We start from the raw sequence: 55,309 nt of genomic DNA on the forward strand, positions 1-55,309 counted from the left end.
AGTCACCTGCGCGCAGGCCCTGAATGGAGAGCAGGGCCACGTCGGTGTAGTAGGTATCGCCCTGTCCCACGGCATAAAGCTGCGACAACAGGCGCCGCGGCTGGCTCAGATAGATGCCACGCTCGTCGCCCTGTCCATCGATGTCGTAGCGGCGATCGTAGAGGTCGTCCGTCTGGGTCTCGACCCCGAAGCCCCATTGCCACTGGCTCGTCAGGGCAAACCGGCCGCTGCCATAGAGGTGACCGCGCCATTTTTCATCGCCGAACTTCACGCCGTCGCTGTCAAAGTCCTGTTCTTGCGTGATGCTGGTATTGATGTTGATGGCCCCGGAATAGAACCGTTTCCGGTAGTCGAGTTCCAGCATCGGATTGACGTTTTCGGAGATCATGGGCGCGATGGTCAAATCCGAAGATTCTGAAATCGCCCAATAATAGGGTTGCTGATAGAACGCGCCGAGCTTGGACGAGAAGCCCGCCGACGGGATCATCAGACCTGACCGGCGTTCGGACGTCGGATCCGGGTGGGCCAGATATGGAAAATAGAAGACCGGGATACCCATCACTTCCAGCACCGCATCGCGGTAGGAAATCATCTGGGATTCCTGATCGAGTACCGCGCGCCGGGCGCGCAGCGACCAGGTCGGAGTCTGACCCTTGGCTTCGCAAATCGGGCAGGCCGTATAGATGACCTGGTCCATGGCATTGATACCGTCGGGCTGACGGATGGCGGAATTGGCAACAATCGTTGACCCGTCTGGTAACCGGGCTGAGTAGCCGATCGCATAACCGTCCGACAGGTTGGAACCGACTTCAACTTCGTCGGAGAACTGCTGTGTGCCATCCTGTTCAATGATGACGACATTGCCGGTGGCGCGCACACGCTCCGTCGTGCGGTTGTAGATCAGCCGGTCAGCCCGAAGGATACGCCCGTCATAAAGGGCTTCGACATTGCCTTCGGCAACGATGGAGTTCTCATCCCGCAGCTCGTAGACATAGTCAGCCTCCAGGACCACCTGTTCCGAGGTCGTCGCGGTATCTGTGGCTGTGGTGTTGTCCTGCGCCATCGCCACGAAGGAAGGCGTTGCGGCAAGTGCCAGGGCTGCAGCGTAGTGATACCAATTGGCCAAATCGGGCTACCTCGGTGTTACCCCCGCCAGCACTGGCTGCGGAATACGGAATTCTGTCTCGGATTCTGAGGCTTAGAGGCTGTCCCCGGCATCGTCCAGCCACAGAGCGCGTCTGAGCGCCGTTTCAGCGCCAATCCGGTGCAGTCAGGCCACAGCCAGGCCTTCGCTCAGATAGTCAAAGCGGATCCAGTCCAGCCGTTCTCCGTAAGATATGCCGTTCTCTGTCAGATATCATGCATCAGGTTTCGCTTTGGAGCTGCCAAACCGTGGCTCAGTGCCCTTGAACAAGCGGCCAAGATTGGCCCGGTGGGTCCAGAAGACGAAAGCTGACAGTGCCGCCAGCCCGCAGAGGATGAACCAGTTGTGAGGCCGGTGCTGGAGCTCCTCCACGAGCCACGCGCCAGGTGCAACGAGGACAGCAGCGGTCAGCGCCGCAAGAGATGAAATGCGTGTGAGGGCGAAAATCCCGAACCAGACCGGCGCAGCAACATAGAAAGCGGGAAGCGAAACAAATGGCAGCAGGCCAGCGAAGGTTGCAACGCCTTTGCCACCCTTGAAGCCCAGCCAGATCGGGTAGCAATGCCCAACGAAAGCAGAGGCTCCGGCGACGAGCCCCATTTCAGGCCCGCCGAATGCACCAAACCCCAGGGCAACGAGACCGGCCTTGAGACTGTCCAGCAGCAGCGTTGCCAGCGCGAGATCCTTCCGGCCGGTCCGCAACACATTGGTCGCGCCAATATTGCCGGAACCGATTGCGCGAATGTCGCCCAGACCGGCAGCACGGGTGAGCAGCAGCCCGAATGGGATGGATCCGGCCAGGTAACCAATCAGTGCGGCAAGCGGAAAAGCGAGATATGCGACCATGCGCAACTCCGTAAAACACGTTTAAGTGGTAGGCAGGGATCGGCGCGCGGGCAAGCCTTCTCAGGAGATGCTTTCGTGCGTGAAGACTTCTTCCCCGCCAACGAACGTCCGCAGGACACGGCCCTGCAGCCGGCGGCCATCGAATGGGGAGTTGGTCGAACGGGAACGCAAATGCTCGCGTTCGCACAGCCACGGCTTGCCAGGATCAAACAGGATCAGGTCTGCCGGGGCATTTTCCGCGAGACGGCCTTGCGGAAGTCCGAGCATGTCCGCTGGTCGGCAGGTGACAGGCGCAAGCGCTTCCAGCAAGCTGAGCGGACCATCATGGACGAGGCTGAGCATGGCGGGCAGGACGGTTTCAAGTCCCGCCGCACCGAAGGCAGCTTCACCGAACGGCAGGCGTTTTTCTTCAGGTGGCTGAGGGTCGTGTGCGGATACAACCGCATCGATTTCGCCACGCTTCAGGGCGTCGATCAGACCGAGCCTCGTTTCCTCGTCCCGGAAGGGCGGATTGACTTTGCAATAGGTCAGGTAGTCGCCGACATCCAATTCGTTGAAGAAGAAGCTGTGAGCGGCGGCGGTGGTGAAGATCGTTGCGCCGCGTGCACGTGCAGCCTTCGCGATTTCGATCGTCCGCGTTGTCGAAACCTGATCCATGATCAGCGTACAGCCGGTTGCCTCGGCAAGTACGGTATCCCGCATGGCGCCGATCCATTCTGCTTCGACCGGAATACCTGAAAGCCCCATACGTCCGGCCAACTTACCAGCATTCATGACACCTGATCCTGACAGTGCCCGCTCGTCCGGCCGGGACATGATCGTCGCGCCGAGGCTGCCTGCGTATGCCATGGCGCGCTTCAGGATCGAGGCATTGGTGACAGGAAGATCACCGTTTGTGAATATGATTGCGCCGGAATTGGCCATGAGGCCAATCTCAGCCATCGCTTCGCCTTTCAGACCGGTTGTCAGAGCACCAGCCGGATAAATCCGGGCGGCGGCACTCGATTTGGCCCGCTCGGTGATGAAACGGACAAGCGCCATGTCATCGATGACCGGCTTTGTGTCCGGCATCACCACAAGACTTGTGATGCCGCCCGCCACGGCTGAGCGCGATGCTGTGGCCAGAGTTTCTTTCTGTTCAATGCCGGGCTCTCCGGTTTTGACACGCAGATCAACAAGGCCAGGCGCAAGACACAAGCCGCCTGCGTCGATCGACGCCTTGGCGTCCTCGTGAGGCGTGGTCTGCCCCGCGGAGATCTCTTTGAACTTGCCGCGATCGACATAGATCGCGCCGACCTCGTCGAGATTGCTCGCCGGGTCGAGCAGGCGGGCATTGTAAATGCTGAGGCTCATGTGCGGCCTCCCGCAAGAAGATGGAGCACAGCTTCACGCACAGCGACACCCATTTCGACCTGTTCCGTGATGACGGATTGTTCGCCGTCTGCAATGGCGCTTTCGATTTCGATGCCCCGGTTCATCGGACCGGGATGCATGACAGTGGCGTCCGGCTTGGCGAGGGCCAGCCGATCCTTGGTGAGGCCGAAGAAGCTGAAATATTCGCGCCGGCTGGGCAAAAAAGCCCCATCCATGCGCTCCAGTTGCAAGCGCAGCATCATGACGATGTCTGCGCCTTTCAGTGCTTTGTCGAAGTCGGTGGTCGCGCTGGCTGCGCCCCAGGTTTCGGTGCCAGAGGGTAGCAGTGTGCGCGGGGCACAAAGATGCACTTCAGCCCCCATCAGGTGCAGCGCTTGCGTTGTCGAGCGGGCGACGCGGGAATGCGCAATGTCACCGCAAATCACGACTTTCAGGCCCTCGATCCGGCCTTTGGCGCGGCGGATAGTCAAGGTGTCGAGCAGGCCCTGGGTGGGATGCTGGTGCGTTCCGTCACCTGCATTTATCACGGCGCAATCGACTTTGCGCGACAGCAGTTTCGGTCCGCCAGAGGCAGAGTGGCGCACGATCAGCGCATCCGGCTTCATCGCGTTCAGCGTCATTGCTGTGTCGATCAGCGTCTCGCCCTTTTTCACGCTGGAGGCGGCGACCGGCATCGAGATGACGTCAGCTCCGAGGCGGCGGGCTGCGATTTCGAAGCTGCTCATTGTCCGTGTGGAGTTCTCGAAGAACAGGTTCACGACCACTTTGCCCTTCAGCACCGGGTCGGGCCGGATGCCAGCGCGTGTTGCCTCGGCATATCTGTCTGCGAGGTCCAGGATGTGGGTGATATCGAGAGGAGAAAGCCCTTCAATACTGAGCAAGTGCTCATGATCGAAGCTGTAGTGATATGCCGCCCGGGTCATGGAGGCCCTTTCGATTTTTGGCGGTTTAGGCCCGATTCCGTCGGGCTTCAAGCCCTCAGACGACGGGAAGCTGTGTAACCGCGAGGTAGAGCAGGGGCATGGTGAGCATGGCCAGGACCGTCTCGACTGCAATCAGGTTCGCCGCGAGTGGCGCGTCTCCGCCGAGTTCGCGAGCGAGGATGTAGGATGATGTGGCCGTCGGTGTGGCCGCACAGATTACCGCAATCGTGAGGGGTATGCCCGAAATTCCAAGGAGTAGGCCAAATCCAACCGCGAATGCCGGAAGGCCCACCAACCTTACCAGCGACCAGCCGAAGGTGCGCGGGCCGGCGCGGCGGAGGGCGGACAGATCCACACCGGCGCCTGCAGACAGGAGACCCAGTGCGAGTGCCGCGTCGCCCAGAATTCCGAGGCTGTCATCCAGCAGTTCCGGCAGCTCGATATTCGCCGTTGCCAGACCGAGCCCTGCCACACACGCGATGACGATCGGGTTTTTGACCAAAGCCAGCAGTGGCTTGGGGGCGGGTCCATGCGGCCGTTCCGCGTGGGCAATCAATGCATAGACGGAGAGTACATTTGCCGTCGGGATCATGGCGGCAGCTGCAATGGTCACAAGGGCGAGGCCTTCCTGCCCGAACAGGAGGCTACCGATCGAAAGGCCAATCATCGTGTTCCAGCGCACGTTCGACTGGATGACGGATCCGACGGCCGGGCCGGGCATACCGGGTAGGAAACGTCCCAGCAGGCCAACACCGGCAAGAGCAAACTGCGCCAGGATCAACGCGCCAGCCAGACGCCATGGCGCCGTCTCAAAAGGTGCGTTCGCCAGAGTCCGAATGATCAGCGCCGGAAACAGCACGACATAAGAAAGGCGCTCAATGGCTCGCCAGCTCTCGGTGGGGATCCATTTGCGGACCGACAGGACATGGCCGAGCGTGACGATGGCGATGACCGGAAGCAGGGCATACAGAAATCCGCTCATGCGTCTCGCTCCAGGCGTTCCAGTGCCGATTTGAGAATGATTGCTGCCGCAGAGGCGTCGATCCGTTCTGCGCGCTTCTTCCTGGACAAATCCGCCTCCAGCATCGCCCATTCGGCTTCAGCGGTGGAGAGACGCTCATCCTGGAAAAGAATCGGCACATCGCGATATTTCAGGATGTTCCAGGCGAATGCCCGGACCGACTGCGCCCTAGGGCCTTCGCTGCCATCCATGTTCAGCGGCAGGCCAACGACCAGTCCCACTGCCTTGCGATCATCATACAGGTGGAACAGGCGGTCCAGGACGGGAGCCAGTTTCCGTCCTTTTGGAATGGTCTCGACAGGACTGGCAATCATGCGAAGGGCATCGCAGGAAGCCACACCCACGGTCTTCGTCCCGGGGTCGAGCCCGAGGAGAGGACCGGTGGAAGGGAAATCGGCGACGTCAACGACAGGCATAGGCTGCCCACATAGCGCCTTGATGGGGCGTTGCCTATGGCGTATTCGGGCGGCAGCAGTTCCGGAGAATTTCCATGAGTGTCACCAAGGATGATGTTCGCAAGGTCGCGCGTTTGTCGCGGATCGCCGTTGATGAAGCTCACCTGGAGGAGCTGGCGGGTGAATTGAACAGCATTCTCGGCTGGATCGACCAGCTGAACGAAGTCGACATCTCGGATGTGGAACCGCTTACTTCCGTGGTCGAGACCAAATTGCCGATGCGGGAAGATGTTGTCACAGACGGCAACATTCCGGATCAGGTACTGGCTAACGCACCTCGGACCGAGGACGGGTTCTTCGTGGTGCCGAAGTCGGTCGAGTAGGCTTCACACCGCTTCGGCGGCAAAATCTCCATAATCGATCAGGACTTCTTCGCCAGCGGCTATGTCGCGCGAGGCGCAAAGCGTGACGGTTGCCGTTGTGGCATCGACATTGAAGGTCGCATTAGCGTCAGGGGAATGGTTGCACATGGAGATGGGGCCAAATGCGACTGCGGCGCGCATCGCGCCTTCAGCATTTTCATCCACGTAGAATATGTAGTGGTACAGGCGCGTCGCCTTCACGTGCGCGGTGTCTTCAGTGCTGAGTATAAGCGCAGGCCAAGTGCCAATCTTGGTTCCTACAGCAATTTCGACGGCCGCGTACAAGCCGCGGCCGTGCAGGGGAGATTGCTTCACTTCGACCAACGAGGCCTGATTGTTGGGGGACATGCCGGTCACATACCATGACCGGCAAAACCCGGCATCAGGATTCTTCGGAAGAAACTTCTGATTCCATTGAATCCTCTTCCGGGTCACCATCAGAATTTTCTGCTTTGGGATCCCACTTGTACATGGATTTCACCACGCAACGGGCTGTGCTGAAAGGCTGGTTACGTTGAGGCATCAGCGAGTCGGAAACAACGATTCTGTCGCCATTGGTCAGGCAGCTGGTGGATGCGTCGATCTTCATTGTGACGGCATGTTCAAGCGGTGTACATGTGCCGAACACTTCGATCAGGTAGTGATCCCGACCTTCTCTCACGGTGAACGTGTCCCGGGTATTGTCCCCGAAACTGTCGATGTTGCCGGCAAAACAGATCCGGTCGACTTTTTCGCCGAGGCGAGGATCGTCAGCATATTTCGCGACGCCAGTAGGGTCTCGTTCCGAACCTTCGGTGGAGGCGCAGCCGGCCAGGGCAATCATGGCGGTGGCAAGGGTGAGACTAGGGCGCATGACAATCTCCTTCTGGGCAAATCCAGTCTCACAATGGTGTGACGAACTGATATCTGCCTGACAAGCACTCTCACAGAGACTTGAACTTTCAGCACAAGCCGTCATAGCAGGCGAGCAGAATAGCCGGAGACCCGCTACGATGACCGATCTGACGAAGCTGACCCTTGCAGACGCCCTGGATGGCCTGAAGGCGAAGAAATTCTCGTCCCGGGAGATCACGCAGGAGTTTATTCAGACCATTGAGGGCTCGCGGGTCCTTAATGCCTATGTCGTTGAAACGCCGGAGAAGGCGTTGGAAATGGCAGACAATGCCGATGTGCGTCTCGCAAAAGGCGAGGGCGGCAAGCTAGAAGGCGCTCCCCTTGGGGTGAAGGATCTCTATTGCACCAAGGGCGTTCGCACGACGGCCTGCAGCAATATCCTCGGCGAATTCACGCCGACTTACGAGTCGACCGTCACGCAGAATTTGTGGGACGAAGGCGCCGTTATGCTCGGCAAGCTTAACATGGACGAATTCGCCATGGGCTCCTCAAACGAGACGTCCCGGTTCGGTCCGCCGATTAACCCGTGGCGCCGAAAGGGCGACAATGCCGGCCTGACACCGGGCGGTTCGTCTGGTGGATCAGCTACCGCTGTTTCGGGCGACCTTTGCCTCGCAGCGACGGCATCCGATACGGGAGGCTCGATTCGCCAGCCTGCGGCGTTCACTGGCACAGTCGGCATCAAGCCAACCTACGGCCGCGCAAGCCGCTGGGGCATGGTGGCATTTGCGTCGTCGCTGGACCAGGCTGGCCCGATCGCGAAGACGGTTGAAGACTCTGCGATTCTTCTGGACGTCATGTGCAGTCATGACCCGAAGGATTCCACATCGCTTCAGGTCGATCAGCCTGACTGGCGCGCAGACGTTTCCAGAGGTGTCAAAGGCATGCGCATCGGTATTCCCAAGGAGTACCGGATGGATGGCATGTCCGAAGAGATCGATGCCCTCTGGAACCAGGGTATCGAGTGGCTGAAGGCCGCTGGCGCCAAGATCGTCGACATCAGCCTGCCGCATACGAAGTACGCCTTGCCGGCATATTACATCGTTGCTCCAGCCGAAGCGTCTTCTAATCTCGCGCGCTATGACGGCATGCGCTACGGAACCCGGGTGGATGGCAACAATCTGACCCAAACTTACGAAGCAACCCGCGCCAACGGTTTTGGCCGGGAAGTTCAGCGTCGCCTCATGATCGGGACGTATGTTCTGTCATCAGGCTACTATGACGCCTACTACCTGCGCGCCCAGAAGGTTCGTACCAAGATCCTGAACGACTTCGTCAATGCGTTCGAAAGCTGCGATGCGATCCTGACACCGACTTGCCCGTCGCCGGCCTTCGCATTCGGCGAAAAGAGCGGTGATCCGGTCGAGATGTATCTCAACGACGTGTTCACGGTGACGACGAACCTTGCTGGCCTTCCGGGCATTTCCATACCCGCTGGTCTTTCATCCGATGGCTTGCCACTGGGCTTGCAGGTAATCGGCAAGGCGCTGGACGAGTCAGCCTGTTTCCGCGTTGGTGGTGAACTGGAACGTGCAGCCGGATTCGTGGCCAGACCGGAGAAGTGGTGGTAGGCTCCACGCCATGAACCGCTTTCTTGTATTGTTTGGCATCATGCTCGTCATCTCGATCGGGATGATCGCGACTGCAACGATGCAGGCTGATTTCAGTCTTCTGGATTCGAAAGCCACCCCGCTTTGGCTCGCAGCTGTGGCAGTGGCGGCATATGTCGCTTGGCGTATCAATGGCGTGCTGAAACGCCGTGAGCGGCGACAGGATGCATCCGTCAGTGGGGGGCGCAGCTTCCTGAAAGCGAAAGTCTCACCTGCGCAATCGGCAAGGGCCTCACGCGTCGCGGCGCGCCGCAAAAAGCTTATTGCTGAAGGCAAGCTGGAAGCGGAACCCGAACCAGAGGCCAAGCCGGAGGCTGAGAATGAAGCCCCGTTCACGCGTGTCTCCCAGGCTGCCCCGATCAAGGATCGCATGGCCGCCCGGGCAGAGCGTGTCAGGCAAGCGAAGGAACAGGGGAAGCTTTAGGGGCTTTCTTGCGTTTGCTGGAAGGCGACACGTCCGTCGCGCTGACTGCTGGGGCTTTCGTGCCACCGCGCGGCCCATCCTCGTCATCCGCTGCTTTTTCACCGCGATCCGCAATCCGGGTCACATGGACGCCGGCGCCGATCAGTCCGCCGATTGGACCGAACTGAAGCAGCATGGCGAGAATGAACAGGATCGGAATGTTCATATCCAGATTGCCAAGCGTCAGGAACAGGGCGCCAAACATGGTGCCGCCGAAGATGAGGCCGATGGCAAACCCGGCTATGATGTGACGCAGAAAGCCTTGCGCGATGTGGCGTTCATCGTCGCTTGCGCCATCAAGGATCATTTTGAAGAGCATTTTCTTTGTTTTCCCCTTCGCGCTTCCTCCCGAAGCAGTCGTGCAAATTTGCCGCACATCGCGACTAAGGAAAACCCCATAGTTTTCGGTAAGTCCATAAAACCGGATATTTCAGTGCGCTATGCGGTGTCAGCGCGGCTCGACAGGGCCATCCGCTGGGGGGTAAAAGGTCCGGATTCTGCTGTGACCAATCGAGGAAAGCATGTCTGTACGTACCCCCTACACGATCAAGGGCGACACAGGTGACTGGGAACTGGTGATGGGCCTCGAAGTCCACGCTCAGGTTTCTTCCAACGCGAAACTGTTTTCCGGGGCTGCCACGGTTTTTGGCGCCGATCCGAATTGCAATGTTTCGCTGGTCGACGCGGCCATGCCCGGGATGCTGCCGGTCATCAACAAGTTCTGCGTGGAACAGGCGATCCGGACGGGACTGGGCCTAAAGGCGCAGATCAATCACTACAGCCGGTTTGACCGGAAGAACTATTTCTATCCTGACCTGCCGCAGGGCTATCAGATCAGCCAGTTCGCGCACCCGATTGTGGGCGAGGGTGAGATCGAGGTGGACGTGGAACCAGCTCACGGTGGTGAAGCTTATACCTTTCCGTGCCGGATCGAGCGCCTGCACTTGGAACAGGATGCCGGCAAATCCATCCACGACATGGATCCGAATTCCACCTATGTGGACCTGAACCGATCCGGCGTGGCGCTGATGGAAATCGTGTCTCGGCCGGATGTACGCACGCCGGCGGAGGCGGCGGCTTATGTGAAGAAGCTGCGTGCCATCGTGATCGCGCTCGGCACCTGCGACGGCGACATGGAGAAGGGCAACCTTCGCGCTGACGTGAACGTATCGGTCTGCCGGCCGGGGCAGTACGAGAAGTACCGCGAGACTGGTGACTTCGGCCATCTCGGCACGCGTTGCGAGATCAAGAATATGAACTCGTTCCGCTTCATCCAGCAGGCCATCGAGTACGAAGCCCGCCGCCAGATCGAAATTATCGAAGCTGGTGGCAAGGTCGATCAGGAGACCCGTCTGTTCGATCCGAACAAGGGCGAGACGCGGTCCATGCGTTCCAAGGAAGATGCGCATGACTATCGCTATTTCCCGGACCCGGATCTTCTGCCGCTGGAAGTGGAAGAAGCCTGGATTGAGGAAATCCGGTCTACCCTGCCGGAACTACCGGACGAAAAGCGCGCGCGTTTTGAGGCGGACTATGGCCTCTCACGCTACGATGCGGGCGTGTTGACGGCGGAAGCCGACAAGGCCGCCTTCTTCGAGGAAGTCGCCAATGGACGTGATGCAAAGCTTGCCGCGAACTGGGTGACGCAGGAACTGTTCGGTTACTTGAACAAGGAAGGCCTGGAGCTGGCAGACAGCCCGGTCTCTGCCGCTGACCTAGGCGGTCTGATCGAGCTCATTTCCAATGATACGATCAGCGGCAAGATCGCCAAGGATGTCTTTGGGCGGATGATTTCCGGTGAAGGCAAGCCGGCCGATATCGTCGAGAAACACGGCCTGAAGCAGGTGACCGATACCAGCGCTATCGAAAAGGTCGTCGACGATATCATCGCCGCAAACCCCGAACAGGTGGCTCAGGTGAAGGAAAAGCCGAAGACCATGGGTTGGTTCGTCGGGCAGGTGATGAAGGCTTCGGGCGGCAAGGCCAACCCGAAAGCCGTCAACGATATCCTGAAAGCAAAACTCGGCCTTTAAGCGTCAGAGCGCTGCGCGGATTTTTTCTGCGATCGGCTCGAGTTCTTCTGGCTTCGCCATGCCACCTTCGGCATGGCGGCCGAGAGGCTTGCCTTCCCATCGCGGGATGATGTGGAAGTGCAGGTGATAAACGGTCTGCCCCGCCGGTGCACCGTTGAACTGGCTGACCATCAAGCCCTCAGGCTTAAGGGCTTTCTCAACGGCGCGTGCCACTTTCTGCACTTTCAGCATATATAGGCCGAGATAGTCGGACGGCATGTCGAGAAAGTTCCGCGCTTTTACCAGTTTCGGAATGACCAGCGTGTGGCCTTCGCTCTGCGGAAAAACATCCATAAAGGCGAGTGCGATGTCGTCCTCGTAGACTTTGATGCTTGGCATCTCGCCGCGAACAATTTTCGCGAAGATGTTGTTGGGATCATAGCTGTCGTGGAGGGTCATGTTGAATTCTTCGTTCTTTGGAATTGATGATGCTGAAAGAGATTAGGTCTGCTCACCCTTTTTAAAGGGGGTCCGTTCGGTCAGGTAGTCTTTATCGTGCTCCACAGCGGCGCGTTCGCGTTCCAGATAGTCTGCGACGGCATCCCGCAGACCGGGGTGGGCAATCCAGTGTGCTGAATACGTCAGTACCGGGACGTAACCTCGCGCCAGCTTGTGCCCGCCCTGGGCACCCGCTTCGACGACGCTGAGGCCGTTCGCAATCGCATAGTCGATGGCCTGATAGTAACAGGTTTCGAAATGCAGCATCGGGCGCGGATCAATCGTCCCCCAGTAGCGGCCGTAAAGGGTATCAGAGCCGATCATGTTCAGCGCGCCTGCAATCGCTTCGCCACTTTCCATCGCGAATACGAACAGCATATCGTCCGCCATCCGCTCACGTAGAAGCGAGAAGGTCTTACGATTGAGGTAGGGGGAGCCCCATTTGCGGCTGCCTGTATCCATGTAGAATTCGAAGAACCGATCCAGATGGTCTTCGGTAATCTCGTCGCCGCGCACATGGACGAAGTCGAGCCCTTCTTGTGCTCTGGCGCGTTCCTTACGCAGGTTCTTGCGTTTCGAAGATGACAAGGCCGCCAGGAAGTCGCCGAAGTCTCCATACCCATCATTGAACCAATGGAATTGTTGATCCGTTCGGGTCAGCATGCCGTTGAGCATGAGGGACTGGGAATCCTCTTCTTCGAGAAAATTGATGTGAAGGGAGGAAAGCTTGTTTTGTTCAGCGAAGCCTACCGCCGCGCTGAGCAGCAGAGACTTGATCCGGGCCTCGTCCGGTCCAGGCGCGGCAAGGCGCCGCCGGCCGGTAACGGGCGTGAACGGCACAGCGCTCAGAAGCTTTGGATAGTATGATCCGCCTGCACGTTCGAACGCATCGGCCCAGGAATGATCGAAGACGAACTCTCCGCGCGAATGCGTCTTGCCGTAGAGCGGCATCGCCCCGCGCAGCACGTCGTTCGCATCTTTCACGAGGATGTGCCGCGGGATCCAGCCTGTTTCCGGCGTTGCGGCGCCTGAACTTTCCAGAGCCTCCAGGAACTCCCAGCTCAGGAACGGATCCCTGCGAAACCCCGGCGGGTTGGCAACGCCATTCCACTCATCCGGGGCGACGTTTTCGAGCCCTGTGACGATATCGACGCGGAAATTCGTTTCGTCCATGGCTCCCAATCTAGGTGCTAAGGCGCCGTGAAACCAGCTCCGGGTCCATATGTTCGAAGATGACCGCGGCCTCATGGTCCTTGCAGCGGTCGAGTTCATCCTCACTGCGGACGGTCCAGATAACGATGGGGAGATTGCTGCCCTGGGACTTCAGCGCCGCGCGTTCGATGTCGGATGTATGCACGGCGAGATAATCAACCCCGTCCGTTACCGCGCGTTCAAGCACTGAGTCGAACGCGTTTTCACCAACCTTTGCCGTCGACCCGATCAGCTGGCCGCGCATCAATCCCATCGGCAAGGCGCGGACGGCTTTTTCGGAAAAGCTCATCGCAGCAGCGAAGCCTTTCCAGTGCGCCAGTCGATCACCGACTCGCCGGGCAAACGCCTCTGGATCAGTTTTCCCATCGATCTTCAGCTCGGTCAGCAGAGGAAGCTGATAAGGCCAGATGCGCAGGAGTTCGAGAAATGTCGGAAGGTGTTCCGATGAGCCGGCAAGCGAAAGCCGGCCCAACTCTTTTGCGTTCAGCTCTTCGGTCTTTCCGGACCGTTTTGTCATTCGGTCGAGTGTGTCGTCGTGAAAGACGACTGGCGTGCCATCACGTGCCGGGCGGACATCGAATTCGACTCCCAGTCCGGCTGCGCGGGCTTGCCGAAAGGCCTCAAGCGAGTTTTCAGGCGGGCCGTTCGCCGACCACAGACCGCGGTGCGCATAGCGGAACTTGCGGGGGTCGAACGGCGTGGCCATGACTAGTCGGTAAACTCGATGACGGCGTCCACTTCAACAGCGACACCAAGTGGAAGCACGGGGCATGCGACGGCAGAGCGGGCGTGACGGCCGGCATCGCCAAAGACTTCGACCATCAGGTCGGAGCATCCATTGATCACTTGCGGGATGTCCTTGAAATCGGGATGCGCATTTACGAAGCCGCCCAGTTTCACGACTTGCTTTACACGTGAAAGGTCTCCCAGGGCTGCCTTGCACTGGGAAATGATATTGATCCCACACTGCCGCGCAGCCTGCTGGCCGGCGGAGAGTTCCATGTTCTCGCCGAGGCGGCCCAGCATCCGGCCTTCCGCAGTCGCGCTGACCTGGCCGGAGATGAAGAGCAGATTTCCTGTGATGACATAGGGAACATAGGTGGCGACCGGTTTCATCGGTTCCGGAAGGGCGATGCCGAGGGCGTCAAGGCGGGCTTCTGGGGTACTCATGTATTTGGCTCCGGATTGGTATCAGCTGTCGAAGACTTGCCGCACACAGCGTCTGGCCGCAAGCGTTGTGCACCTATTCCTTCGGTTCATGATCCATGCGGGCCGCGCGGCCGGTCATGACTGCGTCTTTTCCGAACTTCGCCCGCGCGGCATCCGAGGCGCGTTCAGCGGCGGCACGCCGGGCGATACGAGGGTCCAGCAGGTCTACTTCGTCTGCGCGGTGATCTGAAAGTTCGGAAAGTCCAATACCGATCAACCGGTATTTCCGGCGCCCATCAGTTTCCCGGGCCAGGAGCGGGCGGGCAGCCCGGAAGATCGATTGCGCGATCTGGGTGGGCTCGGGCAGGGAGACGCGACGGGTGAGGGGCTTAAAGTCGGATGTCTTGAGTTTCAGCGTGATAACGGCGCCGACCACACCGATCTGCTTGGCCCGGTCAGACGTTTTCACGCACAGCTTCCAGAGTTGGTCTTCAAGCGCTGCATGGTCTGCGATATCTGATCGGAAGGTCGTTTCAGTTGAGACGGATTTGCGTTCTTCATCGGTGCGGACAGGGCGATTGTCCTGACCGTGTGCGACGCGCTTCAGCCACATGCCGGTCTCGCCATACCGGCCAAGCAACGCTTTGAGGTCGGCTTTCTGGAGGTCTCCGACCGTTTCAAAACCGTCCCGTTCCAGCTTGGCCGCGAATTTCGGCCCAACACCATGCAGGAAACCCACGGGGCGAGGTGCCAGAAGTGTTTCAGCTTCTTCCGGAGCGATGATCGCAAACCCCCTCGGCTTGTCGAGCTCGCTGGCGGTTTTCGCGAGGAACTTGTTGGACGACAGGCCGACCGAAACGGTGATCTGGAGTTCGTCTTCGATTTCGGCTGCGAGGCGGGCGAGGGAAGCGGCGGGGGGCGCTTTGTGGATCGCTTCGGTTCCCGTGAGATCCAGATAGGCCTCATCAATCGATACGGGCTGCACAAGCGGCGTGAGCGCCTCCATCTTTTCCCGGACAATAGCCGCAGCTTCTGAATATTTGTTGCGGCTAGGCTTCACTACGGTCGCTTCCGGGCACAGCTTCAGGGCCTGGAACATGGGCATGGCCGACCGCACACCATACAGGCGGGCGATATAGCAGCAAGTCAGGACCACGCCGCGTTCGCCTCCGCCGACGATGATGGGCTTATCCTTCAGGTCTGGGTTGTCTCTTTTTTCGATCGCCGCGAAGAAGGCGTCACAATCGATGTGTGCGACGCCCAGCCGGTGGAGTGCCGGGTGGCTGACAATACGGCGGCTGCTGCAGCTGGGGCAGGAATCACCATCCGTCTGATCGAAATGAAAACAGTCCCGGCACAACAGGCTCATAGTCATACGTTCATGCCATGTTCCGGGGTTGGCGGCAATCTGAAGTGACCCGTAAACACCCGTTAAGCTTTTGCCGTATAGCTGGTCTAGTACGGTAAGGTCCGTCGCGAATCGCTCGTAATCGTGGGGAAAAATGACAGACGCAAAAGCCAGAAAAGTACTGGTTGTTGAGGACAATGAACTCAACATGCGCCTGTTTTGCGACCTGTTGGACGCTTACGGTTATGAAACTTACCAGTGCCGGGATGGCGCCAAGGCGGTTGAGATCGCCCGCAGGGAACAGCCCGACCTCATCATCATGGACATCCAGCTGCCGGAAGTTTCCGGCCTCGATATCACGCGCTGGCTGAAGGATGACGAGAAAGTCGCCCACATTCCTGTGCTTGCTGTCACTGCTTTTGCCATGCGCGCTGACGAGCAGCGCGTGCGGGAAGCCGGGTGTGAGGGCTACCTCTCGAAGCCGATTCAGATCATGACCTTCATCAAGGCCGTGGAGTCGCTCATGCCGAAGGAGGCAGCATGAGCGCGCGCATCCTGGTTGTAGACGACATCGAAGCCAACCGACGGCTTCTGCAAGCCAAGCTGGAAGCTCAATATTACACGGTCATCCAGGCGGAGAACGGACCTCAGGCGCTTGAGGTCGCGAAGAATGAATTGCCGGACATCATCCTGCTGGACGTAATGATGCCAGGCATGGATGGCTATGAGGTTTGCCGTCGACTCAAGGAAGATCCGGCGACAGCTTTCATTCCCGTCGTCATGGTCACGGCGCTGAGCGACACGGAAGACCGCGTCCGAGGGCTTGAGGCTGGCGCCGAGGACTTCCTTACCAAACCGGTGGATGATTTTGCGCTCATGTCGCGCGTCGGCGCGCTGATGCGCTACAACGCGGTCGCCTCGGAACTGCGCCAGAGGCAAGCCAACGGTCTCGGAGGCGGACTCGATCTGGAGACCGCAAAAGAAGAATCCGACCAGCCCGCCCGCATCTTCATCGTGGATGACAATCCCCGGGCATCTGCAAGGTTGGCGGCAGTGCTCCGTGAGGCAGGCCATACGGTCGTGACACTGGCTGAAGCCGGCACGATGAGCAATCTGTCCCGTCTTGGCGTGGACCTGATGATCCTGTCGCTGCCTAGCAAGTCCTTCGATGCGCTGAAGCTCTGCGCGCATTTCAAAGTGACCGAGTCCACACGCGCAGTTTCTATCCTTTTGATCTGTGATCCTGACGATCGCGCCCGGGCCGCCAAGGGCCTCGAGATCGGCGCGAGCGACGTGATCCTGACGCCTGTCGACAAGCAGGAGCTGCTGGTGCGCGTGCGTACGCAGGCACGCCGGGCGCGCTATATCGAGATGCTCCGTAACCGTGTGGACAAAGGGCTGGAGCTGTCAGTCATCGACCAGCTGACCGGCCTCTACAATCGCCGCTACATGATGAGCCAGCTGCACCAGTTCATGCAGCGCTCGGTCATGGGCGGGCGCCCTGTGTCTGTCATGATGGCGGATGTCGATCACTTCAAATCCGTGAACGACACCTATGGTCACGATGCCGGGGATGAGGTGCTTCAGGAAATCGCAAACCGCCTGCGCGAGAATGTTCGCCCGATGGACATTGTCTGTCGTCCAGGTGGCGAGGAATTCCTGGTCATCATGCCTGAAACACCAGGTGATCTGGCCTGTGCAGCCGCTGAACGGATTCGCCGCGCTATTGCGGTCGCGCCCTTTATTGTGGGTAAGGCCGGGCTCAGAATCCAGATCACCGTCAGCGTGGGGGTCTCCACGATTGCTGGTGAACAGGACACGATCGCAGACCTGACGAAACGAGCCGACCAGGCATTGTACCAGGCCAAGACAACTGGCCGGAACAGGGTCGAGAGCACAGCCGCCTGATTGACTTGGCCGTCGGCTGTCCGCACAGACGGCGCTCAGCTCAGGGGATAAGGCGTGACCGACAGGTTTTCCGCGTTCCGGCATTCAGCCTATAGCCGCTATTTCTTCTCGCGGTTCTGCACGTCGCTCGGCGTGCAGATCGTTTCGGTCTCGGTCGGCTGGCAGATCTATGACCAGACACAAAATGCGGCCCTGCTGGGCTGGATCGGACTGGTGCAGTTCCTTCCGGCATTGGTGCTGGTGGTGGTCACCGGTGTCACCGCAGACCGGTTCGGGCGCAGAAATGTTATGGGGCTGGCCGTGTTCGTCGAAATGGCCTGCGCGCTGGCCATTCTTGCTCTCGCGCTCTCCGGCCATTTTGATCCGATCCTGGTGCTGGGAACGCTGACGATCTTCGGCGTTGCGCGGGCGTTCTACTCTCCTGCTTCCTCCAGTCTCGCGGTCAATCTCGTGCCCAAGGAAGACTTCGCCAATGCTGTGGGGTGGATCACGGCGTCTTGGCAGCTCGCTTCCATTCTCGGACCGGTGCTCGGCGGCCTGATCTATGGGATTGGAGCTCCGATTGCCTATGGCACGGCGGTTTCCCTGTTCCTGCTGTCCGGATCGATCATTCTCACCATCCCGAAGCCTGCCCAGAAAAGCTCCAAAGAGCCGACGACGCTCAAAACTCTGCTGGGTGGCTTCTCCTATGTCTGGAAAGAGAAGGTCGTTCTGGGGGCCATCTCACTCGATCTGTTCGCTGTCCTTCTGGGCGGAGCAGTCGCACTGTTGCCGATCTATGCGCGGGACATCCTGGAACTTGGGCCATCCGGCCTCGGCCTGCTTCGGGCGGCACCCGGTGTCGGCGCCGTGATCATGATCGGAATCATCACGGCATTTCCGATACGAAACCATGCCGGAATCATCCTTTTCGTCTGCGTGGCGCTGTTCGGCCTTGCGACCATAGTGTTCGGCGCGTCGACGCTTGCCTGGCTGTCGATCCTGGCCCTTGCGCTCGTTGGCGCATTCGACATGGTGTCGGTCTATATCCGCGAGATTCTACTGCAGCTATGGACGCCCGATGATGTCCGCGGCCGCGTGAATGCAGTGAATTCAGTGTTCCTTGGCGCGTCGAACGAACTCGGCGAAGCAAGAGCCGGTTTCATGGCGCATTTCTACGGCGCCGTATTCACCGTGGTGGCGGGTGGCGCAGCTGCAATCGGGGTGGCAGCGGCCTGGTCATTCCTGTTTCCTGCGATCCGAAGAACGCGCTACCTGCACCGGGATGAGATCCAATGAAAAAGCCCGCTCCGTGAGGGGCGGGCTCTTCAAAAGTTCAAAAGGATCAAGTAATTACTTGATTTTTCCTTCCTTGAACTCGACGTGCTTCTTGGCAATCGGATCGTACTTCCGCTTGACCATTTTCTCGGTCATGTTGCGCGGGTTCTTCTTGGTCACATAGAAGAAGCCGGTGTCAGCCGTCGAGTTGAGGCGGATCTTGATGGTGGCTGGTTTTGCCATGGCGCGGGCTCGCTTGTGCTAGCGTCTGAAATCGGAAAGCGGCTTAATGGCGGGGTGCGAGGCTCAAGTCAAGCACCCGTTGCTGTACTACAGCCGCTCGGTGCTGTGGCCGGAACGGGTCCAGCGCAGGAAAGGCGGGCCTTCCTTGTAATCTCTTGCTTTCAGACGGGCATCAATCTCACCCAGCATGAAGCGTGTCACGCTCGGTAGGTCGAGTGCCTGAGCATCGTCCAGCGTCACCCATTGAAGGTCGGAGAGCTCGGCGCCGTCCACTGGCGGGCGCTCGTCAATCAGGGCTTCTTCAGCGTCTGCCATGAAGAATCGCGCGTCGAAGCGGCGCGGACGGTAGGGCGGCGTGACGGCCCGGCCAATAAAGGTGAGCGGAGAAAGGTGCGGGGCGGCATCCAGTTCGTGGAACCGGTCCCAGCCTTTTGGCGCGGAGACTGGCATTTCGGCGGGCCTTGCCACCAGAAGACCCGTTTCTTCAAAGGTTTCGCGGATGGCGGTGAGGGCGAAAGCCCTCGGCTGGCGCCGCGCGTTGATGCGGAGTTTCGCTTCGACGTCCGGCTTCAGTTCACACCATGACACGGCCCGGCCGTCATCAGGGTCCACACGGCCGCCGGGGAAGACGTATTTATCCGGCATGAAGACATGCCCGCCGGAACGCTTGCCCATCAGGACTCGTGGCTTCGCAGCATCGCGCCGGATCAGAATCAGCGTCGCCGCATCCTTAGGGCGCGGGGAGCGCTGATTCTTCAGAATGACTTCGTCGTCGCTTTCCTTGTCGAAAGCCGTACCGATCAGCTGATTGCCTTTGTCGGAACTGTGTTTTTCGCCGTCAGGGATCACTTCCGGCTCCTCCGCTTATGCTTGGGCAGCGTTTTTTTATTGAATTTGGGCTTGCCCCGGCGGGGAGGTCCACCCCTGCCGCGAGGTGAACGAGAGCTGGCATCTGCTGCCTTGCGAGCCGCGGCGCGGCCTTTCGGCGCGGGTGCGGGCTCCGATAGCATTTCCAGCAAGAGGCCGCCCTGAAGCGGCGTCACCTCTTTCAGGCGCACCCGCACTGTCTGACCCATGGAATAGGTCTTGCCGCTGCCGCGCGCGTAAATCTCCATCGCCGCCTGATCGAGAACCCAATAGTCATCCGAGATGGACGAGATCGGGACGAAGCCGTCTGCACCAGAGCCGGCCAGGGCCACGAACAGGCCTGAGCCGGTGACGCCCATGATCCGGCCTTCGAACTCGGCGCCCACACGGTCTGCCAGGAAGATGGCCAGATAGCGGTCCGTTGCTTCGCGCTCAGCTGCCATGGAGCGGCGCTCAGTCGTTGTGATGTGCTCCGCAATCTCTTCTAGCCGAACAGCATTCTGGTCGCTCAGGCCGTCCGGTCCTAGCTTCAACGCGCGGATCAGGGCGCGATGGACGATCAGGTCGGCATACCGCCGGATCGGGGAGGTGAAGTGCGCATACTTGGCCAGGTTCAGGCCGAAGTGTCCTAGATTTTCCTCGGAATAGATCGCCTGCGCCTGGGAGCGCAGTACCATCTGGGTGACCATCTCGTCATAGACGCCGCCGCGAATGTCCTCCAGCAGCTTGTTGAATTTGTGTGTCTGTGGGCGTTCACCGATGTGCCATTTGATGTCGAGGGTCTGCAGGAACTCTGCAAAGGCGGCAATCTTGGCTTCCGTCGGCACGTCGTGGACGCGGTAGACAAGCGGGCTGTTGGCCTTCTCCAGCGTCTCCGCGGCGGCCACGTTCGCTTGGATCATGAATTCTTCGATCAGGCGGTGAGCGTCCAGCCGCTCCTTGGCGATGATGCCCTGAATCTCGCCTTCCGCATCGAAGACGATCCGGCGTTCGGGCAGGTCCAGATCCAGCGGACTGCGTTTGTCGCGCGCCTTCGAGAGCGCTGCATAGGCGCCCCAAAGCGGCTTCAGGACGCTTTCCAGCAGTTCTTCAGCCTTGCCGCCCGGTTTGCCATCGATGGCGGCCTGTGCATCCTCATAAGAGAGCTTCGCAGCCGATTTCATCATGCCACGGATGAAGCGGTGCGAGCGCTTGGTGCCAGATTTGTCGAAGATCATCTCTACCGCCATGCAGCGGCGCAACTCATTTTCGCGCAGGGAACACTCGTCCGCCGACAGTTCGAACGGCAGCATCGGCACGACGCGGTCCGGGAAATAGGTGGAGTTGCCGCGCTTCAGCGCTTCCTTGTCAAGCGGGGAGCCTTCGGTGACGTAAGCCGCCACGTCCGCGATGGCGACGATCACGCGCCAGCCATCGTCCAGCTGTTCGGCCCAGACGGCGTCGTCATGGTCGCGCGCATCGTGCGGGTCGATGGTGATCAGTTGGACGGCTGTCAGGTCTTCGCGTTCTGCTGCAGCCGGTTTCGGGTCCCGCGCTTGTTCCAGTGCCTCTTCGGGGAATTCTGTCGGAATATCGTGGGCATGGATGGCCAGAAGGCTGGCAGACCGCGGATCAGTGATGTGGCCGATGACTTCGGTAACGATGCCATAGGCCGGGCCGTATTGCCGTCGGCTGACGGGCTTCGGCTCGGCGATGACGAGATCGCCTTCTTCTGCGCCGTTCCGGTCAGCTTCCTGAATGACGAATTCGCGCTTTTCCTTCCGGGAGGAGGGAACGACCTTCCCGCCGCGCGTAGTCTGACTGTAGAGGCCGACCAACTTGTCGGAGAGCTTCTTCTCGAACACGGTGATGGCGCGGGCTAGCCATTCATCGTCGCGCTCGGAGATCTTGCAGAGCGCGCGATCACCCACGGCGGGCGCCTTGGCCTTTGGCTTGCCGGATGGGCCCGCATAGCGGATCTCCGGCCCGAACAGGCCATTGTCGCCGACAGATTTGCCGATCAGCTCGCCATCGTCATCCAGATGGGTGAATTCAACAACGCCCGTGGGCGGCGGCCGGTCAGCCTGCGCCCAGGCGCGCTTGCCGGTACGCGCCAGCGTGCCATCAGCCTCCATTTCCTTGAGGATTTCGCGCAAGGTGGTGCGTTCCTTGCCCTTCAGCTTCAAGCCGCGGGCGATTTCCTGCTTGGTGGTAGCGCTTGGGTTTTCGCGAAGAAAGTCCAGAACAGTCTGGCGGTCAGGGAAAGTCATGACTGCCATATAGAACGAATCGCGCCGGATTGCGCGTGGGATTTACGGTTCCCGCCTTTTAGTCGTTCGCCGCGGGCAGGGTCATTAAATCGATTGGCGTCAACGCGAACGAGCCAAGGCGAGGCTTCCACATGCCTGTCAGCACTTCGTAATGCAGGTGGCGCGGGATGGTGTGATCTGCCGTGTTGCCCATGATCCCGAGCACGTCGCCGGAGCCCACAAGGTCGCCAACGTCCGGCCCGGCGAAGGACTCAAGGTGGGCATAGCGCGTATAGACGCCATCGCCATGGTCGATGACGAGCATGTTGCCATAATCGCTACGATAGGAGCGGGTACGGACCCGGCCTGCTGCAGCGGCGTAAACAGGCACCGGGCTGTCGCTGTAATAGTCGACGCCCTTGTGCAGGCGGCCGTTCCGCATGCCGAAGGCGGATGACCAGCAGCCGCCGCCGACAGGCGCCGTGGCGAGGCGCACCTTGTTGTTCACCAGTACGAAAGGCTTGTAGTCCTGGACTTGAAGATCCGGCCCGACGTCTGATGCTGTTGCCGTGGAAAGGCCGGGGCAGGCGGACAGGTGATCGAGGAAGCCGGAGCGGGAAGGCGTGATGGCCAGGATGACCGGGGGCGTTGTGACAGCTTCAGCCAAAGGCGCATCGTTGGTGAGCGTTATTGCCGTGTTCGACGCCAGCACGGCGCTGTCCTGCGCTGCCTGCGACATCACGAGAGAGGCCAGCGTCACCGCGCCAAGAAACAAGAATTTTTCCGTTCCGGACATGCCAAGCGTCCGTGTTTTGACAACACGGATTATTGAGCTACCGAAACGAAGGGGCCGCAAGGGGCGCAAACGCGAAGTTTATGTGAGGTGCGGTTAGCCTTCGTCCGACTTTGCAGCCTTCTTGGCAGGCGCCTTCTTCTTCGCCGGCGCCTTTTTCTTGGCCGGAGCTTTCTTCTTGCCGCCTTTCGTCGCCTTGGCGTTGATCAGCTCAATGGCCTGTTCCAGCGTCACGGCATCCGGTGTGACATCCTTTGGAAGGGTCGCATTGGTCTTGGCATGCTTCACATAAGGGCCGTAGCGGCCTTCATAGACTTCGATGGCGCCGCCGTCCGGGTGGTCGCCCAGCGTTTTCAGCGGCGTCGCGCCACCCCGTTTGGAGCCGCGGGCTTTCTTGTCTTCGATCAGCGCCACAGCGCGGTTGAGGCCAATATTGAAAACATCGGCAGGATCTTTCAGGTTCGCATACGTCTTGTGATGCTGAACATAAGGCCCGAAGCGGCCGAAGTTCGCATAGATCATCTCGCCGTCTTCCGGGTGCGGACCGACTTCGCGGGGCAGGGAAAGAAGCTCGACAGCGCGCTCCAGCGTCAGCGTCTGCGGCGTGTCATTCTTGGTCAATGATGAGCGTTTCGGCTTCTCGCCATTGGCCATCTCGACATAAGGGCCGAAACGCCCGCTCTTCAGCCAGATGGTTTCGCCCGTTTCCGGGTGCACGCCGAGTTCGTTCCCGTCCGGATCGATAAAGCCGGCTTCCTCACCATCGGACGAGAACTGTCGAGTATATTTGCAATCCGGGTGGCGCGAACAACCGACAAAGGCGCCGAACCGGCCGACCTTGATGGACAATTCGCCTTCCTTGCAGAGCGGGCATAAGCGGGGCTGTTCAATCACGTTTCCGTCGGAATCATGGTCCGGAAAGACGTGTGCTGCGAGGGCTTCGTTGAGGGCGTCTAGTACTTCGCTGACGCGCAGGTCTTTCGTCTCGCCAATATCGCTTGCGAACTGTTGCCAGAATTCCCGCAGGAAGCTTTTCCAGTCGAGCTTGCCGTCGGAAATGATGTCCAGCTTTTCCTCAAGGCCAGCCGTGAAGTCATATTCCACATAGCGCTGGAAGAAGTTCTCCAGGAACGCCGTAACGAGGCGGCCCTTGTCTTCCGGGATCAGAGCCTTGTTCTCGAGGCGCACATAACCGCGGTCTTCCAGCGTCGAAAGCGTTGAGGCGTAAGTGGACGGGCGGCCAATGCCCAGTTCTTCAAGCCGCTTGACGAGGGAGGCCTCGGTATAGCGCGGTGGCGGCGTGGTGAAGTGCTGGGTCGAGTCCGCTTTCAGAAGGTCTGCATGCTGACCTTCCGCCATTTTCGGCAGGCGATTTTCGGAATCGTCATCATCGTCCCCGGCATCATGGCCTTCGGTGTAGAGCTTGATGAAGCCGTCGAAGACGAGAACCTGGCCGCTGGCCCGGAGTTGGGCGCGCTGGTCCTTGGACAACATGTCGATAGTGGTACGCTCAAAGATGGCAGCTTCCATCTGGGAGGCGACGGCCCGGCGCCACACCAGCGTGTAGAGCTTCCGCAGATCGTCATCGCCGCTGTACTGCTCCGGACGCAGATTGAAGTCCGTCGGGCGGATAGCTTCGTGCGCTTCCTGGGCGTTCTTCGCTTTGGAGGAATAATAGCGGGTCTTTTCAGGCAGGTAGCGGGCGCCATAGTTCGACTGGATCATCGAGCGCGCCGCGACATAGGCCTCCTCGGCCATATTGACGCCGTCGGTACGCATATAGGTGATGCGGCCTTCTTCGTAGAGCTTCTGGGCGGCCTGCATGGTGCGCTTGGCCGTGAAGCCTAGCTTGCGGGAGGCTTCCTGCTGTAGCGTCGAGGTTATGAAGGGTGGGGCGGGGTTCCGCTTGACCGGTTTGGCTTCGACCGAGCTGACGGAATAGCCGCCGACGCGAACCGCTTCGAGCGCCTTGTCGGCGTCGCCCTTGTCGCCCAGCGTGAATTTCTTGAGCGTCTTGCCGTCCAGGGCATGGAGGCGCGCCTGGAAGTCCGTGCCGTCAGGTGCTCGCAAGTCAGCTGCGACTGTCCAGTATTCCTGCGGCTTGAACATCTCGATCTCGTTCTCGCGGTCGCAGATGATGCGCAGGGCAACCGACTGCACGCGGCCGGCTGAGCGGGAGCCCGGCAGCTTGCGCCAAAGGACGGGAGAGAGATTGAACCCCACGAGATAATCCAGCGCCCGGCGGGCGAGGTAGGCATCGACCAGTTCGGCGTCGATCTGGCGTGGCTGCTCCATGGCCGAAGTAACGGCACTCTTTGTGATGGCGTTGAAGACCACACGTTCGACGGCGACATCCTTTTTGAGGGCGCGGCGCTTCTTCAGCGCTTCGATCAGGTGCCAGGAGATGGCCTCGCCTTCGCGATCCGGGTCGGTCGCGAGGATCAGCGTGTCAGCTTCTTTCAGCGCGTTGGCGATGTCTGAAATACGCTTGGAGGATTTCGAGTCAGCCTCCCAGACCATTTCGAAATCATTGTCGGGATCGACCGAACCATTCTTCGAAGGTAGGTCCCGGATATGACCGTAGGAGGCCAGGACTTTATAGTCCTTGCCGAGGTATTTGTTGATCGTTTTGGCCTTCGCGGGCGACTCGACGACGACAAGTTTCATGCGGGGTACCTCTCCAAGGGCGCGAGTGATGGCCGCGTCGACGAGGCCATGTCAAGGCTGGATGCGTGTCAGCCGTCTTCCCGGTAGGCGATGTAAGACAATGTGCAGAAGAGCACAAAAAGCGGTGGACTCCAGGCTGCAACTATAGGCGGTGCTGCACCTGTGGCTCCTAGGCTGGTCGAAAACTGGGTGAAGAAATAGAGGCCGATGGCCGCCAGGGCACCGATCGCCAGCAGCTGCGATGTGCCGCCCATCCGTTGAAGCCGCAGGCACACAACGGCGCCAATGAGGCCCATGGCAACAAACAGGGCCGGCGTGGCCATCAATGCGTGCCAGCGCATCCGGTAGCGCGATGCATCAAGGCCAGCCGCTTGAGTCTGGCGGATGAAGCGGGGCAGGCGCCAAAAGCCAATCGTGTTGGGGGAGGCAAATTTGTCGAACAGTGTGACAGCGTCCAGCGGAGAAGGAATGGCGAGGTTTGGTTTCCGCTCCGGTGGCTGGTTCGGGATGTTTTCAATGACGTTTTCCAGCTGCCAGAACCCGTCGCGCAATGTTGCGCGCTCGGCATCGATGCGCCGGGCGAAGGCGAAATCGCTGGTCGGCTGGCTGCCGGAATAGAGGCGCTCTTCCTCGATCATTTTGACGTTCCGCAGCACGACGCCGCCCTGATCGACATGCTGGGCGTGGATCACGATCTGGCTGGTATCGTCACCCTGGCGTAGCCAGACGCCCGTATCCGAAACGGCCATCGCCGTGCGGCCCTTGTCCAGGATCTGGGCACGGGTGACTTCGAAAGACTCGGTGAGTCTCGCCGATATAGGATTGAGCAGCGTTGTGGTGGCGATCCCTACGACCAGGCCGAGGACGATGACCGGCGTCAGGAAGCGCCAGGCCGAGATCCCGCTGGCGCGGATGATCGAAAGTTCTGACCGGCGATTGAGCCGGGTGAAGGCCATCATCGACGCTACCAGCAGCGCAAATGGCAGCGTCTGTTCCATGATCTGCGGCAGTTTCATCAGGGAGAGCTGCAGCGCGCCAAGCAGGCTTAGGCTGACATCGCCGCCGACGGTGCGGAGCTGTTCCACTACGTCGATCATCAGGATTGCGATCAGCAGAATGCCCAATACCAGCGCCAGGCCGGACAGGCATTCGCGCAGGATATAGAACTGGATACGGGATCCGAACGGCATCAGGCGCTCGCTCCCCCTGCGCCGCGGAACAGGTCGATCTGGGGACGCTCTATGGCGCCGAGGTGTCGTCCGCGGGAGAAGTAGACATAGCTGAGGCCCACCATGATGCTGATCGGCAGGACCCATTGGAGCACATTCATGGCCGGATCGTCCGCCGCGGCGGATTGAGCGGTCAGTTGCACGATCAGGACCGTAATGGCTGCGCTGGAGGAGATGGCGATCCGCTTGGCATAGCCTTTCCGGCTGAAATCCCCGCCCAACACCGCGACGATGGCAATCAGCGCCATCACGATATTCAGCAGCGGAGAGGTCAGGCGCGTGTTCGCTTCGGCCAGCAAAGTGTCTGCATCCTTCAGTTCAAAGTAGTTCGTCCTGTCAACGAAGAAGAGCTCATGCAGGAATTTGTCCGATGCCTTCAAGGCGAGGTCGGAATCTTCCTTCATGTATTCACTCAGGTCGAACGGATATTGCGCGAATTCAAGAATGGAAAGTTGCTGGTTTTCGTCCAGCTGCATGCTGATCGCGTCTCGCAGCAGCAGGGTCGGCTTGTCATCGATCTGCACTAGGGCGGCGCTGCGGGCGAGGATGTCCGTCGGATAGACCGGGTCTGTCATGTCCGAGATGAGGACCCCGCGCAGTTCACCAGCGACCTGTTCGCGGGCATAGAAGGTCAGCCGCTCGCCATTGGTGGTGAACTGGCCTGGGCGGATCAGGGCGGCGGCAAGATCGGCCCGTGCCACAGCAACAGTCTCTCGCATGGCTCGCTGGGCCAGCGGCTGCACCCACAAATTCACACCGAGATGCGCAATAGCGCAGAGCACCGCCAGCCGCATGATGGGCGAAGCGATCTGCCAACGCGTCATGCCGGCGGCCTGCGCCACGACAATCTCACTGTCCTTGTGGATCCGGTTGAGCGACCAGACCCCTGCCACGAACAGGGCTAGAGGCATCAGTAGCGCGATGATCTGGGGGGAACCCAGCATGACGATGTAGAAATAAGTCAGCGCAGACTGTCGATTTTCAAGGATCAGGTCAGTGCGAGAAAGGCCTTGTGCCAGAAGCGCAAGCAATGCGAGCCCCCCGACGATAATCAGGACCGCGCGCAAGACTTCATAAAACAGGTACGACTGGACTTTCGTCATCGTGTGTCACGTGCCGGGAAATAAAGCAGAAACTGGCAGTTAACGGGCATATTTTCCCTGCCTAACGAGTTGCGCTGCGCGCGTCGATGCTTAGTTTCCGTCTCAAACGGAGATTCCTCACATGAAAATCACCTTCACTGACGCCGCCAAGGCTGACGTATTTGCATTCATCGTCGACGAAGACGGCGGCCTGCCTACGGCAGCGGCCTCTTTAGACGAATCGACCGGCGGGCTGCTTTCGGCCGCCATTGATGGCCGGTTCACCGGTAAGAAAGACCAGCAGGCCGTGATTGTGCTGCCGAAAGGCGCCGAAGCGCGCCGTGCCGTGCTGATCGGCGGCGGCAAGCCGAAGAAGCGAGATGCCCGTGTCCTGGAAGGCCTGGGTGCCAATCTGGTGAAGGCGTTCAACACGAGCGGCTTCAAATCCATGGCGATCCATGCCGGTTCTGCCGAGGATGCAGCGCGCATGGGCCTCGGCGCAAAACTCGCTGCCTATCGGTTCGACACCTATTTCACCAAACTCAAGCCAGACCAGAAGCCGAGCCTCACCGCGGTTTCCTTCGTTGTGGACGACACCAGAGCCGCCAAGGCGGCCTTCGCACCGCTGGGTGCCGCCGCCGAAGGCACGATGCTGGCGCGCGACCTGGTCAACATGCCGCCGAACGATCTTCACCCCGAAAGCTTTGCGGCAAAAATCAAGGAACTGGCCGAGATCGGCGTCGAGGTTGAAGTTCTCGGTGAGAAGCAACTGGCCAAGCTCGGCATGAATTCCATGCTGGGCGTCGGGCAGGGCTCTGTCCGCGAAAGCCAGCTTGGCATCATGAAATGGAACGGCGGCAAGGAAGGTGAGGATCCGGTGATCCTTGTCGGCAAGGGTGTCTGCTTCGACACTGGCGGCATCTCGCTGAAGCCGGGCCCGGGCATGGAAGACATGCGTGGCGATATGGGCGGCGCAGCCGCTGTGACCGGCACGATCAAGGCGCTGGCTGAGCGCAAGGCCAAGGTGAATGTCGTTGGCCTGATCGGCCTTGTCGAAAACATGCCGGACGGCAACGCCATCCGCCCGGGCGACATCCTCAAGTCGGCGTCGGGGCAGACGATCGAAGTCCAGAATACTGATGCTGAGGGCCGCCTCGTCCTCTGTGACGTGCTCTGGTATGCGCAGGAGCATTTCAAGCCGAAGGCCATCGTGGACCTCGCCACACTGACCGGCGCCATCGTGATTTCGCTTGGCCACCATCATGCCGGCCTGTTCACCAACAGCGACGAGCTCTCCGAGGAGCTGACCAAGGCGGGCCTGACCGAAGGCGAGCGCGTCTGGCGCCTGCCGATGGGGCCGGAATACGACGCGCTGCTGAAGTCAAAATTCGCCGACATGCGCAATATCGGTGGCCGGGCAGCAGGCTCCATCACGGCGGCGCAGTTCCTGAAGCGCTTCGTGAAGGACGGTGTGAAATGGGCTCACCTCGACATTGCCGGGGCTGCCTGGCTTGAAAGCGAGAAGCCGGCACTGGATGTGAGCTGGGCATCCGGCTTTGGTCCGCGCCTGCTGGATCGCTGGATCGCCGACAATTACGAGGGTTAGGATTTGAGCGAGGCGCCGAAGCCGGAATGGTGGTTTTACCACCTCTCCCGCACCACGCTGGAGCAGGCGGCGGCGCCTCTCATGTCCAAATGCCTTGAAGTCGGGTGGCGTGTGCTCGCAGTCAGCCCGAATGCAGACCGGCGGGCCGCGCTCGATGCGGCCCTCTGGACCTTCGATGACCAGTCTTTCCTGCCGCATGGCCAGGCCGAAGCGCCGGGCCTCGAAGCGTCACGCCAGCCTGTGCTCATTTCAGGCAAGGCGGACAATGTGAATGGTGCAGCAGCCTTGTTCCTGATGGATGGCGTGAAGGCCCCCGTCGATGCGCCTTACACGCGCTGCATGATGATGTTCGACGATGGCGATATGGATGCACGCGGCGCCGCTCGCGAAGCATTCAAGGCCGCCAAGGACGGGGGTCTCGTCACTCGCTATTTCCAGCAAACCAGCAGCGGCGGTTGGAAAGAGGCAGGCGCCTAGGCCTTCTTCACGAACTCGGACTTCAGGCCCATCTGGCCAATGCCATCGATCTTGCAGTCGATATCGTGATCACCATCGACGAGGCGGATATTCTTGACCTTGGTGCCGCGCTTCACGACCTGCGAACTGCCTTTGATCTTCAGGTCCTTGATCACGGTGACCGTGTCACCATCCGCCAACGGATTGCCATTGGAATCCTTCACCACTTTTTCGTCCGAATTGGCTTCCGCATCCGCTGACCATTCATGTCCGCATTCCGGGCAGATCAGCAGGGCGCCGTCCTCATATGTGAATTCGGACTGGCATTTCGGACAAGGTGGCAGGGTGCTCATTGGGGCAACTTTCCGGTTGAAGGACCTGTCCGGCCCTACGCCCTGATGAAAGTGTGCGCAAGCGCGGCGCTCTGTCCTTGCCCCTGCGGGCGGGCGCCGCTATAGGCCCGCCAACACTCCAATTTCCGCACAACAGGAACCCTCCCATGGCTGTCCAGCGCACTTTTTCCATCATCAAGCCCGACGCGACCGAGCGTAACCTGACCGGCGCCGTCAACGCCGTCATCGAGAAGGCCGGCCTGCGCATCATCGGCCAGCGCCGCATCAAGATGACCCAGGAACAGGCCGAGCGTTTCTACGCTGTCCACAGCGAGCGTCCTTTCTTTGGTGAGCTGGTCGAATTCATGACCTCCGGCCCGGTCGTCGTCCAGGTGCTCGAAGGCGAGAACGCTGTCGCAAAATACCGCGAAGTGATGGGCGCCACGAACCCGGCAGACGCTGCTGAAGGCACCATCCGCAAGCTCTACGCAAAATCGATCGGCGAGAACTCGGTTCACGGCTCTGACTCCGAAGAAAACGCTGCGATCGAAATCGCGCAATTCTTCTCCGAAGCCGACATCGCCGGCTAAGGCTGGCAACAAGCCCTTCTTGGCAGTGAAGAAATAATAGGGGTCCAGCCAGATGGTTGGGCCCTTTTTATTGGTTGCCTGCGCTGCAAAATGGCGCACCCTATTCGCTGCGCTTTAGGAAGGACCTCGTAACGCAGACCGGATGAAAGCCGATCTTTTGATAGAGCACTTTGGGAGGTTCTGTCGCCATACTACCAATGAGAATCTCCTCACAGGATGCTTGCCGGAGGCGTTCAGCAAACGCGGAAATCAAGGCTGTAGCGATCCCTCGCCGTCTGAATGCAGGTAGCGTAAACAGATCTTCGATCATTCCCATGCCATTTGGAGCTATGGTGGCTGAGCCATAAGCGCAAAGTGCATCATCGAGAAAACCCAGGAAGAACTGACAAGGGCCTGACTTTCCACGGTATCCTTCTACAATTCCTCGGGTGACCTCGGCATCAAGGATATGTCCCTGCGTTCGAGCGCCCTCTGTGTGATCTGCACGAACGAGATCATGCAGATATCGCCAATCGCCATCTGTTGAAACCGGCTTAATTCTAAAGCCGGCGGGACGCCTCACGGAGACCTCACTTTGGAGCACCATCTGAATGATGGGCGTCTGTTCCTGATAGTCATCAAGCAAAAGTCGGGCGATGATGGCAGGTGACGTGAACGGTGTTGCGAAGATGTAAGAGTAGCCCACCAGCTTCGTTCTAGACGAGGCAAACTCCATCATCTGATCAATCTCAGCAGCAGTCCGGGCTGTCATATCAATAATTCGGTTGCGATCCCAAACTTCGGCTCTTTCCGTATCCTGCAGCGACGAACAGAAGTTCTCTTCAATTACATCCATCCCGATGGAGGCATGAAATTGATAGGTTTCGCAGGCTCGCTTCGCGAGGTCATGGATGGACGTCATCTGATCCCCCGATTGGTTCTGAGTTCTCGTGAGCGATGTTTACTTGTAGAAAACAGCGCAAAATGAACCCGAATTCTCAAAACGAGAAGAGCAGGTTGAAACTGAGTTCTCGTCAAGCGAGATAGCGGGTCAGCAGTATGGGCGTTCATGCCCATTCACTATCGATTGGATGACAACACCTGCTCGCAGGCCAGCGCCAAAGCGCGCGGGTAGAGCTTGTGTTCCTCAACCAGGACCCTCGCCGCGAGGCTGTCCTCGGTATCGCCCGGCAGGATGGGCACCGCCGCTTGAGCGATGACCTTGCCCTCGTCCACCCCGGCCGAAACCCAATGAACCGAGCAACCGCCCTCGGCATCGCCCGCCTCGATGGCCCGCAGATGCGTGTGTAACCCCTTGTATTTAGGGAGAAGTGAGGGGTGAATATTGATCATCCGGCCTTTCCACCTGGTCACGAACCAGGGCGTCAGCACGCGCATGAAGCCGGCAAGGGCTATGATCTCGGTTCCGGCCTTTTCGAGTTCGGCATTCAGGGCTCGTTCAAAGGATTCCCGGTCCTTGCCGTAGAGCTTGTGATCGACGGATGCTGTAGAAATGCCAGCAGAAGCCGCCGTTTCGAGCCCCTTGGCATCCGGCCGATTGGAGGCCACCAGAACGGGCTCGGCTGGGTAGGATGGGTCGGCCGCTGCCTCCAGCAACGCTTCCATGTTCGAGCCGCGTCCGGAGATCAGGATGGCAAGTTTCAGGCGTCTCATGCGTCGGCAAGGCGCCCCAGAATGACCGGCGCTTCACCTGCTGTTTGTAGTGCGGCGCAGACCGTATCTGCGTCCTCAAGCGCGACGGCGAAGACGACGCCGATGCCCATATTGAACGTCCGGTGCATTTCGTCTTCTGTAACATTACCTGCAGATTGCAGCCATTCGAACACCGGCGGAGGCGTCCAGGCCTTCCGCTCGATGACGGGTACCAGATGGTCCGGGCACATGCGCGGCGTGTTCTCGGTCAGGCCGCCGCCGGTAATGTGAGCGAGGCCTTTTACGAGCCCTTTGCGGATCAGCGGCAAGGCAACGCTTGCGTACAACCGGGTAGGTTTCAGCAGTGCTTCGCCAAGGGTAACGTTCGAAAACGGCGAAGCACTGTCATAGGACAAGCCTTCTCGTTCCACGATCCGGCGGATCAGTGAATAGCCATTCGAGTGCGGACCGGACGAGCCAATGCCAATAAGCAGGTCGCCTGCCGCCATCGTGTCCATGCGAGGCAGCACTTTATCCCGATCAACTGCGCCCACGACAAAACCTGCAAGGTCGTAATGTCCCGGCGGGTACATACCCGGCATTTCGGCCGTTTCACCGCCCACCAGCGCGCAGCCGGACTGGCGGCAGCCTTCTGCAATACCGGAGACAACCGCTTCAGCAATGCCTTCTTCAAGCTTGCCCGTTGCGAAATAGTCCAGGAAAAACAGGGGTTCAGCGCCTTGTGCCAGAACGTCATTGGCGCACATCGCCACAAGGTCGATACCCACCGTGTTATGGATGCCGGTTTCAAAAGCCAGCATAAGCTTGGTGCCGACACCGTCTGTGCCGGAGACTAGGATCGGGTCTGAATAGCCTGCGGCCTTGAGGTCAAACAGGGCGCCGAAGCCGCCCAGACCTCCCATGACGCCAGCGCGACGGGTCGCTTTGGCGAGGGGGCCAATCGCGTCAACGAGACGCTCGCCTGCCTCAATATCGACACCAGCGTCGCGGTAAGAAAGAGAAGTCTTGGAAGGGTCGCTCATGATGACTCGCGCGTTAGCATGGGGAATTCGACTCTGCCAGTGCCGAGCGCGGTTCCAGCCCCGCACCGGACTTGCTACAAGGTCGCCAACCGAGGAGGTCTCTGACCATGATTCGTATGCTTCTTGCTTCCACGCTCGCAGCCATGTTTGCGGTTTTCAGTGCTGCCGCGGATACGCAGGATGTCTACACGATCCCAAACCTTGAGGTGGATGAAGTTGCGCCAACCCTGATCCAGGCGCGTGAGCAGGCCATGGCTGCCGCCCGGCTTGATGGCGCCCGGCAACTGATCGACAAGATTACGCTGGCAGAGGACCGCATTGCTGCGGGAGGCGTTCCGATAGATGGCGAATTGGCAAACAGGCTGTCTGCCGCAGTCGATGTGCAGGAAGAAACGGCCGGTGCGGGCCGCTATAGGGGAATCCTGCGGGTGGTCTACAATCCCCTGATGGTGCGGGCGCATCTGGATGCGCTGAAAGTGCCGTATGTTGATACGCAAGCCCCTCTGAGCCTGATGGTCCCATTGGCGTCTTCCGCACAATTGGAGGAAGACTGGCATGAAGCCTTGGGAGCCGAAAACCCCGGTGCCCTAGCGCCTTATGTGACTTCAAACCTGACGGGTTATACCAGCTATAGCGACTGGTATGCGCTTTCGCCGGAAGCGGGCAGCCTGCGCGCCCGCCGTGCAATTCTGGCAGAACTGATCGGCCGGGAAGGTGCATGGCGCGTCAGCGTTTCCATTGTCACAACAGCCGGAACGGAAGTGGTTGGGATTACGCTCCCGGCGCCCACACTTGAGGGGGCTGTGAATGCGACCGTCAAACTGCTTGAGGAAAACTGGAAGCGCGCGTCCATCATCCGTGGCGGCGACCGGACACAGGCCAAGGCAACGGTTCGCTACACATCGCTGGCGGAGTGGAACACGTTGCGTGGCGCCCTCGCCAGGTCACCACTCGTTTCCGACTTCCGGACGACGGCAGTCGCTCGCGATGGTGCCGTCGTGACATTTGCATATCTGGGCGATCCGCAGCGTTTGCAGAACGACCTGTTGCAGCGGGGTGTGGCACTTGGAGATGAGCCGCGCGCGGGCTGGGTGCTCCGTTCGGCCGTTTCAGCTGCAGGAGTTCCGTGAGCAAGCGGCCACCCCTATCGACCGGACAACCAGACCAGATGAGCTTCGCCTTTCCGGCAGGGCCGCTGCGGTTTGGACAACTTGTTGTTACTCCTGCCAATCAGGCCGCCGTCAGCATTGTTCGCCAGCCGTCCAAGTGGCCCACGCCTGTGTTCTGCGTGACCGGGCCACTCCGTTGCGGATTGACTACGTTGTTGCAGGCATGGTGCGAGGAAACCGGTGGCGTTTATTTCGACGCGAACCGATTTACCAAATTGAAATCCGCTCAGCTGGACGAACTTGCCGGGAAATTCGTTGCGGTCGACAACGCAGACAAAGTTGCAGCGAACGAAAAGTTACTCACCCTCATCAATCAGATCTCCAAGGAAGAGGGCCGGTTGCTTCTTTCGTCCTCGAGCAGTCCGTCTCAGTGGCCCGTGAAATCGGCGGACCTGAAATCGCGCCTCAACTCCATGTCCATCGTGGAAATCTTGCCACCAGATGAGGCGATGCTGACCGGGCGGCTCAGGGCTTCTGCTGCGAGGCATTATCTCAAGCTTGAGCCGGAATTGGTCTCTTATCTCGCACCGCGCCTTGACCTTACTTACGAAGCCATTGAGGCGTTCGCGGAGAAGCTAAGTCACGGTGTCACAACGACAGGACGCGCACCTTCTGTTCCTCTGGCAAAAGAGGTATTGGAGGCAATGGGGCTGGCGGCCCCTGATGAGCCGTCATCGAGTTGATACGACCGGGGCCAACAAAGGGGATGTCCATGGCTGATGGAGTCGCCAGAACGGCGAAACAATTGATGGCGTCACCGGAACGATTCCTGAACCGGGAGCTGTCCTGGCTGGAATTCAATCGCCGCGTTCTGGAAGAGGCGGCCAATCCGAACCATCCACTGCTCGAACGCCTGCGGTTTCTGTCGATTTCTGCAAGCAATCTCGATGAATTCGAAATGGTTCGCTATGCGGGGCTGAGGGAGCAGGTTCGTGCTGGGGTGACCAAAACGAGCCAGGAAGGCCTGACACCTGCTGTGCAGGTCGAGCAAATTGAAGAACTGTCGCTGAAGCTGATCGCCGAACAACAGATGCGTTGGCGGCAGCTCAAAGATGAGCTCGAATCTGAAAATATTCATGTGCTTGCGGCAGGAGACCTCAGCAAGAAAGACTTGTCAGATCTGGACGATTTTTTCCGCAGCCACATCTTTCCGGTTCTCACGCCGCTCGCCGTCGATCCGGCGCATCCGTTTCCATTCATTCCGAACCTTGGTTTTTCTGTCGCACTCGACCTTGTTTCCAAGTATGGCGACGAAGGCCATATCGGCATTGTTCCATTACCAGCCTTTGTGCGTCGCTTCATCCGTCTGCCGAGCAAGCAGAAGGGGGTGCTAAGGTTCATCCCTCTTGAAGATGTGATCGGCCTGTTCATCGGGGATCTGTTCCCCGGTTACAAGGAGAAAAGCCGCTGCCTTTTCCGCATCGTCCGTGACAGCGATATTGAGATTGAGGAAGAAGCAGAAGACCTCATTCGTGAGTTCGAAGTGCTGCTGAAGCAACGCCGGCGTGGCCGTATTGTCAGGCTGCGTATGCAATCGAGCGCACCAAAGCATCTTCGGGAATTCATCACCCGTGAAATTGGTACCGAGAATGCAGATGTCGTTCTGTATGACGGTATTCTGGGTATGGCCCAGCTTTCGGAACTGATCGTTGATGACCGGCCCGACCTGAAGTTCCCGCCATATGATCCTCGGTATCCCGAGCGGATTCGGGAAATGGGTGGAGACTGCTTTGCTGCCGTCCGGATGAAGGACATACTGGTCCACCATCCATTTGAAAGTTTCGATGTCGTTGTTGAATTTATCCGGCAGGCCGCTGCGGACCCGCAGGTGGTTGCGATCAAGCAAACGCTTTACCGCACCACGAACAATTCCCCAATCGTTGCGGCGCTTGTTGAGGCGGCTGAAAATGGCAAGAACGTCACTGCGCTAGTGGAGATCAAGGCCCGCTTTGATGAGGAGGCCAATCTGAGGCTGGCTCGTGATCTGGAACGCGCTGGAGTACAGGTCGTATACGGATTTATTGAATACAAAACACACGCGAAGGTATCGCTTGTGGTTCGGCGCGAAGGGAGTGAGCTGCGAACCTATACGCATTTCGGAACGGGTAACTATCACCCGGTCAATGCGAAGATATACACCGACTTGTCCTTGTTCACGGCTGATCCCGCGCTTGGGCGCGATGCGAACCGCCTGTTCAATTTCGTCACGGCGTATCGGGAACCGCCTGAAGTCGGGCCGGAACTCGAAAAGATTTCGATGTCTCCCCTGAATTTGAAATCAAATCTCATTAAGTTGATCGAGGCAGAGGCGGCTGCAGCCAAGAAAGGTAGGCCGAGCGGCATCTGGGCCAAGATGAATTCGCTGGTGGACGGGGATGTGATCGATGCGCTCTACAAAGCCAGTCAGGCCGGAGTTCCAATCGACCTTGTTGTTCGCGGCATATGCTGCCTGCGGCCTGGAGTGGCTGGAATATCGGAAAACATCAGTGTAAAAAGTATCGTAGGTCGTTTCCTTGAGCATTCACGAATTCTTTGCTGCGCAAATGGAGAAGCGCTGCCGTCGCCGAATGCGAAAGTATTCATTTCTTCCGCTGACTGGATGCCCCGTAATCTGGATAGGCGGGTCGAGGCGCTGGTGCCTGTCGAAAACCCAACGGTACACCGTCAGGTTCTGAATCAGATCATGGTCGCCAACCTGAACGACGAATTGCAGAGCTGGCTGATGCGGGAAGACGGTTCTTATGTGCGGGCGAAACCTGAAGGAGACGGAAACGGATTCTCGGCCCACCGCTACTTCATGGACAATCCCAGCCTGTCAGGGCGGGGCAGCGCGCTTGAAGTCAGTCTGCCTCCGCGGCTGCAGCCCAAGGGGAGCAAGGGCTGATGCCGTTCCCGAACACGCATCGGGCTGCGATCATCGATATTGGTTCCAATTCGGTGCGCCTTGTCATTTTTGATGTGTTGGGCGCTTCGATCCTGCCAACCTTTAATGAGAAGGTGATGGCTGGCCTAGGCGTCGGACTCTCCAAAACAGGCAAGCTTTCAGGTCCAGGGCGTGAATCCGCATTGTCAGCACTGGCGCGGTACCGGGCAATCCTGAAAGCATTGAATCTCAGGAATTTCGTGGCTGTGGCAACCGCTGCTGTGCGGGCTGCAGAAGACGGACCTGAGTTTATCCGCAAGGCCAATCGGGTTCTCGGTCGGCCGATTTCGGTTCTTTCCGGCGAAGATGAAGCGCGTCTTTCAGCCCTCGGCGTCGAATCCAGCTTCCATGAACCACAGGGGGTCATCGGCGATCTCGGCGGCTCCAGCCTTGAGTTCATGCAGGTGGGCAAAGGCAAGGGCAAAGGTGAAAGCCTGATGCTCGGTCCATTATCTTTGATGGAGGTGGCAAGCGACGCCAAGGAACTCCGCAAGGCCATTCGCTCTGAGCTGAAGAAATCCGAAGTGCTTTCTGGCGCGAAGGGGCGCTTCTTTGCCGTGGGTGGCGCCTGGCGAACCTTCGCAAAAGTGAACATGGAGATGGAAAACTATGCGCTTCAGGTCCTGCACGGCTACCAGATGAACCAGGGGCAGATCGCCCGGACCGCAAAGCTTTGCATAGACTCCCTCACGAATTCGACATCCCGTTCCATGCTGGAGTCGATCGACAAGCGCCGGGCGAAGCACATGCCGATTGCTGCGATCGTGTTGGAAGAGCTGCTGTCGGTCAGCAAGCTTGATGGCGTATCGATATCGTCAGCCGGATTGAGAGAAGGTGTGTTGACGGATCTTACGGGCGCCGCGGTGTCCGATCCGTTGCTGGATGGCGTGATCGCATTTGTCCGTCTGGATCACAACCAGATCGCCTTCGGACAGGCGCTCCACGAATTCATTGCGCCAGCCTTTGCTCCGGAAGAGGATCTATTCGGCTCGCCTGCGGCTGATGTTCGAATAGAGCAGGCCGCTTGCATGATGTCGGACAGTGCCGGTCGCTTCCATCCGGATCACCGCGCGCAAATGGCTTATGATCAGGCGTTGCGTGCGCCGTATGCCGGTGTGACACATGCGGAGCGGGCGATGATCGCCTATGCTGTCGGATGCCGCTATCAGAAGGACTTCAAGCGCCCGAGCGAATATGTCGCCCTCACCTCCGAGCCTCAGGCCGAGCGCGCCAAGCAACTCGGCAGCGCCATGCGCTTGGGCGCGGTATTTTCAGGACGGTCCGGTCCGATCCTGCGCAGAGCCAAGTTATCGAGAGATGGCGACAAGCTTTGTCTCAGCGTCGGAAAAGCTGATCAGGCGATGATCTCTGAAACGGTTTCGCGGCGCCTTGCGCAGACGGCGAATGCCCTGAGGCTGCAGCCGGAAATCCTTGTCGGTTAGATCAGACGTCGAACAGACGAACCTGGCCGCCTTCAAACGAGACTGCCAGTTTGCCCGACAGCAGAGCCTGTGCCTTTCGGCCGAACATTTCGTAGCGCCAGCCATTCATGGCCGCGATATCTTCTGATGTCTCGCCGCGGGCAATCCGGTCGATATCTGCAGCATTGGCGATCAGGCGCGGAACGACATCATTTTCTTCTGAAACGTGCTTCAGCAGGACTTTCAGCAGTTCAGGCGCGCCAGCCGGGATTTGTGCATTCTGACGGCGTGGTTCCAGCTCCGGTGCGAATTCGCCCGGATTGTCGAGCGCGGCCTGCACGGCATCCATCAGTCCTTGTCCGTGCTTTGAGCGGATGAATCCGTTCGGGACGGCACGAAGCTGATTGTAGTCATTCTCGCTGCGAGGCTTCTGGCTGGCGATTTCCTGAATGGCGTCGTCCTTAAGGATCCGGCGGCGCGGTTTGTCGAGCTCCTGAGCGAGCTGTTCGCGCCAGGCCGCTACAGCAACAACGAGCGCTGCATAATCCTTCTTCTGATTCCGAAGCTTCAGGCGTTGCCAGGCCTTGTCTGGGTCCGTGTCGTATTTCGCCGGATCTTCCAGATCCGCCATTTCCTCCTGAACCCATGTGAGCCGGCCACTCGATTCAAGCTTTTCCCGCATGATGAGGTAGGCGTCGCGCAAGTGCGTGACATCGCCAAGCGCGTAAACCAGCTGCTTCTGAGACAGGGGACGGCGCATCCAGTCTGTGAACTGGCTCGACTTGTCGATCTGGCGCCTGAGGACCCGCTGGACCAGATTGTCGTAGGAAATTGAGTCCCCATAGCCAAGCGCCATGGCTGCCACCTGGGTATCGAATATCGGGCCGGGGGGGTGGCCGATCAGGCGATTGAAGATCTCGATGTCCTGTCGGGCCGCATGAAAGACTTTTACGCGGTTGTCCGCGGCGATGAGATTAAGGAACGGACCGATGTCCAGATCTTCGGCGAGTGGATCGATCAGGCCTTCCACATCAGGGGAAGACGCCTGCACGAGGCAGAGTTCCGGCCAATAAGTCGTTTCCCGATGAAACTCGGTGTCGACGCAGATAAAGTCGCTTTCGGCCAGCTTCCCGCAGAAATCTTCGAGGGCCGACTGCTCAGTAATGGGAGTCAGGGTGTTGTCAGTCATCGCGGGCTTGCGTATCGCATCGCCAGAACAAATGCGAGAGTCTATTACCTCCCGCAAACATTTACTGGACCGACCTTTCCGGAGACTGATCCGATGCACGCCTATCGCACCCATACCTGTGGGGAGCTTCGCAAATCCCACGTTGGTGAAACCGTCAAGCTTTCCGGCTGGCTGCACCGCCGCCGTGAGCATGCTGGTGCCCTGTTTATTGACCTGCGCGATCACTACGGTCTGACGCAGGTCGTCGTGTATCCGAACGCGGCTTTCTACGAGGACGCGAAGCGTGCCTCCGCCGAGAGCGTGATGACGGTGACGGGCAAGCTTATTGCCCGGGATGCCGAGGCGGTGAACCCCGACCTTCCGACAGGTGAAGTTGAACTCCCGGCTGAGTCGCTCGTGATCGAAAGCGCGGCCGAAAAGCTGCCTCTGCCGGTCTTCGCCGAACCGGACTATCCGGAAGACATTCGTCTGAAATACCGCTATCTCGACCTGCGCCGGGAAACGCTCCACAAGAACATGACTTTGCGCAGCGACGTCATAGCGAGCCTGCGCAGCAGGATGGTCGCGCAGGGCTTCACCGAATACCAGACGCCGATTCTGACGGCTTCGAGTCCGGAAGGCGCGCGGGACTTTCTGGTCCCGTCTCGACTGCACCCAGGTGAGTTCTATGCTCTGCCGCAGGCCCCACAGCAGTTCAAACAGCTGCTTATGGTGTCCGGCTTCGACCGCTACTTCCAGATTGCGCCCTGCTTCCGCGACGAAGATGCCCGGGCAGACCGTTCGCCGGGGGAATTCTACCAGCTCGATATCGAGATGAGCTTTGTGACCCAGGACGACGTATTTAACGCGATCGAGCCGGTCATGCGCGGCGTGTTTGAGGAATTTGCTGACTGGGATGGGAAAGGCCGGGCAGTGCCATCGGAGCCGTTCCCGCACATTCCCTACGCCGAAGCGATGGAGAAATACGGGTCTGACAAGCCGGACCTGCGCAACCCGCTGGAGCTTGTCGACGTTACTGAATTCTTTGTCGACGAAGAAAAGACCGGCTTTGGGATCTTCGCCAAGATCATCAAGGGTGGCGGCAAGGTGATCGCCATTCCGGCTCCGAAAGCAACGGCTGAGAAGTCCCGCAAATTCTTCGACGACATGGACAAATGGGCAAAGAAGGAAATGCAGGCGCCCGGCCTTGGCTATGCGCGATTGAAGGAGTCCGATGCCGGTGGCGTCGATAGCCAGGACCCTGCCTTGAAAGGTTTCGCCCCGGATCATCTGGCCGCCTTGCTGGAAAAACTGGGCCTTGGGGCTGGTGACGGCGTGTTCTTCTCGGCCGGCAAGAAAGGCGATGCCTACAAGCTGGCCGGCGCCGCCCGAAACAAGATTGGCGCCGAACTGGATCTGATCGAAAAGGACGTGTTCCGCTTTTGCTGGATCGTGGACTTCCCGATGTATGAATGGGATGAGGACAACAAGAAAATCGACTTCAGCCACAACCCGTTCTCGATGCCTCAGGGGGGGATGGAGGCGCTGGAGGCCGCCAAGACGGATGAGGAGGTCCTCGATATAAAGGCGTTCCAGTACGACATCGTCTGCAATGGTATCGAGCTGTCATCTGGCGCTATCCGGAACCACCGCCCCGAACTGATGCTGAAAGCATTCGAAATCGCCGGTTATGGTCCGGAAGTGGTGGAGGCCGAGTTTGGGGGCATGTTGAACGCTTTCCGTCACGGCGCACCGCCGCACGGGGGAATCGCGCCGGGGGTGGATCGCATCGTGATGCTTCTTGCGGATGCGGAGAATATTCGCGACGTGACGCTCTTCCCGATGAACGGTCAGGCGCGCGACCTGATGATGGGCGCGCCCAGCCCTGTTGACGACCGCCAGCTGCGTGAACTGAATATCCGGCTCGCGCCTCAGGTGAAATCCTGAATCAGAAAGCCCCGGGTTCATGATCCCGGGGCTTTTCTGTCATCAAAACCATCGGACTTATTCGCAATCTGGCAGGTGAAGTCCGCTGGGGAGTAGCGTGCTCTGAGACACACATGCGCCTTCAAAGTCGGCTTCCCGCCAGCCGCGAAGGCCAGTCAGATTGGCGTCGACGAACCTTGCATCTTTGAAGGAGGCGCCTTGAGCATTCGCGCCATCAAACTTTGACATCGTCAGGTTGGCGCCATTGAATATGGTGGACATCAAGATTGTCCCGCTCAGGTCGGCACTTGTCAGATTGGCACCGGAAAAGTCCGCCCCTTCAAGGGATGCAGTGGCAAGATTTGCAGCTGCGAAATTCGCGCCGACCAGCATGGCTCTTTGAAGATTTGTGCCGACGAGAACACTCTGCTTGAACTCGGCTCCAGACGCCTGAATGGCCTGCAAACGGGCGTTTACGAGATTGGCGCCGGACAATTTTGCGGACGTCAGGACAGCTAAGCGCATGTCTGCGCCAGTGGCCTGAATGCCTTCGAAGTTGGTTTCCTTCGCCTGCGCTCCGCGCATGAACGCGTATTCGAGGTTCGCTTCACGGTAGTTGGCGCCGCTGAGCGTCCATCCGGTCAGATTACGGCCTGAAAGATTACAGCCGCCGCACGATCCGACATAGCTCGGTGCCCAGGCAACCGGTTGACTCGGCTGGGTTTGCTCCTGCGCGAATGCATCAAAGGCAGTCGCAGAAGCAAGCGTGGCAAGGCTGAGCAAAACTCGGTTCATGGCATTTTGGATACCGTTTTGTTTCGCGTGCCAAAACTGAACAAGCTGTAACGACTGTTTCAAAGTCACAGGTGTTGCAGAATTGCCATGAGCGCAGAAGGCACGGGATCTGTCGTAGTTACTTCTGTTTTCGACCTTCTTCGCCACAAGTATCGCACTCGATGTCACCATCGTCGCTGATCTCGAATAGGGTGAAACTCCCGCAAACGGGACACGCATCGCCGAGATAGTCGGGGGCGTTGAGCTCTTCTGTTTCCTCTGATTCCGCTGCGGCTTCCGCGGCTTCGGCTTCTTCGTCCGCAAGTTTTTGAGCCCGTTTCCTGTCCAGGATCACGATATTGTCCGGCAATTGCCCCCTGGAAAAACCGCGAGAAATGATCTGAGCAGCTTCTTCGGTGAAGGGAGCGGGTTCGGTTCGGGTTCCATCAGCTGCGCCCCGGCCAAGGCCGTCATGAGTCACATCGACTTCGGCCAGATCGTCGCGTCCCAAATAGGAGACGGCCAATTCGCGGAAAATATAGTCGAGAATCGAAGTGGCGCGTGTAATGCGGTCATTCCCGGTGACAGCCCCAGCTGGTTCAAACCGGGTGAACACAAATGCATCGACGAATTCCTCCAACGGCACGCCGTATTGCAGGCCGATGGAGGTCGCGATTGCGAAATTGTTCATCAGGCTCCGGAAAGCGGCGCCTTCCTTGTGCATGTCGATGAAAATCTCGCCCAGCGATCCGTCTTCGAATTCGCCCGTGTGCAGATAGACCTTATGGCCACCGACTGACGCTTTCTGGATGTAACCTTTCCGGCGATCGGGCAGGCGGGTTCGGGCAGCGCCATCCCCGGACATGATGTTTTGAGTGGGGACCGGGGGTGCATCTGCCTCTGCTGCAATTTCTTCCGCCAGAGCCGTAATATGCTCCATGCGGTCCTGCACGTCATCGTCCGGCGGCGCGCGGTGTCCGATCAGTTGAACCGAAAGCCCTGCAGACAGCGCGGCTTCAGCCATGTCCAGTCCACCCCGGCCGTCCACCGAGATCATGACATGTCCGCCAAGCGCTTTGGCGCATGCAGCAGCCAAAGCGACTTCCGCTTCCGGAGATGCGCCTACTTGAAGGCCGCAATCTGCCATGATTTCGGCGGTGGCATCTCCGTTCTCTCCAGAAATGGTTGTCTCGGCTGCCAGGATGTCCTTGCGCGAAAAGCCGATGGCCGAGAGGAGGCCGCCACCATCGGCGTCAAACTCTTCCGGCGCGAGCTTCAAATCGCTCGATATGATCTCATCACCCAGTACCCAGCGTGAAAAAGCAGCGTTCAGCGGCAGGCCTTCACCCAATGCCCGGGAGACTTTGTCGAGCGCGTCATCGGTGAAACCGCGATCACGCAGCCGGTCGAGTCCGAGCGCGCGGTCGAGATCAGACTCGGCCGAAGCCGCGATACGCTGCAAGGCCATCGGCAGGCGTTCGGGAGCATGATGCGCAATACCAAGACGTGCGGCGCGTGACAGGGTTGGGGTTTCGTCACCATAGGCGAGCACCGTCGCCAAGGGTGCTGTGCCATGACTTTCGCAATCGGGCAGAAACGCGCCAAGATCCGCGACAGGCAACAGCAGGACATTGCAGGTTCGCTTGCCCGATGCCTTTCGTGCCGCGAGGTTCAGAGCCTTCGCATGAGCGGCCGTGAAAGCCGCTCCGGTCACACCAGAACGGACCAGTCCGCAGAGTGCTGCCGCAATGGCGGCGCCGTCGGAAGAGGCGTAATCGACCCCCAGCGACATGATTGCGGCAGACAAGCCGGCAATGATGACCGCACCATCCGGCATCTCCTCAGCAGCCGCTTCCAGTGCTTCACAGAGATAGTCCGCTTCAATTCCGTCTGGACCGACGGCCATGGCGACATCGACAATTCGGGCTGCAGTGCCGGTCGGAAGGGGCGCTTCTTCCGTGAGAATGATCTCCGCCCCCTCCAAAAGCGCTTCAACCATGAGCTGTTCCAGCACCGGATCAAGCGTTTGGGGGTGGAACACGGCGGGCGCGGGCGCTGCGCCACCCACTGCTGCTGCGCGCAGGGCATCCGCTGTCCGCTGGAAACCGCCCGGCTGCCTCAAAGCCTCCTCCAGCACATCTTGAGGCAATCCAGCTGCAAGTGCTTCAGCCAGATCGGCATTACGAGGGGCATCGCCGAATCGCTCAAGAATCTCCGCAGACGCGAGTTGTGACACGCTAACCAGTGCTGCAGCCGAACAGGCAGCTGCTGTGGCCTTTAGTGATTCCGGTGTCATTGGCCGGGCTTTCCTGCCAGCGCCCCGGAACAGCTCGGACAGTGTGGTCTGCTCCGAAAAAAGGCCATCCGATTCGGCCGCAGTCAGGATTTCGGTTGCCCGCGTCTTATCCATGCCGTGTCTCCCCAGCGAATCACTTGAACAAGCGTGACCTTTGAACCCGTTTGGGGCAAGCGGTGCGAAGCAATTGCGGTCCTTTGCGCATAAGGGAAATTGCGGCGCATTGCCTGCGGCGGGGCTATGGATTAGTTGCCCCTGAGCCGCCATATTGCGGCCACCAACACACGGCAGGACAGGCCTTACGATGCTGAAGACACTTTTTACCTGGTGGAGCGGCCACACGCTCGGCGCGGCGTTCGATATCGGACGGCGCTCCACGTTCGTCGGCACGGATGAATACGGCAACCGTTACTTCGAGGAACGGAAACCGTCGATCGAAGGCCGCCGCCGCCGCTATGTTATGTACAAAGGCCTCGCAGAACCGTCCAAGGTACCGGCCGACTGGCACGGGTGGCTGCATCACACGGTCGATGAGCCACCGACCAAATCCCCGCTCACTCGGCGGGAATGGGAAACCGATCACAAGCCGAACATGACCGGGACGCCTTGGGCCACCAAGCCCAAGGGAAGCCTTTCAGGTCACAGCCATCGCCAGAAAGCGGCAGGCGACTATGAGGCGTGGTCTCCTGATGCGTGAGTCGATGTTTGAAACCCTGGTTGGCGCGCTTGTCGTTGCCGTTGCCGGTGTTTTCCTCTGGTTCGCGATCGCGCGCGGCGGGGAAGCATCCGCCGGACCTGACAGGTATGAACTGAAAGCCCGTTTCAACAATATCAGTGGTATTGAGCGTGGGTCCGATGTCCGTATCGCAGGTGTGAAGGCCGGCGTCGTCAAAGCGATAGAGGGGGACCCTCAGCGCTTCGAAGCGGTCATGACCATGAGCCTCGACAAAAAGTGGCAACTGCCGGATGATACGGATGCGCGCATCTCGACGGACGGCTTGCTCGGTGGTGCCTATGTGGCCCTGGAACCAGGCGGTAGCTTCGACAACATTCCGCAAGATGGTTCAGGTGAGATCCAGTATACACGCGGTAGCGTGGACCTGCTGACTCTGTTCGCGTCCTTCGCCTCCGGCGGTGGCAATGGTGTTGGAGATGCCGCAGCGGCGTCTGAGCCCGATACCGCCGCGGAGGATGCATACCCTCTGGATGGAGATCAGTGATGTTTCGAGCGCTTGCTGCGGTTGCCCTTGTTGCCGGACTGGTAGGGGCGGCGCATGCTGCGACCTATGTCCAGAAAGACAAGGCGACCCTGCGCGCGCTCGACAAGATCACCGGCCGGTCTACTGATATTGAAGTCTTCGTAGGGCAGCCGGTTGTATTCGGATCGCTCAAGGTAGAGCTGGAAGTCTGCTACCAGACGCCCCCTGAAGAGGCCCCCGAAAGCGCTGCTTTCCTCAAGATATTCTCCACCCAACCCGTCGCCGTTGAAACCATGGATGCTGCGGTGGACGCGAATGATGTGGACACGGTGAGCGAGGAAAACCCGGAACTGTTCTCCGGCTGGATGTTCGCCTCGTCGCCGGGGTTGAGCGCGCTTGAGCACCCCGTTTACGACATCTGGGTGATCCGGTGCACCGCACCAGACCCGGTGAAGCTGCCAGACGGCCCGGAACGCCCGCAGTAAAAGTCCGCTTTCACTTCCAGTGCGGCCTTGAGGCGGCGCTTGAAGTCAGCCCGTGGGATTTCGATCAGGCCGAATTGTTCCAGGTGCGGGTTATGAAACTGCGCGTCCAGCAGGGTAAAGCCGCCCTCGATCAATCTTGCCACCAAGTGCACAAGCGCAATTTTTGAAGCGTCGGTCGCGCGGGAGAACATGCTTTCGCCAAAGAACGCCCCACCAAGGGCGACACCGTACAGTCCGCCCACCAGGGCTCCAGTTTCGTCCCAGCATTCAATCGAATGTGCGTATCCTTCGCGGTGAAGCGCGCTGTAGAGGTTCAGGATTGTCGAATTGATCCAGGTGGTCTCACGCCCATCGGAACTCTCCGCACACATCTCCATGACGCGTGTGAAAGCCGTGTCGGCGGATACGCGATACGGCTCCTGCTTCACCCTGCGTCTCAGCCGTTTTGGTATGTGGAAGTCATCCAGAGGCAGGATGCCCCGCATGTCGGGGTCAACCAGGAACAGGTTCGGATCATCCCGCGCATCGCCCATGGGGAATACACCCCGGCGATAGCAGGCAAGAAGATCATTTGTACCGAACCGTGCAGACATGGCCCCTATATGGAGACGGAGCAGGTCGGCTGTCTATTGGACGGTGCGCCGCGTCAGGCTTTTTCGTCAGCTGCGTCTTCCTCGACGATCTTGTTGTCCGCGAGGAATTTTTCCAGCCAGTGAATGTTGTAGTTGCCGTTCTGGACGTCTTCGTTCTCTACCAGTCGCCGGTGCAGGTCGAGGGTGGTGTGCACGCCGCCAACAACCATTTCGGACAACGCACGTCTAAGGCGCATCAGGCATTCCCGGCGCGTGCGGCCATGCACGATCAGTTTACCGATCAGGGAGTCGTAATGCGGCGGGATGCGGTATCCGGCATAGGCGGCACTGTCGAGACGCACGTCCGGGCCGCCGGGGGCATGGAAGTCAGAGATCAGGCCGGGTGAGGGCACGAAGGTTTCCGGATGCTCGGCGTTGATACGGCACTCGATCGCGTGACCGACGAGCAGGACATCTTCCTGGCTGAAGGAAAGCTTCTTGCCTTCGGCAATGCGGATTTGTTCGCGGACGAGGTCAATCCCGGTGATCATCTCCGTGACGGGATGCTCCACTTGAAGACGCGTGTTCATCTCGATGAAATAGAACCGGCCATCTTCGTAAAGGAATTCAATCGTGCCGGCGCCGCGATAGCCCAGCTTTTCCATGGCCTTGGCGCAGATCATGCCGATCTCTTCGCGCTGGGCCTGATTGAGCTCCGGTGAGGGGGCTTCCTCGAAGACTTTCTGATTCCGGCGCTGCAAAGAACAATCACGTTCCCAGAGATGGGCGACATTGCCGTGCGTATCCGCGATCACCTGAACTTCGATGTGGCGCGGACCCTGAAGGTATTTTTCCAGATAGACCGCATCATCACCGAAGGCGGCTTTCGCCTCTGTCTTTGCGGTGCGGACAGCGTTTTCGAGATCCGCCTCGGTCTTGGCCAGCTTCATGCCTCGGCCACCGCCGCCGGCTGACGCTTTCACCAGCACGGGGAAGCCGATCTTTTTGGCAGATTTCTTGGCGTCAGCGATGGACGTGATGGCGCCGTCCGAGCCGGGCACGCAGGGCACGCCCGCATCGATCATGGCCTGTTTGGCAGCGATCTTGTCGCCCATGATCCGGATATGCGCAGCCGTTGGTCCAATGAAGGCGAGGCCATGTGCTTCCACCATTTCGGCGAACTGGGCATTTTCCGAAAGGAAGCCATAGCCGGGATGAATGGCATCAGCGCCCGTAATTTCCGCCGCGGCCAGGATCTGAGACTTCTTCAGATAGCTCTGTGAGGAGGGCGCAGGTCCAATGCAGACGCTTTCGTCAGCCAGCCGGACTGCCATGGCGTCCCGGTCGGCCTCGGAGTGCACGACAACGGTGGACAGGCCCATTTCTTTACAGGCGCGGTGAATGCGCAGTGCGATCTCACCGCGGTTTGCGATGAGGACCTTCTGGATGGTGCGTTGTTCGGTCATGCTATTCGATCAGAATGAGCGGCTCGCCAAATTCTACGGGCTGGGAATCGGTGACATAAATTGCCTTCACCGTGCCGGCCCGGTCTGCTTCGACTGGATTGAAGGTCTTCATGGCCTCGACCAGCATCAGCGTGTCGCCCTTTTTCACCTTGTCACCAATTGAAACGAACGCTTTGGCGCCGGGTTCCGGAGAGAGGTAAGCGGTGCCCACCATCGGCGATTTGATGGCATTGTCGGGCGTTTCCACGGCAGCTTCAGCAGGGGCTGCAGCAGCGGGAGCAGCCGCTGCAGGCGCGGCTGCTGTGGCCACGGGCGCCGGAGCGGCAACAGCGGCCTGCACCACGGTTGGTGCGGGTTTACTCACGCGGACCCGCAGGCCCTCATGTTCAACTTCAATTTCACCAAGATCTGCCTCACGCAGGATGGCGGCGAGTTCCCGGACAAGTCCGGTATCAAGCTTGTTCTTGCCAGTGCTCATGGATTCTATCGTCCCTTATGTTCCCGACAGCTTTAGCGCGGCCATCAGGGCAAGCTCATAACCATAGGCGCCAAGGCCCGCAATCGATGCGTTCACTGCAGGCGCGACATAATTCACATGCCGGAATGACTCGCGCGCGGCGGGATTCGACAAGTGTACTTCGACAACCGGCACGCTACAGGCCCGCAGCGCGTCATGAAGCGCGACGGATGTGTGCGTATAGGCACCGGCGTTGAGGATTACGGCCGAAGCCTCTCGGGACGCCTCTTGTATCCAGGTCACCAATTCGCCTTCAGAATTGGTCTGACGCGCCTCGATCGGCGTATCACCAGACCGTGCCTTCAGGCGATTGTGGATATCTTCAAGTGTGTCACGGCCATAAATATCCGGTTCCCGCGTTCCGAGCAGGTTGAGGTTCGGGCCCCCGAGGACATATATCGGCTTCACCATGGGGTGTTGTCTTGCGCTGTAACGCCGGGCAAGGCAAGGCCTGCTGATGCGCGGAGTTGCAGTGGATGAATATAACGCTGAACGGGGAAGCCTGCGAAATTGACGCCGGTACGACTGTGGCGATGCTTGTCGCCATGGTGTCAGCGGACGACGGTCGGGATTCGCGCGGTGTCGCCATCGAGCGGAACCTTGAAATTGTTCCCAAATCCGAGCACGCCTCGACCGTCATTGAAGACGGCGACCGCATCGAAGTGGTGCAGTTTGTTGGTGGCGGCTGACAAGGCTGTCCTGTACGAAAGGCCCCTCTGCAGAATTGGAACAGTCTCTTGAACGACCCACTGATCATTGCCGGAAAATCCTATGCCTCGCGCCTTATCGTGGGCACCGGGAAATACGCCTCCTACCAGCAGAATGCGGACGCCGCTCGTGCGGCCGGCGCAGAGATCGTCACGGTCGCGCTTCGGCGGGTAAACCTGTCGAATCCGAATGAGGAACGCCTTACCGATTTTGTGAAGCCTGACGAATTTACCTACCTGCCCAACACGGCGGGCTGCTTTACCGCGGATGAAGCCGTACGCACCCTACGGCTCGCGCGTGAGGCGGGCGGCTGGAATCTGGTGAAGCTGGAAGTGCTGGCGGACCAGAAAACGCTCTATCCGAACATGCCGGAGACGCTGAAAGCTGCCGAGGCGCTCATCGCGGATGGGTTCGAGGTCATGGTCTACTGTTCCGATGATCCGGTTTACGCAAAAATGCTGGAAGAGGCAGGGTGCTGCGCGATCATGCCGCTTGGCTCCCTCATCGGTTCAGGACTGGGCATCATGAACCCGGTCAACATCCGGCTCATCGTAGAGCAGAGCCGTGTACCGGTGATCGTCGATGCCGGTGTCGGCACGGCGTCTGATGCTGCGATCGCGATGGAGCTCGGCTGCGATGGCGTTCTGATGAACACGGCCATTGCCGCGGCCAAGGATCCTATCCTGATGGCGTCCGCCATGAAGCATGCCGTTATCGCTGGCCGTGAAGCCTGCCTCGCCGGACGCATGCCGAAGAAAATGTATGCCGATCCGAGCTCACCGCTCGCCGGCCTCATCTGAGACAAGTTCAGTTTGCGAACTACCAGGCCAGTCAGGCCTTAACGAGTCCGATCTCGCGGAGGCGTTCCATCAGGTAGTCCTGCGCGGTGACCGGCGGTTCGGCCTTGCCGCCTTCCGCGACACAGCCGGGCAATGCTTCGATCATGACATCCTGATTGAAGTGCAGGAAGAAGGGCGTTGAGTAGCGTGGGAACCGGGAGCGTTCCGGCGACGGATTCACGACCCGGTGGGTTGTCGATGGCAGCACGCCCGCTGTCAGCCTCTGCAGCATGTCTCCACAATTGATCACCAGCGCATTCGGCGGCGGGCTGACGGCAAGCCACTTTCCGGAGCGATGCTTGACCTCGAGGCCGGCTTCTTCGGCGCCCAGCAGCAAAGTGATGACATTGATGTCTTCGTGCGCGCCAGCCCGCACGGAACCTTCCGGCGGTGGGTTGGTCTGGGGCGGATAATGGAGCAGACGAAGGATCGAGTTTCCGACATTCACTTTGTCTTCGAACCAGGATTCCTCCAGCTTGAGATGAAGCGCGACCGCGCGCAGCAACTGGCGGCCGAATGTGTCGAGCGCATCATACAGCCCGCGGGTTGCCGTATCGAACGAAGGTACCTCCGGAACAGACGGAGTATCTGCCATGGTTTCCCGGTAGGGGGAGTCGGCTGGAAGGGCCCGGCCGGTGTGCCAGAACTCTTTGAGATCGGCTTCGGCTTTGCCTTTGGCATTCTCGGTTCCAAACGCAGTATAACCACGCTGGCCGCCACCGGCGCGACCGTCATATTTCAGCTTCGTCTCCTCCGGCAAGGCAAAGAAGTCTTTGGTCGCCTTGAGGTTTGCATCAATCACGGTTTGGGAAACCGGATGTTCGGAAATAACAGCAAAGCCGGTTTCGCGGAACGAACGTCCAAGTGCATCAGCGAATGCGAGCTTGTCTTCTGCCCACAGGGGGAACGGGACGGGTTTGAAATATTCGGTCATTTGTTCTGCCTAACCGGCTGGATTCATGCTGGAATAGGTAACTACCACAGGACGGGTGACTTGATACAGGCAAAGGCACCTCCAGGTGCCGGGCGATCAGGGCGAAACCCCAACAACCGCAGCCTATAAGACGATGGGGGCTTGCGGTTATCTCATCCATTCAATAGACCGGCAGTCCGCGCTGGAGAGGTGGCCGAGTGGCTGAAGGCGCGCCCCTGCTAAGGCGAGCGTGGGGAAAATCAAAGCCATGATTTTATTGTAAATAAAGAGGGGCGTTGCTTTTGATTCCCCCATATTTCCCCCATTGCAAATTCGGGGGTGAATGCGGGATTTTTGTAGAGTGATTGTTGTGCTTTTCCTGCAAATCGGGGATAGCATTACCCACAACTAAAGGTGGGTAAATGTGGTCTGCGGTAACACCTCGGTTCCGACGCTTTATAACCAATCTTCAACTATCCGAAGCTCAACGCTTTGATGGGTTATCAAAAGCTCGCAATGTCGCCCGCAAGCTCAATAGCGAGTATTTTGGGGACCCAGATCTAGGATTGGGCTACTATGTCTATGGGTCATGGGGAAAAGGTACCGCGATTTCTCCTCCTTATGACGTCGATATGTATTATCGCGTGCCCATCGAAGAGTTTGAGCGGTTTGACAGATACGCTGGGAACGGACAGTCGGGTTTGTTAGCCAGCGTCAGGGAAACTCTTCTCGATCGATATCCGCAAACAAGAATAAGAGGTGATGGTCAGGTTGTTGTAATCGATTTCAATTCCTTGACCATCGAGGTCGCGCCGTGTCTTGAAAGGCAGAATGGTTCGTTTCTTATACCGAACAGCAATCAAGGCGGAGCCTGGATGGTTGCAGAGCCTCGATCTGAAATCAGTCAGCTCAATTACGTGGATTCAATTTCAAATAATAACCTTCGTCCGCTGGTTCAGATGGCGAAACAGTGGAAGCGCCACTGCAATGTTCCTATTAAGTCATTCTACATTGAGTTGCTTGCGACAGAATATATGCGGAGTTGCGAATGGCGAGAGCAATCGCTTTACTACTATGATTGGATCGTGAGGGACTTTTTCCAATTTCTCGTGAATTCACCTGAGAAGATTGTTTCTGTTCCCTATACAGAAGAAATTATAAATGTTGGATCTGACTGGCATTCTAGATCGATCACAGCGTGGGAACGGGCTGTGTCGGCTTGTGAGTTCGAGCGAGAGGATTCTATTTGGTCTGCGGGCGAGTGTTGGCAAAGAATATTTGGTGATAAGATTCCGGAGTACGCAGCTTGACTGACACAGAGACGGAAATTTTGAAAGAATGTGAAAGGCAAGAAGAAAATTGCCTTTATACGTTCACGGTACTGATGGTTTGGCTGCGGTCCCTAAGGCGGTGGCGGAGGGTATTTATATTTGGGCAAGTTGTTTTTAGCGTGTGTGCTGCCGCATTCGCTGTAGCAGGTCATGCTTTGGCTGCGGGCGCATTTGGTTCAATTGCGGGGTTGTCGCCAATTGTGTGGGGTTCTTTGCAGCTAGATGGACAGCTCGAAGTGGTCTCGCGTCATGCATCTCTATTTGTTGAGTTGCGTGATCGTTTCAGACGAATAAAAAATATCGAGGCGACTAAAGGACTGAAGGTCCTTGAGCGGGAGTTCCAATTCGCTGTCGAGGACTTGGCGGGCGCTAGAAAGTATGGCGTTTCACCACCAGAAAAATATTTTGCTATTGCGCAAGAAAAAATTCGACGTGGTGACTATGAGAACTCAATAGACGAATTCCCGCCCGGAGACCGTTGAAGCTTTCTACTTTCTACTGCAACAAGCACCAATTAAGAGAGGGCGATTGCGCCCACGCCTTTGCGTGACGCGATTTCAGCGTCACCCCTTAGCCGGCCGCTCTCCTATCAGCTTCGCCAATTTGGTCTTTGGATGAGAAGACGAACGCCTTTTTTTGACTTTAAATGCCTGTCCTGAAATTGTTGTGGGCTCATATTCTGAAATCGAAAAAGCTTCGAAGTTCGCGTTCAAGTTTTGGATAGCTAAAAGTACAGCATCTGGTTCTTGAGTAGTTGCCCCCAATAGCTCTTTACGCGCAGCTTGTGCGAGTAGACCGGATCTTGTTAGGCCTCGTTCTTTAGCAATCTCATCGATACTTCTTAAAAGACCCGCTTCCATAGTGATATTAGCTCGAACGGTTCGAGCGTCGAGATCAACAAGTGGAACGATCATGAGAAAAGCGCCGCTTGTTAAATCTGCTCTAATGTCGGGATCGTCATGGATTTCGTCCAAACTGCGCGCTTCCGGAAGGGCTTGGTCCTCTACCCAGAGCGCCAGAGCTTCGTTAGCTGAAGCCTTAAGTTCTTCCAAAGTGTCGGCAGACGTGATGCAGCCTGGGACGTCTGGAAAATACGCACCGTAGGCGCCGTCTTCGGCGTGTACGATTGCTACATAGTGGGCCATATCATCGCCTCCTTGCTAATGGCCGCAAAGCACACCTAGTCCGCCCACCCAGCGTGACGATAAATGCTCCGCACAGTTCCAGTTGGTATGTCCTTCCTTGGGTGGGGCACAATCACTGTAAGGTCGCCCTTACGATATTTGTGATGCGAGCCCCGTGAGCTAACAAATTCGAAGCCGTCATCCTCAAGCAACTTAATGAGTTTGCGGCTATCGCGTTCCATTTTAGCCCTCAACTGGTGTGTATTTATATACGCATCGATATGGCATGATTCAATGGCAAATTCAGCGGAGCAAATCCGAAAATCTCAAAAACTTTTAGGGTAGGAGGAGTTAATCCGAAAATTTCCAATACATTTTCTTCCCCCATTCTTCCCCCATATATCCCCCACGTTCCACGTCTGTTCACGGCAATCCGATGCAATCCGATGCAATTGAGCCTTGCCCCAAATGCCCAATAACTCTAGGGATTTCGGGCTGTGGAGAGGTGGCCGAGTGGCTGAAGGCGCGCCCCTGCTAAGGGCGTATACGTTAACGCGTATCGAGGGTTCGAATCCCTTCCTCTCCGCCACTTTTTCTTTCTGAATTGATTAGGGAATTCCAGAGCAGGGCTGCGCATGTCCCGCCCAGCAGAGCTTCGCGTTGGCCAATGTCGCTGGTGTCGATTTGAAGAACGCCCTAGAACGCAAAACGATGCTGCGCCCAAACAAGATCATAAACGGACTGAACCCGCCCGAAACCGGCGCGGAAGGGGTGTGGTTCTGGCAAACCAACCCTCTGGAAGCGGGGACAAAGGTGCTGTCTGAACCCGAGAACGCGCGTGTTTCGAGGCTTCTTTTGCCTGAGAAACGTGACTTGCTCTCCGCCAGTCTCGCGGAACGCCGCCACCTGCTTGCGGGATTGCTCGGCTGTGAACCGGCCGGTCTTCGAATTGCGCATGACGATCAGGGGAAACCCGGGCTGCCCGACTATCCCGACATCTCTATCAGCTTTTCGGATAGTGAGGATTGGAACGGGCTCGCGTTATTCCGGGATCGCCCTGTGGGCATCGATGTGGAGCTTGTCCGGCCTGTCCTCTGGGAGCCGATGCTGAACATGCTGGCGGAAGACGATGAGGCTGACGATATTCGTGCGATACTGGCGGATCGAGCCGAGTTGGACACTTTCTTCCGTTGCTGGACAGCCAAGGAAGCGATCCTGAAAGCTGCTGGCACAG

Annotated in this window: 58 protein-coding genes and 1 tRNA gene (2 of these 59 only partly in view); 24 read left to right on the forward strand and 35 right to left on the reverse strand. The window is 58.7% G+C overall.

Features of this window, described 5'->3' with window-relative positions:
* The 6 genes from HY17_RS14425 to ruvX form a co-directional block, all read right to left on the reverse strand.
* On the reverse strand, positions 1-1,126 hold the 5' portion of the coding sequence (locus tag HY17_RS14425; protein WP_034767838.1) for an LPS-assembly protein LptD. The gene continues 1,064 nt to the left of window position 1, outside the view; 1,126 of the gene's 2,190 nt are visible here — the first part of the coding sequence; its start codon is at positions 1,124-1,126; its stop codon lies off the left edge, out of view.
* A gap of 231 nt (positions 1,127-1,357) precedes the next feature.
* Entirely contained in the window at positions 1,358-1,990 is a 633-nt protein-coding gene (gene plsY / locus HY17_RS14430) for a glycerol-3-phosphate 1-O-acyltransferase PlsY (protein WP_034767841.1), read from the reverse strand.
* Positions 1,991-2,050: 60 nt separating this feature from the next.
* Positions 2,051-3,343 (reverse strand): amidohydrolase family protein, encoded by a 1,293-nt coding sequence (locus tag HY17_RS14435; protein WP_034767842.1) that lies wholly within the window; start codon positions 3,341-3,343, stop codon positions 2,051-2,053.
* Complete coding sequence (locus HY17_RS14440) at positions 3,340-4,287, reverse strand: aspartate carbamoyltransferase catalytic subunit (protein WP_034767844.1); 948 nt, start codon at positions 4,285-4,287, stop codon at positions 3,340-3,342. Before HY17_RS14440 ends, HY17_RS14435 begins: the two co-directional genes overlap by 4 nt.
* Before the next feature lie 55 nt (positions 4,288-4,342).
* On the reverse strand, positions 4,343-5,269 hold the full coding sequence (locus HY17_RS14445; RefSeq protein ID WP_034767846.1) for an AEC family transporter: 927 nt from the start codon (positions 5,267-5,269) through the stop codon (positions 4,343-4,345).
* Positions 5,266-5,724 carry a Holliday junction resolvase RuvX gene (ruvX, locus tag HY17_RS14450; protein ID WP_034767851.1) on the reverse strand — a complete coding sequence of 153 codons (459 nt, stop codon included), beginning with the start codon at positions 5,722-5,724 and terminating at the stop codon, positions 5,266-5,268. Before ruvX ends, HY17_RS14445 begins: the two co-directional genes overlap by 4 nt.
* A 74-nt stretch (positions 5,725-5,798) precedes the next feature.
* Here ruvX and gatC point away from each other — a divergent pair, with 74 nt between their 5' ends.
* A complete protein-coding gene (gatC, locus tag HY17_RS14455) occupies positions 5,799-6,086 on the forward strand; it encodes an Asp-tRNA(Asn)/Glu-tRNA(Gln) amidotransferase subunit GatC (RefSeq protein ID WP_034767854.1) in 288 nt (95 codons plus the stop codon).
* A 3-nt stretch (positions 6,087-6,089) separates the two neighbouring features.
* Here gatC and HY17_RS14460 read toward each other — a convergent pair whose 3' ends face one another.
* Both HY17_RS14460 and HY17_RS14465 read right to left on the reverse strand, forming a co-directional pair.
* The gene (locus HY17_RS14460; RefSeq protein ID WP_081813176.1) at positions 6,090-6,563 is read right to left on the reverse strand and encodes an SET domain-containing protein; all 474 of its coding nucleotides are present in this window, start codon (positions 6,561-6,563) and stop codon (positions 6,090-6,092) included.
* On the reverse strand, positions 6,508-6,978 hold the full coding sequence (locus tag HY17_RS14465) for a DUF6491 family protein (RefSeq protein ID WP_065382934.1): 471 nt from the start codon (positions 6,976-6,978) through the stop codon (positions 6,508-6,510). Before HY17_RS14465 ends, HY17_RS14460 begins: the two co-directional genes overlap by 56 nt.
* Before the next feature lie 139 nt (positions 6,979-7,117).
* Between HY17_RS14465 and gatA the strand changes: the two genes are divergently transcribed.
* Both gatA and HY17_RS14475 read left to right on the forward strand, forming a co-directional pair.
* The gene (gene gatA / locus HY17_RS14470; protein WP_034767859.1) at positions 7,118-8,590 is read left to right on the forward strand and encodes an Asp-tRNA(Asn)/Glu-tRNA(Gln) amidotransferase subunit GatA; all 1,473 of its coding nucleotides are present in this window, start codon (positions 7,118-7,120) and stop codon (positions 8,588-8,590) included.
* A 10-nt stretch (positions 8,591-8,600) separates the two neighbouring features.
* A complete protein-coding gene (locus tag HY17_RS14475) occupies positions 8,601-9,053 on the forward strand; it encodes a hypothetical protein (RefSeq protein ID WP_034767861.1) in 453 nt (150 codons plus the stop codon).
* Here HY17_RS14475 and HY17_RS14480 read toward each other — a convergent pair.
* Positions 9,022-9,411: a hypothetical protein gene (locus HY17_RS14480; RefSeq protein WP_034767863.1), complete on the reverse strand. Its 390-nt coding sequence runs from the start codon at positions 9,409-9,411 to the stop codon at positions 9,022-9,024. The genes HY17_RS14475 and HY17_RS14480 overlap by 32 nt on opposite strands.
* Positions 9,412-9,613: 202 nt before the next feature.
* Here HY17_RS14480 and gatB point away from each other — a divergent pair, with 202 nt between their 5' ends.
* Positions 9,614-11,125 (forward strand): Asp-tRNA(Asn)/Glu-tRNA(Gln) amidotransferase subunit GatB, encoded by a 1,512-nt coding sequence (gene gatB / locus HY17_RS14485; RefSeq protein ID WP_034767866.1) that lies wholly within the window; start codon positions 9,614-9,616, stop codon positions 11,123-11,125.
* A 3-nt stretch (positions 11,126-11,128) separates the two neighbouring features.
* On the opposite strand, the gene HY17_RS14490 is transcribed toward gatB, so the two are convergent.
* The 5 genes from HY17_RS14490 to HY17_RS14510 all read right to left on the reverse strand — a co-directional run bounded on the left by HY17_RS14490 (position 11,129) and on the right by HY17_RS14510 (position 15,332).
* The gene (locus HY17_RS14490) at positions 11,129-11,563 is read right to left on the reverse strand and encodes an HIT family protein (protein WP_034767868.1); all 435 of its coding nucleotides are present in this window, start codon (positions 11,561-11,563) and stop codon (positions 11,129-11,131) included.
* A gap of 42 nt (positions 11,564-11,605) precedes the next feature.
* Positions 11,606-12,775 (reverse strand): GNAT family N-acetyltransferase, encoded by a 1,170-nt coding sequence (locus HY17_RS14495; RefSeq protein ID WP_034767869.1) that lies wholly within the window; start codon positions 12,773-12,775, stop codon positions 11,606-11,608.
* A gap of 10 nt (positions 12,776-12,785) precedes the next feature.
* The gene (locus HY17_RS14500) at positions 12,786-13,520 is read right to left on the reverse strand and encodes a glycerophosphodiester phosphodiesterase family protein (protein ID WP_034767871.1); all 735 of its coding nucleotides are present in this window, start codon (positions 13,518-13,520) and stop codon (positions 12,786-12,788) included.
* A 2-nt stretch (positions 13,521-13,522) separates the two neighbouring features.
* Positions 13,523-13,984, reverse strand: coding sequence for a RidA family protein (locus HY17_RS14505; protein WP_034767873.1), 462 nt, complete (start codon positions 13,982-13,984; stop codon positions 13,523-13,525).
* A gap of 73 nt (positions 13,985-14,057) precedes the next feature.
* Positions 14,058-15,332: a DNA polymerase IV gene (locus HY17_RS14510; protein WP_034767874.1), complete on the reverse strand. Its 1,275-nt coding sequence runs from the start codon at positions 15,330-15,332 to the stop codon at positions 14,058-14,060.
* A 133-nt stretch (positions 15,333-15,465) separates the two neighbouring features.
* Between HY17_RS14510 and HY17_RS14515 the strand changes: the two genes are divergently transcribed.
* The 3 genes from HY17_RS14515 to HY17_RS14525 are packed head-to-tail and all read left to right on the forward strand — an operon-like array spanning position 15,466 to position 18,497.
* The gene (locus tag HY17_RS14515) at positions 15,466-15,855 is read left to right on the forward strand and encodes a response regulator (protein WP_034767877.1); all 390 of its coding nucleotides are present in this window, start codon (positions 15,466-15,468) and stop codon (positions 15,853-15,855) included.
* Entirely contained in the window at positions 15,852-17,219 is a 1,368-nt protein-coding gene (locus HY17_RS14520) for a PleD family two-component system response regulator (protein ID WP_034767878.1), read from the forward strand. Before HY17_RS14515 ends, HY17_RS14520 begins: the two co-directional genes overlap by 4 nt.
* A 54-nt stretch (positions 17,220-17,273) precedes the next feature.
* On the forward strand, positions 17,274-18,497 hold the full coding sequence (locus HY17_RS14525) for an MFS transporter (protein ID WP_034767881.1): 1,224 nt from the start codon (positions 17,274-17,276) through the stop codon (positions 18,495-18,497).
* Positions 18,498-18,551: 54 nt separating this feature from the next.
* Here HY17_RS14525 and rpmG read toward each other — a convergent pair whose 3' ends face one another.
* The 7 genes from rpmG to HY17_RS14560 all read right to left on the reverse strand — a co-directional run bounded on the left by rpmG (position 18,552) and on the right by HY17_RS14560 (position 27,606).
* Positions 18,552-18,719, reverse strand: coding sequence for a 50S ribosomal protein L33 (rpmG, locus tag HY17_RS14530; RefSeq protein WP_027836255.1), 168 nt, complete (start codon positions 18,717-18,719; stop codon positions 18,552-18,554).
* Positions 18,720-18,806: 87 nt separating this feature from the next.
* On the reverse strand, positions 18,807-19,568 hold the full coding sequence (locus HY17_RS14535) for an NUDIX domain-containing protein (RefSeq protein ID WP_233348824.1): 762 nt from the start codon (positions 19,566-19,568) through the stop codon (positions 18,807-18,809).
* The gene (rnr, locus tag HY17_RS14540; RefSeq protein ID WP_034768073.1) at positions 19,565-21,835 is read right to left on the reverse strand and encodes a ribonuclease R; all 2,271 of its coding nucleotides are present in this window, start codon (positions 21,833-21,835) and stop codon (positions 19,565-19,567) included. Before rnr ends, HY17_RS14535 begins: the two co-directional genes overlap by 4 nt.
* A 58-nt stretch (positions 21,836-21,893) precedes the next feature.
* The gene (locus HY17_RS19595; protein WP_051600140.1) at positions 21,894-22,610 is read right to left on the reverse strand and encodes a M23 family metallopeptidase; all 717 of its coding nucleotides are present in this window, start codon (positions 22,608-22,610) and stop codon (positions 21,894-21,896) included.
* Positions 22,611-22,703: 93 nt separating this feature from the next.
* Positions 22,704-25,274, reverse strand: coding sequence for a type I DNA topoisomerase (gene topA / locus HY17_RS14550; RefSeq protein ID WP_034767886.1), 2,571 nt, complete (start codon positions 25,272-25,274; stop codon positions 22,704-22,706).
* A 68-nt stretch (positions 25,275-25,342) separates the two neighbouring features.
* Positions 25,343-26,464 carry an LPS export ABC transporter permease LptG gene (lptG, locus tag HY17_RS14555; protein WP_034768076.1) on the reverse strand — a complete coding sequence of 374 codons (1,122 nt, stop codon included), beginning with the start codon at positions 26,462-26,464 and terminating at the stop codon, positions 25,343-25,345.
* Positions 26,464-27,606 (reverse strand): LptF/LptG family permease, encoded by a 1,143-nt coding sequence (locus tag HY17_RS14560; RefSeq protein WP_051600141.1) that lies wholly within the window; start codon positions 27,604-27,606, stop codon positions 26,464-26,466. Before HY17_RS14560 ends, lptG begins: the two co-directional genes overlap by 1 nt.
* Positions 27,607-27,727: 121 nt before the next feature.
* Here HY17_RS14560 and HY17_RS14565 point away from each other — a divergent pair, with 121 nt between their 5' ends.
* Together HY17_RS14565 and HY17_RS14570 are read left to right on the forward strand one after the other, a co-directional pair.
* The gene (locus HY17_RS14565) at positions 27,728-29,191 is read left to right on the forward strand and encodes a leucyl aminopeptidase (RefSeq protein WP_034767887.1); all 1,464 of its coding nucleotides are present in this window, start codon (positions 27,728-27,730) and stop codon (positions 29,189-29,191) included.
* Between the two features lie 3 nt (positions 29,192-29,194).
* On the forward strand, positions 29,195-29,668 hold the full coding sequence (locus HY17_RS14570) for a DNA polymerase III subunit chi (RefSeq protein ID WP_034767889.1): 474 nt from the start codon (positions 29,195-29,197) through the stop codon (positions 29,666-29,668).
* On the opposite strand, the gene HY17_RS14575 is transcribed toward HY17_RS14570, so the two are convergent.
* On the reverse strand, positions 29,665-30,000 hold the full coding sequence (locus HY17_RS14575; protein WP_034767891.1) for a zinc ribbon domain-containing protein YjdM: 336 nt from the start codon (positions 29,998-30,000) through the stop codon (positions 29,665-29,667). The genes HY17_RS14570 and HY17_RS14575 overlap by 4 nt on opposite strands.
* 146 nt (positions 30,001-30,146) lie before the next feature.
* Here HY17_RS14575 and ndk point away from each other — a divergent pair, with 146 nt between their 5' ends.
* Complete coding sequence (gene ndk / locus HY17_RS14580) at positions 30,147-30,569, forward strand: nucleoside-diphosphate kinase (RefSeq protein WP_034767893.1); 423 nt, start codon at positions 30,147-30,149, stop codon at positions 30,567-30,569.
* Positions 30,570-30,669: 100 nt separating this feature from the next.
* Here the strand turns inward: ndk and HY17_RS14585 are convergent, their stop codons facing one another.
* The 3 genes from HY17_RS14585 to purM all read right to left on the reverse strand — a co-directional run bounded on the left by HY17_RS14585 (position 30,670) and on the right by purM (position 33,244).
* The gene (locus HY17_RS14585; protein WP_034767895.1) at positions 30,670-31,470 is read right to left on the reverse strand and encodes a GNAT family N-acetyltransferase; all 801 of its coding nucleotides are present in this window, start codon (positions 31,468-31,470) and stop codon (positions 30,670-30,672) included.
* Between the two features lie 158 nt (positions 31,471-31,628).
* Complete coding sequence (purN, locus tag HY17_RS14590) at positions 31,629-32,222, reverse strand: phosphoribosylglycinamide formyltransferase (protein ID WP_034767897.1); 594 nt, start codon at positions 32,220-32,222, stop codon at positions 31,629-31,631.
* Positions 32,219-33,244: a phosphoribosylformylglycinamidine cyclo-ligase gene (gene purM / locus HY17_RS14595; RefSeq protein WP_034767899.1), complete on the reverse strand. Its 1,026-nt coding sequence runs from the start codon at positions 33,242-33,244 to the stop codon at positions 32,219-32,221. The genes purN and purM overlap by 4 nt, the downstream gene beginning before the upstream one ends.
* A 107-nt stretch (positions 33,245-33,351) precedes the next feature.
* On the opposite strand from purM, the gene HY17_RS14600 reads away from it, so the two are divergent.
* Genes HY17_RS14600 through HY17_RS14615 form a run of 4 tightly spaced genes read left to right on the forward strand, consistent with a single transcriptional unit; the run spans position 33,352 to position 38,778 of the window.
* Entirely contained in the window at positions 33,352-34,374 is a 1,023-nt protein-coding gene (locus HY17_RS14600; protein WP_034767901.1) for a hypothetical protein, read from the forward strand.
* A gap of 38 nt (positions 34,375-34,412) precedes the next feature.
* Positions 34,413-35,096: a DnaA ATPase domain-containing protein gene (locus HY17_RS19600; protein ID WP_051600142.1), complete on the forward strand. Its 684-nt coding sequence runs from the start codon at positions 34,413-34,415 to the stop codon at positions 35,094-35,096.
* 23 nt (positions 35,097-35,119) lie between these two features.
* Positions 35,120-37,297, forward strand: a complete 2,178-nt coding sequence (locus HY17_RS14610; protein ID WP_175354455.1) for an RNA degradosome polyphosphate kinase — start codon at positions 35,120-35,122, stop codon at positions 37,295-37,297.
* Positions 37,297-38,778 carry a hypothetical protein gene (locus HY17_RS14615; RefSeq protein ID WP_034767905.1) on the forward strand — a complete coding sequence of 494 codons (1,482 nt, stop codon included), beginning with the start codon at positions 37,297-37,299 and terminating at the stop codon, positions 38,776-38,778. Before HY17_RS14610 ends, HY17_RS14615 begins: the two co-directional genes overlap by 1 nt.
* A 1-nt stretch (position 38,779) precedes the next feature.
* On the opposite strand, the gene rnd is transcribed toward HY17_RS14615, so the two are convergent.
* On the reverse strand, positions 38,780-39,946 hold the full coding sequence (gene rnd / locus HY17_RS14620; RefSeq protein WP_034767908.1) for a ribonuclease D: 1,167 nt from the start codon (positions 39,944-39,946) through the stop codon (positions 38,780-38,782).
* 93 nt (positions 39,947-40,039) lie between these two features.
* Between rnd and aspS the strand changes: the two genes are divergently transcribed.
* On the forward strand, positions 40,040-41,872 hold the full coding sequence (aspS, locus tag HY17_RS14625; protein WP_034767910.1) for an aspartate--tRNA ligase: 1,833 nt from the start codon (positions 40,040-40,042) through the stop codon (positions 41,870-41,872).
* 57 nt (positions 41,873-41,929) lie between these two features.
* On the opposite strand, the gene HY17_RS14630 is transcribed toward aspS, so the two are convergent.
* Positions 41,930-42,793, reverse strand: a complete 864-nt coding sequence (locus HY17_RS14630; RefSeq protein WP_175354456.1) for a pentapeptide repeat-containing protein — start codon at positions 42,791-42,793, stop codon at positions 41,930-41,932.
* Complete coding sequence (locus tag HY17_RS14635; protein ID WP_051600144.1) at positions 42,765-45,035, reverse strand: hypothetical protein; 2,271 nt, start codon at positions 45,033-45,035, stop codon at positions 42,765-42,767. Before HY17_RS14635 ends, HY17_RS14630 begins: the two co-directional genes overlap by 29 nt.
* Positions 45,036-45,225: 190 nt before the next feature.
* Here HY17_RS14635 and HY17_RS14640 point away from each other — a divergent pair, with 190 nt between their 5' ends.
* The 3 genes from HY17_RS14640 to HY17_RS14650 are packed head-to-tail and all read left to right on the forward strand — an operon-like array spanning position 45,226 to position 46,605.
* The gene (locus HY17_RS14640) at positions 45,226-45,618 is read left to right on the forward strand and encodes an NADH:ubiquinone oxidoreductase subunit NDUFA12 (protein ID WP_034767912.1); all 393 of its coding nucleotides are present in this window, start codon (positions 45,226-45,228) and stop codon (positions 45,616-45,618) included.
* Positions 45,611-46,141, forward strand: a complete 531-nt coding sequence (mlaD, locus tag HY17_RS14645) for an outer membrane lipid asymmetry maintenance protein MlaD (RefSeq protein ID WP_034767914.1) — start codon at positions 45,611-45,613, stop codon at positions 46,139-46,141. Before HY17_RS14640 ends, mlaD begins: the two co-directional genes overlap by 8 nt.
* A complete protein-coding gene (locus tag HY17_RS14650; RefSeq protein ID WP_034767916.1) occupies positions 46,141-46,605 on the forward strand; it encodes a DUF2155 domain-containing protein in 465 nt (154 codons plus the stop codon). The genes mlaD and HY17_RS14650 overlap by 1 nt, the downstream gene beginning before the upstream one ends.
* Here the strand turns inward: HY17_RS14650 and aat are convergent.
* From aat to aroQ, 4 genes are read right to left on the reverse strand one after another with little or no spacing between them, the layout of a single operon-like run.
* Positions 46,530-47,198, reverse strand: a complete 669-nt coding sequence (gene aat / locus HY17_RS14655) for a leucyl/phenylalanyl-tRNA--protein transferase (protein WP_034767918.1) — start codon at positions 47,196-47,198, stop codon at positions 46,530-46,532. The genes HY17_RS14650 and aat overlap by 76 nt on opposite strands.
* Positions 47,199-47,251: 53 nt before the next feature.
* Entirely contained in the window at positions 47,252-48,643 is a 1,392-nt protein-coding gene (gene accC, locus HY17_RS14660; RefSeq protein WP_034767920.1) for an acetyl-CoA carboxylase biotin carboxylase subunit, read from the reverse strand.
* A gap of 1 nt (position 48,644) precedes the next feature.
* On the reverse strand, positions 48,645-49,121 hold the full coding sequence (gene accB, locus HY17_RS14665; RefSeq protein WP_034767922.1) for an acetyl-CoA carboxylase biotin carboxyl carrier protein: 477 nt from the start codon (positions 49,119-49,121) through the stop codon (positions 48,645-48,647).
* A 15-nt stretch (positions 49,122-49,136) separates the two neighbouring features.
* Entirely contained in the window at positions 49,137-49,571 is a 435-nt protein-coding gene (aroQ, locus tag HY17_RS14670; RefSeq protein WP_034767923.1) for a type II 3-dehydroquinate dehydratase, read from the reverse strand.
* Between the two features lie 65 nt (positions 49,572-49,636).
* Between aroQ and thiS the strand changes: the two genes are divergently transcribed.
* Positions 49,637-49,849 carry a sulfur carrier protein ThiS gene (thiS, locus tag HY17_RS14675; protein ID WP_034767926.1) on the forward strand — a complete coding sequence of 71 codons (213 nt, stop codon included), beginning with the start codon at positions 49,637-49,639 and terminating at the stop codon, positions 49,847-49,849.
* A gap of 48 nt (positions 49,850-49,897) precedes the next feature.
* Positions 49,898-50,668: a thiazole synthase gene (locus tag HY17_RS14680; RefSeq protein WP_175354393.1), complete on the forward strand. Its 771-nt coding sequence runs from the start codon at positions 49,898-49,900 to the stop codon at positions 50,666-50,668.
* A gap of 31 nt (positions 50,669-50,699) precedes the next feature.
* Here HY17_RS14680 and HY17_RS14685 read toward each other — a convergent pair whose 3' ends face one another.
* The gene (locus tag HY17_RS14685; protein ID WP_034767928.1) at positions 50,700-51,641 is read right to left on the reverse strand and encodes an isopenicillin N synthase family oxygenase; all 942 of its coding nucleotides are present in this window, start codon (positions 51,639-51,641) and stop codon (positions 50,700-50,702) included.
* A gap of 401 nt (positions 51,642-52,042) precedes the next feature.
* Between HY17_RS14685 and HY17_RS14690 the strand changes: the two genes are divergently transcribed.
* Together HY17_RS14690 and HY17_RS20290 are read left to right on the forward strand one after the other, a co-directional pair.
* Positions 52,043-52,930 carry a nucleotidyltransferase gene (locus tag HY17_RS14690; protein ID WP_034767929.1) on the forward strand — a complete coding sequence of 296 codons (888 nt, stop codon included), beginning with the start codon at positions 52,043-52,045 and terminating at the stop codon, positions 52,928-52,930.
* Complete coding sequence (locus tag HY17_RS20290) at positions 52,927-53,433, forward strand: hypothetical protein (RefSeq protein ID WP_139068732.1); 507 nt, start codon at positions 52,927-52,929, stop codon at positions 53,431-53,433. Before HY17_RS14690 ends, HY17_RS20290 begins: the two co-directional genes overlap by 4 nt.
* A gap of 81 nt (positions 53,434-53,514) precedes the next feature.
* Here HY17_RS20290 and HY17_RS14695 read toward each other — a convergent pair whose 3' ends face one another.
* Positions 53,515-54,096: a type II toxin-antitoxin system HicB family antitoxin gene (locus tag HY17_RS14695; RefSeq protein WP_065382675.1), complete on the reverse strand. Its 582-nt coding sequence runs from the start codon at positions 54,094-54,096 to the stop codon at positions 53,515-53,517.
* 35 nt (positions 54,097-54,131) lie between these two features.
* A complete protein-coding gene (locus tag HY17_RS20765) occupies positions 54,132-54,317 on the reverse strand; it encodes a type II toxin-antitoxin system HicA family toxin (RefSeq protein ID WP_081813178.1) in 186 nt (61 codons plus the stop codon).
* A gap of 257 nt (positions 54,318-54,574) precedes the next feature.
* On the opposite strand from HY17_RS20765, the gene HY17_RS14700 reads away from it, so the two are divergent.
* Both HY17_RS14700 and HY17_RS14705 read left to right on the forward strand, forming a co-directional pair.
* Positions 54,575-54,664 (forward strand) — tRNA-Ser (locus HY17_RS14700).
* Positions 54,665-54,735: 71 nt separating this feature from the next.
* On the forward strand, positions 54,736-55,309 hold the 5' portion of the coding sequence (locus HY17_RS14705) for a 4'-phosphopantetheinyl transferase superfamily protein (protein WP_034767939.1). 152 nt of this gene lie beyond the right edge of the window; only the first 574 of its 726 coding nucleotides appear in the window; its start codon is at positions 54,736-54,738; its stop codon lies beyond the right edge, outside the window.

Source organism: Hyphomonas sp. CY54-11-8 (assembly GCF_000682735.1).
Lineage (GTDB): Bacteria > Pseudomonadota > Alphaproteobacteria > Caulobacterales > Hyphomonadaceae > Hyphomonas.

Coding starts and splice junctions, on each gene's coding strand:
- purM (WP_034767899.1), bottom strand. CDS start 33,244: ATGAGCGACCCTTCCAAGACTTCTCTTTCTTACCGCGACGCTGGTGTC.
- HY17_RS14640 (WP_034767912.1), top strand. CDS start 45,226: ATGCTGAAGACACTTTTTACCTGGTGGAGCGGCCACACGCTCGGCGCG.
- HY17_RS14565 (WP_034767887.1), top strand. CDS start 27,728: ATGAAAATCACCTTCACTGACGCCGCCAAGGCTGACGTATTTGCATTC.
- lptG (WP_034768076.1), bottom strand. CDS start 26,464: ATGCCGTTCGGATCCCGTATCCAGTTCTATATCCTGCGCGAATGCCTG.
- HY17_RS14435 (WP_034767842.1), bottom strand. CDS start 3,343: ATGAGCCTCAGCATTTACAATGCCCGCCTGCTCGACCCGGCGAGCAAT.
- ruvX (WP_034767851.1), bottom strand. CDS start 5,724: ATGCCTGTCGTTGACGTCGCCGATTTCCCTTCCACCGGTCCTCTCCTC.
- HY17_RS14610 (WP_175354455.1), top strand. CDS start 35,120: ATGTCCATGGCTGATGGAGTCGCCAGAACGGCGAAACAATTGATGGCG.
- HY17_RS14440 (WP_034767844.1), bottom strand. CDS start 4,287: ATGACCCGGGCGGCATATCACTACAGCTTCGATCATGAGCACTTGCTC.
- HY17_RS14475 (WP_034767861.1), top strand. CDS start 8,601: ATGAACCGCTTTCTTGTATTGTTTGGCATCATGCTCGTCATCTCGATC.
- mlaD (WP_034767914.1), top strand. CDS start 45,611: ATGCGTGAGTCGATGTTTGAAACCCTGGTTGGCGCGCTTGTCGTTGCC.
- plsY (WP_034767841.1), bottom strand. CDS start 1,990: ATGGTCGCATATCTCGCTTTTCCGCTTGCCGCACTGATTGGTTACCTG.
- ndk (WP_034767893.1), top strand. CDS start 30,147: ATGGCTGTCCAGCGCACTTTTTCCATCATCAAGCCCGACGCGACCGAG.
- HY17_RS14615 (WP_034767905.1), top strand. CDS start 37,297: ATGCCGTTCCCGAACACGCATCGGGCTGCGATCATCGATATTGGTTCC.
- HY17_RS14635 (WP_051600144.1), bottom strand. CDS start 45,035: ATGGATAAGACGCGGGCAACCGAAATCCTGACTGCGGCCGAATCGGAT.
- HY17_RS14600 (WP_034767901.1), top strand. CDS start 33,352: ATGATTCGTATGCTTCTTGCTTCCACGCTCGCAGCCATGTTTGCGGTT.
- aspS (WP_034767910.1), top strand. CDS start 40,040: ATGCACGCCTATCGCACCCATACCTGTGGGGAGCTTCGCAAATCCCAC.
- HY17_RS14510 (WP_034767874.1), bottom strand. CDS start 15,332: ATGAGCCTGTTGTGCCGGGACTGTTTTCATTTCGATCAGACGGATGGT.
- rnr (WP_034768073.1), bottom strand. CDS start 21,835: ATGACTTTCCCTGACCGCCAGACTGTTCTGGACTTTCTTCGCGAAAAC.
- HY17_RS14685 (WP_034767928.1), bottom strand. CDS start 51,641: ATGACCGAATATTTCAAACCCGTCCCGTTCCCCCTGTGGGCAGAAGAC.
- HY17_RS14445 (WP_034767846.1), bottom strand. CDS start 5,269: ATGAGCGGATTTCTGTATGCCCTGCTTCCGGTCATCGCCATCGTCACG.
- HY17_RS14480 (WP_034767863.1), bottom strand. CDS start 9,411: ATGCTCTTCAAAATGATCCTTGATGGCGCAAGCGACGATGAACGCCAC.
- purN (WP_034767897.1), bottom strand. CDS start 32,222: ATGAGACGCCTGAAACTTGCCATCCTGATCTCCGGACGCGGCTCGAAC.
- HY17_RS14515 (WP_034767877.1), top strand. CDS start 15,466: ATGACAGACGCAAAAGCCAGAAAAGTACTGGTTGTTGAGGACAATGAA.
- HY17_RS14460 (WP_081813176.1), bottom strand. CDS start 6,563: ATGGTGACCCGGAAGAGGATTCAATGGAATCAGAAGTTTCTTCCGAAG.
- thiS (WP_034767926.1), top strand. CDS start 49,637: ATGAATATAACGCTGAACGGGGAAGCCTGCGAAATTGACGCCGGTACG.
- HY17_RS14560 (WP_051600141.1), bottom strand. CDS start 27,606: ATGACGAAAGTCCAGTCGTACCTGTTTTATGAAGTCTTGCGCGCGGTC.
- aat (WP_034767918.1), bottom strand. CDS start 47,198: ATGTCTGCACGGTTCGGTACAAATGATCTTCTTGCCTGCTATCGCCGG.
- HY17_RS19595 (WP_051600140.1), bottom strand. CDS start 22,610: ATGTCCGGAACGGAAAAATTCTTGTTTCTTGGCGCGGTGACGCTGGCC.
- gatA (WP_034767859.1), top strand. CDS start 7,118: ATGACCGATCTGACGAAGCTGACCCTTGCAGACGCCCTGGATGGCCTG.
- topA (WP_034767886.1), bottom strand. CDS start 25,274: ATGAAACTTGTCGTCGTCGAGTCGCCCGCGAAGGCCAAAACGATCAAC.
- HY17_RS14495 (WP_034767869.1), bottom strand. CDS start 12,775: ATGGACGAAACGAATTTCCGCGTCGATATCGTCACAGGGCTCGAAAAC.
- accB (WP_034767922.1), bottom strand. CDS start 49,121: ATGAGCACTGGCAAGAACAAGCTTGATACCGGACTTGTCCGGGAACTC.
- gatC (WP_034767854.1), top strand. CDS start 5,799: ATGAGTGTCACCAAGGATGATGTTCGCAAGGTCGCGCGTTTGTCGCGG.
- aroQ (WP_034767923.1), bottom strand. CDS start 49,571: ATGGTGAAGCCGATATATGTCCTCGGGGGCCCGAACCTCAACCTGCTC.
- gatB (WP_034767866.1), top strand. CDS start 9,614: ATGTCTGTACGTACCCCCTACACGATCAAGGGCGACACAGGTGACTGG.
- HY17_RS20765 (WP_081813178.1), bottom strand. CDS start 54,317: ATGGAACGCGATAGCCGCAAACTCATTAAGTTGCTTGAGGATGACGGC.
- HY17_RS14505 (WP_034767873.1), bottom strand. CDS start 13,984: ATGAGTACCCCAGAAGCCCGCCTTGACGCCCTCGGCATCGCCCTTCCG.
- HY17_RS14695 (WP_065382675.1), bottom strand. CDS start 54,096: ATGGCCCACTATGTAGCAATCGTACACGCCGAAGACGGCGCCTACGGT.
- HY17_RS14690 (WP_034767929.1), top strand. CDS start 52,043: ATGTGGTCTGCGGTAACACCTCGGTTCCGACGCTTTATAACCAATCTT.
- HY17_RS14520 (WP_034767878.1), top strand. CDS start 15,852: ATGAGCGCGCGCATCCTGGTTGTAGACGACATCGAAGCCAACCGACGG.
- HY17_RS14650 (WP_034767916.1), top strand. CDS start 46,141: ATGTTTCGAGCGCTTGCTGCGGTTGCCCTTGTTGCCGGACTGGTAGGG.
- HY17_RS14490 (WP_034767868.1), bottom strand. CDS start 11,563: ATGACCCTCCACGACAGCTATGATCCCAACAACATCTTCGCGAAAATT.
- rpmG (WP_027836255.1), bottom strand. CDS start 18,719: ATGGCAAAACCAGCCACCATCAAGATCCGCCTCAACTCGACGGCTGAC.
- rnd (WP_034767908.1), bottom strand. CDS start 39,946: ATGACTGACAACACCCTGACTCCCATTACTGAGCAGTCGGCCCTCGAA.
- HY17_RS14585 (WP_034767895.1), bottom strand. CDS start 31,470: ATGACGTCCATCCATGACCTCGCGAAGCGAGCCTGCGAAACCTATCAA.
- accC (WP_034767920.1), bottom strand. CDS start 48,643: ATGACCGAACAACGCACCATCCAGAAGGTCCTCATCGCAAACCGCGGT.
- HY17_RS14575 (WP_034767891.1), bottom strand. CDS start 30,000: ATGAGCACCCTGCCACCTTGTCCGAAATGCCAGTCCGAATTCACATAT.
- HY17_RS14465 (WP_065382934.1), bottom strand. CDS start 6,978: ATGCGCCCTAGTCTCACCCTTGCCACCGCCATGATTGCCCTGGCCGGC.
- HY17_RS19600 (WP_051600142.1), top strand. CDS start 34,413: ATGAGCTTCGCCTTTCCGGCAGGGCCGCTGCGGTTTGGACAACTTGTT.
- HY17_RS14500 (WP_034767871.1), bottom strand. CDS start 13,520: ATGGCCACGCCGTTCGACCCCCGCAAGTTCCGCTATGCGCACCGCGGT.